The sequence below is a fragment of the Steroidobacter sp. genome (genome assembly GCF_036406195.1).
Classification (GTDB): Bacteria; Pseudomonadota; Gammaproteobacteria; order Steroidobacterales; family Steroidobacteraceae; genus Steroidobacter.
In genome coordinates this window covers 1-56885 of sequence record NZ_DASWVW010000055.1, presented here as the reverse complement: position 1 = coordinate 56885, position 56885 = coordinate 1, and the positions used below count along the sequence as shown (strand labels likewise).

At 62.8% G+C, this 56885-nt stretch carries 55 protein-coding genes, 2 tRNA genes, 1 other RNA gene and 2 pseudogenes (1 of these 60 running past the window's edge); 44 read left to right on the top strand and 16 right to left on the bottom strand.

Annotation, left to right across the window (positions count from 1 at the left end):
- The 6 genes from VGE08_RS20945 to VGE08_RS20920 all read left to right on the top strand — a co-directional run.
- Nucleotides 1-12: the end of a hypothetical protein gene (locus VGE08_RS20945; RefSeq protein WP_331069866.1), read on the top strand. It extends 1194 nt beyond the left edge of the window; 12 of the gene's 1206 nt are visible here — the last part of the coding sequence; its start codon lies beyond the left edge, outside the window; it ends in the stop codon at nt 10-12.
- Between the two features lie 49 nt (nt 13-61).
- Nucleotides 62-859: an enoyl-CoA hydratase/isomerase family protein gene (locus tag VGE08_RS20940; protein ID WP_331069865.1), complete on the top strand. Its 798-nt coding sequence runs from the start codon at nt 62-64 to the stop codon at nt 857-859.
- Nucleotides 860-927: 68 nt separating this feature from the next.
- Nucleotides 928-1620, top strand: coding sequence for a VOC family protein (locus VGE08_RS20935; protein ID WP_331069864.1), 693 nt, complete (start codon nt 928-930; stop codon nt 1618-1620).
- Complete coding sequence (locus tag VGE08_RS20930) at nt 1617-2783, top strand: CaiB/BaiF CoA-transferase family protein (protein ID WP_331069863.1); 1167 nt, start codon at nt 1617-1619, stop codon at nt 2781-2783. The genes VGE08_RS20935 and VGE08_RS20930 overlap by 4 nt, the downstream gene beginning before the upstream one ends.
- Nucleotides 2784-2796: 13 nt before the next feature.
- Entirely contained in the window at nt 2797-3306 is a 510-nt protein-coding gene (locus tag VGE08_RS20925; RefSeq protein WP_331069862.1) for a flavin reductase family protein, read from the top strand.
- A gap of 133 nt (nt 3307-3439) precedes the next feature.
- The gene (locus VGE08_RS20920; RefSeq protein ID WP_331069861.1) at nt 3440-4420 is read left to right on the top strand and encodes a nitronate monooxygenase family protein; all 981 of its coding nucleotides are present in this window, start codon (nt 3440-3442) and stop codon (nt 4418-4420) included.
- A gap of 76 nt (nt 4421-4496) precedes the next feature.
- Here the strand turns inward: VGE08_RS20920 and VGE08_RS20915 are convergent, their stop codons facing one another.
- Nucleotides 4497-5657, bottom strand: a complete 1161-nt coding sequence (locus VGE08_RS20915; RefSeq protein WP_331069860.1) for an aminotransferase class V-fold PLP-dependent enzyme — start codon at nt 5655-5657, stop codon at nt 4497-4499.
- A complete protein-coding gene (locus tag VGE08_RS20910; protein ID WP_331069859.1) occupies nt 5654-6217 on the bottom strand; it encodes an RNA polymerase sigma factor in 564 nt (187 codons plus the stop codon). Before VGE08_RS20910 ends, VGE08_RS20915 begins: the two co-directional genes overlap by 4 nt.
- Before the next feature lie 205 nt (nt 6218-6422).
- Here VGE08_RS20910 and VGE08_RS20905 point away from each other — a divergent pair, with 205 nt between their 5' ends.
- A complete protein-coding gene (locus VGE08_RS20905) occupies nt 6423-6902 on the top strand; it encodes an Lrp/AsnC family transcriptional regulator (RefSeq protein ID WP_331069858.1) in 480 nt (159 codons plus the stop codon).
- A gap of 54 nt (nt 6903-6956) precedes the next feature.
- On the opposite strand, the gene VGE08_RS20900 is transcribed toward VGE08_RS20905, so the two are convergent.
- The 4 genes from VGE08_RS20900 to VGE08_RS20885 form a co-directional block, all read right to left on the bottom strand.
- A complete protein-coding gene (locus tag VGE08_RS20900; RefSeq protein WP_331069857.1) occupies nt 6957-7871 on the bottom strand; it encodes an MBL fold metallo-hydrolase in 915 nt (304 codons plus the stop codon).
- 223 nt (nt 7872-8094) lie between these two features.
- Nucleotides 8095-9471 carry an acetyl-CoA carboxylase biotin carboxylase subunit gene (locus VGE08_RS20895; RefSeq protein ID WP_331069856.1) on the bottom strand — a complete coding sequence of 459 codons (1377 nt, stop codon included), beginning with the start codon at nt 9469-9471 and terminating at the stop codon, nt 8095-8097.
- Between the two features lie 4 nt (nt 9472-9475).
- The gene (locus VGE08_RS20890; protein ID WP_331069855.1) at nt 9476-10237 is read right to left on the bottom strand and encodes a glucose 1-dehydrogenase; all 762 of its coding nucleotides are present in this window, start codon (nt 10235-10237) and stop codon (nt 9476-9478) included.
- 28 nt (nt 10238-10265) lie between these two features.
- Complete coding sequence (locus VGE08_RS20885) at nt 10266-10391, bottom strand: hypothetical protein (protein WP_331069854.1); 126 nt, start codon at nt 10389-10391, stop codon at nt 10266-10268.
- 40 nt (nt 10392-10431) lie between these two features.
- On the opposite strand from VGE08_RS20885, the gene VGE08_RS20880 reads away from it, so the two are divergent.
- From VGE08_RS20880 to VGE08_RS26640, 3 genes and pseudogenes are all read left to right on the top strand, one after another.
- Nucleotides 10432-11724 carry an MFS transporter gene (locus tag VGE08_RS20880; RefSeq protein WP_331069853.1) on the top strand — a complete coding sequence of 431 codons (1293 nt, stop codon included), beginning with the start codon at nt 10432-10434 and terminating at the stop codon, nt 11722-11724.
- 10 nt (nt 11725-11734) lie between these two features.
- Nucleotides 11735-12514 (top strand): MOSC domain-containing protein, encoded by a 780-nt coding sequence (locus VGE08_RS20875; RefSeq protein ID WP_331069852.1) that lies wholly within the window; start codon nt 11735-11737, stop codon nt 12512-12514.
- A gap of 980 nt (nt 12515-13494) precedes the next feature.
- Nucleotides 13495-14565: pseudogene (locus tag VGE08_RS26640) on the top strand (Arm DNA-binding domain-containing protein); the annotation flags it as partial.
- A gap of 268 nt (nt 14566-14833) precedes the next feature.
- Here VGE08_RS26640 and ssrA read toward each other — a convergent pair.
- Nucleotides 14834-15185, bottom strand: a transfer-messenger RNA (tmRNA) gene (ssrA, locus tag VGE08_RS20860).
- 201 nt (nt 15186-15386) lie between these two features.
- Nucleotides 15387-15866, bottom strand: coding sequence for an SsrA-binding protein SmpB (gene smpB, locus VGE08_RS20855; protein WP_331069849.1), 480 nt, complete (start codon nt 15864-15866; stop codon nt 15387-15389).
- A gap of 29 nt (nt 15867-15895) precedes the next feature.
- Between smpB and VGE08_RS20850 the strand changes: the two genes are divergently transcribed.
- Together VGE08_RS20850 and VGE08_RS20845 are read left to right on the top strand one after the other, a co-directional pair.
- Nucleotides 15896-16342 carry a type II toxin-antitoxin system RatA family toxin gene (locus VGE08_RS20850; protein ID WP_331069848.1) on the top strand — a complete coding sequence of 149 codons (447 nt, stop codon included), beginning with the start codon at nt 15896-15898 and terminating at the stop codon, nt 16340-16342.
- On the top strand, nt 16320-16640 hold the full coding sequence (locus VGE08_RS20845; protein WP_331069847.1) for an RnfH family protein: 321 nt from the start codon (nt 16320-16322) through the stop codon (nt 16638-16640). Before VGE08_RS20850 ends, VGE08_RS20845 begins: the two co-directional genes overlap by 23 nt.
- A gap of 11 nt (nt 16641-16651) precedes the next feature.
- Here the strand turns inward: VGE08_RS20845 and VGE08_RS20840 are convergent, their stop codons facing one another.
- Entirely contained in the window at nt 16652-17044 is a 393-nt protein-coding gene (locus tag VGE08_RS20840; RefSeq protein WP_331069846.1) for an outer membrane protein assembly factor BamE, read from the bottom strand.
- A 96-nt stretch (nt 17045-17140) separates the two neighbouring features.
- Here VGE08_RS20840 and fur point away from each other — a divergent pair, with 96 nt between their 5' ends.
- Nucleotides 17141-17572 carry a ferric iron uptake transcriptional regulator gene (gene fur, locus VGE08_RS20835; RefSeq protein ID WP_331069845.1) on the top strand — a complete coding sequence of 144 codons (432 nt, stop codon included), beginning with the start codon at nt 17141-17143 and terminating at the stop codon, nt 17570-17572.
- Nucleotides 17573-17627: 55 nt separating this feature from the next.
- Here fur and recN read toward each other — a convergent pair whose 3' ends face one another.
- Entirely contained in the window at nt 17628-19394 is a 1767-nt protein-coding gene (gene recN / locus VGE08_RS20830; RefSeq protein WP_331069844.1) for a DNA repair protein RecN, read from the bottom strand.
- A gap of 30 nt (nt 19395-19424) precedes the next feature.
- Nucleotides 19425-20339 carry an NAD(+) kinase gene (locus VGE08_RS20825; protein ID WP_331069843.1) on the bottom strand — a complete coding sequence of 305 codons (915 nt, stop codon included), beginning with the start codon at nt 20337-20339 and terminating at the stop codon, nt 19425-19427.
- A gap of 343 nt (nt 20340-20682) precedes the next feature.
- Between VGE08_RS20825 and hrcA the strand changes: the two genes are divergently transcribed.
- From hrcA to VGE08_RS20780, 9 genes are all read left to right on the top strand, one after another.
- Nucleotides 20683-21744 carry a heat-inducible transcriptional repressor HrcA gene (hrcA, locus tag VGE08_RS20820; RefSeq protein WP_331069842.1) on the top strand — a complete coding sequence of 354 codons (1062 nt, stop codon included), beginning with the start codon at nt 20683-20685 and terminating at the stop codon, nt 21742-21744.
- Nucleotides 21745-21926: 182 nt separating this feature from the next.
- The gene (gene grpE / locus VGE08_RS20815) at nt 21927-22463 is read left to right on the top strand and encodes a nucleotide exchange factor GrpE (protein ID WP_331069841.1); all 537 of its coding nucleotides are present in this window, start codon (nt 21927-21929) and stop codon (nt 22461-22463) included.
- Nucleotides 22464-22632: 169 nt separating this feature from the next.
- Nucleotides 22633-24561: a molecular chaperone DnaK gene (gene dnaK / locus VGE08_RS20810; RefSeq protein ID WP_331069840.1), complete on the top strand. Its 1929-nt coding sequence runs from the start codon at nt 22633-22635 to the stop codon at nt 24559-24561.
- Between the two features lie 127 nt (nt 24562-24688).
- Nucleotides 24689-25816 carry a molecular chaperone DnaJ gene (dnaJ, locus tag VGE08_RS20805; protein ID WP_331069839.1) on the top strand — a complete coding sequence of 376 codons (1128 nt, stop codon included), beginning with the start codon at nt 24689-24691 and terminating at the stop codon, nt 25814-25816.
- A gap of 18 nt (nt 25817-25834) precedes the next feature.
- Nucleotides 25835-26650: a 4-hydroxy-tetrahydrodipicolinate reductase gene (gene dapB, locus VGE08_RS20800; protein ID WP_331069838.1), complete on the top strand. Its 816-nt coding sequence runs from the start codon at nt 25835-25837 to the stop codon at nt 26648-26650.
- Nucleotides 26651-26837: 187 nt separating this feature from the next.
- A complete protein-coding gene (carA, locus tag VGE08_RS20795) occupies nt 26838-28046 on the top strand; it encodes a glutamine-hydrolyzing carbamoyl-phosphate synthase small subunit (protein ID WP_349258758.1) in 1209 nt (402 codons plus the stop codon).
- Between the two features lie 12 nt (nt 28047-28058).
- Nucleotides 28059-31322: a carbamoyl-phosphate synthase large subunit gene (gene carB / locus VGE08_RS20790; protein ID WP_331069837.1), complete on the top strand. Its 3264-nt coding sequence runs from the start codon at nt 28059-28061 to the stop codon at nt 31320-31322.
- Nucleotides 31319-31795: a transcription elongation factor GreA gene (greA, locus tag VGE08_RS20785; protein WP_331069836.1), complete on the top strand. Its 477-nt coding sequence runs from the start codon at nt 31319-31321 to the stop codon at nt 31793-31795. The genes carB and greA overlap by 4 nt, the downstream gene beginning before the upstream one ends.
- A gap of 61 nt (nt 31796-31856) precedes the next feature.
- The gene (locus tag VGE08_RS20780) at nt 31857-32279 is read left to right on the top strand and encodes a DUF4149 domain-containing protein (RefSeq protein ID WP_331069835.1); all 423 of its coding nucleotides are present in this window, start codon (nt 31857-31859) and stop codon (nt 32277-32279) included.
- Here VGE08_RS20780 and yhbY read toward each other — a convergent pair.
- A complete protein-coding gene (yhbY, locus tag VGE08_RS20775; RefSeq protein WP_331069834.1) occupies nt 32260-32586 on the bottom strand; it encodes a ribosome assembly RNA-binding protein YhbY in 327 nt (108 codons plus the stop codon). The genes VGE08_RS20780 and yhbY overlap by 20 nt on opposite strands.
- On the opposite strand from yhbY, the gene rlmE reads away from it, so the two are divergent.
- The 22 genes from rlmE (at nt 32585) to VGE08_RS20665 (ending at nt 54227) form a co-directional block, all read left to right on the top strand.
- The gene (gene rlmE, locus VGE08_RS20770; protein ID WP_331069833.1) at nt 32585-33208 is read left to right on the top strand and encodes a 23S rRNA (uridine(2552)-2'-O)-methyltransferase RlmE; all 624 of its coding nucleotides are present in this window, start codon (nt 32585-32587) and stop codon (nt 33206-33208) included. The two genes, yhbY and rlmE, sit on opposite strands and share 2 nt — an antisense overlap.
- Nucleotides 33209-33380: 172 nt before the next feature.
- The gene (ftsH, locus tag VGE08_RS20765; RefSeq protein WP_331069832.1) at nt 33381-35324 is read left to right on the top strand and encodes an ATP-dependent zinc metalloprotease FtsH; all 1944 of its coding nucleotides are present in this window, start codon (nt 33381-33383) and stop codon (nt 35322-35324) included.
- Nucleotides 35325-35412: 88 nt separating this feature from the next.
- On the top strand, nt 35413-36312 hold the full coding sequence (gene folP / locus VGE08_RS20760) for a dihydropteroate synthase (protein WP_331069831.1): 900 nt from the start codon (nt 35413-35415) through the stop codon (nt 36310-36312).
- A 65-nt stretch (nt 36313-36377) separates the two neighbouring features.
- A complete protein-coding gene (glmM, locus tag VGE08_RS20755) occupies nt 36378-37727 on the top strand; it encodes a phosphoglucosamine mutase (protein WP_331069830.1) in 1350 nt (449 codons plus the stop codon).
- A 159-nt stretch (nt 37728-37886) separates the two neighbouring features.
- A complete protein-coding gene (gene tpiA / locus VGE08_RS20750) occupies nt 37887-38645 on the top strand; it encodes a triose-phosphate isomerase (RefSeq protein ID WP_349258763.1) in 759 nt (252 codons plus the stop codon).
- A gap of 57 nt (nt 38646-38702) precedes the next feature.
- The gene (gene secG / locus VGE08_RS20745; protein ID WP_331069828.1) at nt 38703-39116 is read left to right on the top strand and encodes a preprotein translocase subunit SecG; all 414 of its coding nucleotides are present in this window, start codon (nt 38703-38705) and stop codon (nt 39114-39116) included.
- A 97-nt stretch (nt 39117-39213) separates the two neighbouring features.
- Nucleotides 39214-39298: transfer RNA gene (locus VGE08_RS20740), tRNA-Leu, on the top strand.
- A gap of 131 nt (nt 39299-39429) precedes the next feature.
- Complete coding sequence (locus tag VGE08_RS20735) at nt 39430-39786, top strand: NADH-quinone oxidoreductase subunit A (protein ID WP_331069999.1); 357 nt, start codon at nt 39430-39432, stop codon at nt 39784-39786.
- Nucleotides 39777-40280 (top strand): NADH-quinone oxidoreductase subunit B family protein, encoded by a 504-nt coding sequence (locus VGE08_RS20730; RefSeq protein WP_349258757.1) that lies wholly within the window; start codon nt 39777-39779, stop codon nt 40278-40280. The genes VGE08_RS20735 and VGE08_RS20730 overlap by 10 nt, the downstream gene beginning before the upstream one ends.
- A gap of 47 nt (nt 40281-40327) precedes the next feature.
- Nucleotides 40328-41044, top strand: coding sequence for an NADH-quinone oxidoreductase subunit C (locus VGE08_RS20725; protein ID WP_331069827.1), 717 nt, complete (start codon nt 40328-40330; stop codon nt 41042-41044).
- Nucleotides 41045-41054: 10 nt separating this feature from the next.
- Nucleotides 41055-42308, top strand: a complete 1254-nt coding sequence (locus VGE08_RS20720) for an NADH-quinone oxidoreductase subunit D (protein WP_331069826.1) — start codon at nt 41055-41057, stop codon at nt 42306-42308.
- A gap of 56 nt (nt 42309-42364) precedes the next feature.
- Nucleotides 42365-42841 carry an NADH-quinone oxidoreductase subunit NuoE gene (gene nuoE, locus VGE08_RS20715; protein ID WP_349258762.1) on the top strand — a complete coding sequence of 159 codons (477 nt, stop codon included), beginning with the start codon at nt 42365-42367 and terminating at the stop codon, nt 42839-42841.
- Between the two features lie 36 nt (nt 42842-42877).
- A complete protein-coding gene (nuoF, locus tag VGE08_RS20710; RefSeq protein ID WP_331069824.1) occupies nt 42878-44212 on the top strand; it encodes an NADH-quinone oxidoreductase subunit NuoF in 1335 nt (444 codons plus the stop codon).
- 13 nt (nt 44213-44225) lie between these two features.
- Nucleotides 44226-46406, top strand: coding sequence for an NADH-quinone oxidoreductase subunit NuoG (gene nuoG / locus VGE08_RS20705; protein WP_331069823.1), 2181 nt, complete (start codon nt 44226-44228; stop codon nt 46404-46406).
- 5 nt (nt 46407-46411) lie between these two features.
- Nucleotides 46412-47467, top strand: a complete 1056-nt coding sequence (gene nuoH / locus VGE08_RS20700; protein ID WP_349258761.1) for an NADH-quinone oxidoreductase subunit NuoH — start codon at nt 46412-46414, stop codon at nt 47465-47467.
- A gap of 21 nt (nt 47468-47488) precedes the next feature.
- Nucleotides 47489-47980 carry an NADH-quinone oxidoreductase subunit NuoI gene (nuoI, locus tag VGE08_RS20695; protein WP_331069821.1) on the top strand — a complete coding sequence of 164 codons (492 nt, stop codon included), beginning with the start codon at nt 47489-47491 and terminating at the stop codon, nt 47978-47980.
- Nucleotides 47981-47982: 2 nt separating this feature from the next.
- Nucleotides 47983-48591 (top strand): NADH-quinone oxidoreductase subunit J, encoded by a 609-nt coding sequence (locus tag VGE08_RS20690; protein ID WP_331069820.1) that lies wholly within the window; start codon nt 47983-47985, stop codon nt 48589-48591.
- Nucleotides 48588-48893 (top strand): NADH-quinone oxidoreductase subunit NuoK, encoded by a 306-nt coding sequence (nuoK, locus tag VGE08_RS20685; RefSeq protein ID WP_331069819.1) that lies wholly within the window; start codon nt 48588-48590, stop codon nt 48891-48893. Before VGE08_RS20690 ends, nuoK begins: the two co-directional genes overlap by 4 nt.
- Before the next feature lie 18 nt (nt 48894-48911).
- Nucleotides 48912-50978, top strand: coding sequence for an NADH-quinone oxidoreductase subunit L (gene nuoL / locus VGE08_RS20680; protein WP_331069818.1), 2067 nt, complete (start codon nt 48912-48914; stop codon nt 50976-50978).
- Nucleotides 50979-50996: 18 nt separating this feature from the next.
- Nucleotides 50997-52532: an NADH-quinone oxidoreductase subunit M gene (locus tag VGE08_RS20675; protein WP_331069817.1), complete on the top strand. Its 1536-nt coding sequence runs from the start codon at nt 50997-50999 to the stop codon at nt 52530-52532.
- A gap of 29 nt (nt 52533-52561) precedes the next feature.
- Nucleotides 52562-54004, top strand: a complete 1443-nt coding sequence (nuoN, locus tag VGE08_RS20670; protein WP_331069816.1) for an NADH-quinone oxidoreductase subunit NuoN — start codon at nt 52562-52564, stop codon at nt 54002-54004.
- Between the two features lie 146 nt (nt 54005-54150).
- Nucleotides 54151-54227, top strand: a tRNA-Met gene (locus VGE08_RS20665).
- On the opposite strand, the gene VGE08_RS20660 is transcribed toward VGE08_RS20665, so the two are convergent.
- From VGE08_RS20660 to VGE08_RS20645, 4 genes and pseudogenes are all read right to left on the bottom strand, one after another.
- Nucleotides 54206-55759 (bottom strand): recombinase family protein, encoded by a 1554-nt coding sequence (locus tag VGE08_RS20660; RefSeq protein WP_331069815.1) that lies wholly within the window; start codon nt 55757-55759, stop codon nt 54206-54208. The two genes, VGE08_RS20665 and VGE08_RS20660, sit on opposite strands and share 22 nt — an antisense overlap.
- Entirely contained in the window at nt 55756-55917 is a 162-nt protein-coding gene (locus VGE08_RS20655) for a ribbon-helix-helix protein, CopG family (protein WP_331069814.1), read from the bottom strand. The genes VGE08_RS20660 and VGE08_RS20655 overlap by 4 nt, the downstream gene beginning before the upstream one ends.
- Before the next feature lie 34 nt (nt 55918-55951).
- Entirely contained in the window at nt 55952-56113 is a 162-nt protein-coding gene (locus tag VGE08_RS20650) for a hypothetical protein (RefSeq protein ID WP_331069813.1), read from the bottom strand.
- 31 nt (nt 56114-56144) lie between these two features.
- Nucleotides 56145-56750, bottom strand: a pseudogene (locus VGE08_RS20645) (integrase domain-containing protein); the annotation flags it as partial.
- Nucleotides 56751-56885 lie beyond the last annotated feature (135 nt).

Genomic DNA, 56885 nt, shown 5'->3' with positions numbered 1-56885 from the left:
ATCCTGGTCTGATGTGGATTTCGTCCGCGGCACGCAGAGGTTGAGAGCAGAGGGTGGATCGATGGCGGCAGTCGAAATCGAGATTCGTGAGTCGATCGCAATTGTGACGCTCAACCGCCCCGAGCGGTTGAATGCGATGGATCCGGAAATGGCGGTCCGGCTCATCGATGCATACGAGCAGATTCGAAGCTCGGATGACGTGCGCGTCGCGGTCATGACGGGTGCGGGCGATCGTGCGTTCTGTGCCGGCGGAGATCTCGACGCAACCATTCCGTTGATGACCGGCGCGCGCGCGCCGGCGACGGAATGGGAGCGGCGTTGGCTCGAGGTGCGCGGTTCCGGCGGCCCCTTCAAAACGGATGTCGGCAAGCCGCTCATCAGCGCCGTCAACGGCCATGCGATCGCCGGCGGCATGGAGCTCGTCATGAACAGCGACATACGGATCGCCGTTCCCGAAGCGAAGTTCGGCATTCCCGAAGTGAAGGTCGGGCTGTTCCCCGGCGGCGGCTCGAGCGTACGGCTGCCGAATCAGATTCCGTATGCGCGCGCACTCGAGCTGTTGCTCACGGGCGATACGATCACGGCCGCGCAGGCGCTCGAGTACGGCTTTCTGAACTACGTCGTGCCGGCATCGGGCCTCATGGAGAAAGCGCTGGAGATCGCTACCCGCATCGCCGCCAATGGCCCGTTGGCCGTGCGCGCGGTTCGAGATTCGGTGCGCGCATGTCGCGGCCTTCCCGAGGCTGAGGCACTCGCGATCGAAGCGGAGTTCTCGGCTCGCGTGCATCGAACCGAAGACGCCGTGGAGGGACCGCGAGCATTCCTCGAAAAACGCTCGCCGGTGTTCAAAGGCCGGTGATGCCAACTCGGATCACGAGCGCGCGGGCACTCGCCAGGTCCAAATAGCTGTCTGTGGAGAGGGGTCAAGTGAGCAACAAAGTCGAGGGTCTGCATCATCTCGCCATCGCGACCGCAAACATCAAGGTGCAGATCGAATTCTTCACCGACAAGCTCGGCATGGAGCTGGTGGCGTTGTACTGGATGCATGCAGCGAAGGACACGTGGCACGGGTTCCTGCGTTTGAACGACGAGAGCTCCGTCGCGTTCGTGCAGCACCCGAAGATCGCGCAGATCCCGGCGCAGTTCGGCGTGACTCACGCGGGGCATCCCACCGCGATCAGCGCCGGAGGCACCATGCAGCATCTGGCGCTCAAGGTAAAAAGCCGCTCCGAGCTGCTTGCGATGCGCGATCGGCTGCGCTCCAAGGGCGTGCCGGTGCTCGGGCCCGTCGATCATGGCTTCTGCGAGTCGATCTACTTCGCGGGGCCCGAAGGACTGTCTCTCGAGCTCGCATGCTCGGACGCTGCCATCGATCCAGGATCCTGGATCGATCCGGATGTCGTGGCTCGCGCCGGCATCAGTGCGGAGGAGCTCGAACGCTACAAACGTCCTGCGCGTTATGAGGATCAGGGCGGGGCCGTCGCGCAACCTGATGCGAGCGCGCCAGGTCCGCACATGACGAACTATCCGCAGGGTGTGTACGAGAAACTGATCGCGCTGTCCGACCAGGCGATCTGGGATGCGAGCGAAGCCGAACCGCCAGTGAGCAAGAAGCAATGAGCAGCCGCAAAGGCCCACTTTCGGGCATTCGAGTCGTCGAGCTGGCCGGGCTGGGTCCGGCCCCGTTCGGCGCCATGCTGCTCGCCGACATGGGCGCTGAAGTCGTTCGCATCGATCGCACACAGGGCGGTGTGGGCATCGGCCTGAAGACACAGTACGACGTGCTGGCGCGTGGTCGGCAGTTCGTGCGCGCGGACCTCAAGCATCCGCGAGGCAAAGAGACGGTGCTGCGCCTGATCGATCAGGCCGACGTATTGATCGAAGGATTCCGTCCCGGCGTGCTCGAGCGGCTCGGCCTCGGGCCCGATGTGCTGCTGGCGCGCAATCCGCGCCTGGTCATCGGCCGCATGACCGGTTGGGGCCAGGATGGACCTCTCGCTCAGCGCTCCGGTCACGACATCAATTACATCGCGCTCGCCGGCGCATTGTTCAGCATCGGGCAAAAGGACGGTCCGCCCGTGGTGCCGTTGAATCTCATCGGAGATTTCGGCGGCGGTGGCTTGCTGCTCGCGTTCGGCGTGCTATGTGCGCTGCTCGAGGCCCGAATCTCGGGTCACGGTCAGGTCGTGGATGCGGCGATGGTCGACGGCGCCGCGCTGCTCACCGCCGGCGTGCATGCGATGCTGGCACAGGGTCTTTTCAGAGAAGGCCGTGGCGAAAGCATTCTGAACGGAGGTGCACCTTTCTATGGCGTGTACGAGTGCGCGGACGGCGAATTCGTCACGATCGGTGCCCTCGAGCCGCAATTCTATGAAGAGCTGATGGCCCGGCTTCAGCTCGACCCCGCGATTTTTGCGGACCGGCACCCGCGCAACTGGTCGAAGCAGCGAAGCACGCTCGCCGCCGTATTCAAGACGCGCACGCGCGACGAGTGGTGCGATGTCCTGCAGGACACGGACATATGTTTCGCTCCCGTGCTGCGTATGAGCGAAGCGCCGAATCATCCCCACAACCGTGCGCGTGGTGTCTTCACCGAGGTGAATGGACTGGTGCAGCCGGTTCCTGCGCCTCGATTCAGTCGCACGAGCGCGACCGTCAACGCCCCGGCAGCGGCACCCGGCACTCACACGGATGATGTTCTATCGCGTTGGGGGTTTGCACCGGGCGAGATCGCCGAGCTTCACGCAGCAGGCGTGATCGCCGGCCCCAATGACCACAAATGAATAGCGATCCCAGATGAATCAGGGCGAACTCAGGCGAGCCTTCGGGCTCTTCGCGACGGGTGTTACGGTCGTTACGGGCATGAATGCCCAAGGTCAGCCCGTCGGAGTGACGGCGAATTCGATGACGTCGGTATCGCTCGATCCGCCGCTGCTCCTTTGGTGTCTCGCGAACAAGAGCGGCAGCCTCGGCGCGTTCGCGCTCGATTCGCCGTTCGCCGTTCACGTACTGTCGGAGAGTCAGGCTGATGTCGCCCTGCATTTCGCCCGCTCCGGCAGCAACAAGTTCGCGGCGGATGTCGCACGGGACGAAACCAAGCCTCCCGTCATCGATGCGGCGCTCGCGCGCATCACGTGCCGCGTCGTGGCACTGCATGCTGCTGGCGATCACACGATCATCCTCGGGCAGGTCGACGCCGTCGAGTCGCGCAATACGCCGCCATTGCTGTTTCACGCCAGCCGTTTCGGGCGCTTCTCACCGGCGCAGGACGAGCCGTGGAGCCTCCTCGTCGACATGTGGTCCTGAATCGCGCCGCACTCGTCTCGTCTCGTAGTAATGGCATCGACGCCGGTCGTCCGGAGAATTCGAGCTCCCTCGCGAAGCGCAAGGCGCGCCAGTTGTTTTGCATATTTCACCGGAGCCGCCGAGGCAGTCTGACATGTCGATAAAGACCCGCTTTACCGAGTTGATGGGCATTGAACACCCGATCGTGCAAGGTGGCATGCAGTGGGTGGGACGCGCGGAGCTTGCGGCCGCGGTTTCGAATGCCGGCGGGCTCGGCATCATTACCGCCTTGACGCAGCCGACTCCGGAAGCTCTCGTCGAGGAAATCGAACGTTGCAGGTCGCTCACGCAGAAGCCATTCGGCGTGAATCTGACCCTGCTGCCGACGATCAACCCGCCGCCTTACGCCGAGTATCGGCGCGCCATCATCGAAAGTGGCGTCGGCATCGTCGAAACGGCCGGCGCCAAACCGCAAGAGCATGTAAGCGACTTGAAGGCGCACGGCATCAAGGTGATCCACAAGTGCACGTCGGTTCGGCATGCGCTTTCCGCCGAGCGACTGGGCGTCGATGCGATCTGCATCGACGGCTTTGAATGTGCCGGTCATCCTGGAGAGGATGACGTGCCCGGGTTGGTGCTGATTCCGGCAGCCGCCGACAAGTTGAGCGTCCCGATCGTTGCGGCCGGCGGCTTCGCGGATGGTCGCGGTCTGGTAGCGGCGCTTGCGTTGGGTGCGCAAGGGATCACGATGGGCACGCGCTTCTGCGCAACGAAGGAGGCGCCAATCCACGATCGCGTCAAGCAGCTCCTCCTCGATGGCGACGAGCGTAGCACCAACCTCATCTTCCGCAGTCTGCGCAACACGGCGCGGGTCGTGAAAAACAGGGTGTCGGATCAGGTGGTCGAGATCCTCGCGCGACCCGGCAGCACGTTTGACGATGTCGCGCACTTGGTGCGTGGGAGCGGCGGGCGAGAGGCGCTGGAGACCGGAAATATCGATGCCGGGTTGGTGTGGGCCGGACTGTCACAGGGCTTGATTCGTGACATCCCCACCGTCGCCGAGCTGATCGGCCGAATCGTCGACGAGGCGGGAGATATCGTTCGCGGTCGATTGAGTATCGCCGTTCGTGGTTGATCGGCCCGGTTGCATGGCGATTTGACCGTCGAGAGTCCGTGGCGGGTCGCCAAGAGCGAGTTCAATGCTCGTGGCGCTACGCCCTCGAGCGCAGTCGTGGCAGCTCGCGTTGCAGGGTCGCGATGGCGGCATCGATTTCCGCTGCGGTCGTGAACCGGCCGAGGCTGAAGCGCAGCGAGCTGTGCGCCAACTCATTGGTTCGGCCCATCGCCTGCAAGACATGTGATGGCGCATCCGAACCGGAGGAGCAGGCGGAGCCCGCCGAGACGGCGAGGTCGCGTAACGCGAACTGAAAACTTCCACCCGTGACGCCGTGAAACGAGACGTTCAGGACATTGGCGACCTGATGACGGGGATCGCCGTTCAATTCGACGCCACCGAGTGCCTGAATGCCCGCCCAGAGGCGGTCCCGTAGCTCGCGGATTCTGGCGCTGTCGTCAGCCATGTCGGCGACCGCCACCGACAGCGCCGCTCCCATGCCGACAATCTGATGGGTCGGGAGCGTTCCCGAGCGCAAGCCGTATTCCTGGCCGCCGCCGAAGAACAGCGGCTGCAGGCCAAGCCCCGGCGAACGGCGCATATACAACGCGCCGATGCCCTTGGGGCCGTAACACTTGTGCGCCGTCAACGACATGAGATCGATGCATGCCGACCCGACGTCGATCGGCAGCTTGCCCGCGCTCTGAGCCGCATCGACATGAAACACGACGCCGCGCTCTCGACAGGCCCGCCCTACAGCGGCCACGTCCTGAATGACGCCGATCTCGTTGTTCACGTGCATGAGCGATACCAGTATGGTGTCCGCACGGAGCGCGTCGATGACCTGCGCCGGGTCGACTGCCCCCGACGGGCCGGGTCTGAGATACGTGACTTCGAAGCCTTCGCGCTCCAACTGCCTGAGAGGATCGAGCACGGCTTTGTGCTCGGTCGCAGAGGAGATGATGTGCCGTCCGCGTCCGCGATTGAAACGCGCCGAGCCGAACAGCGCCAGATTGTTCGATTCAGTGGCCCCCGAGGTCCAGATGATGGCAGCGGGTGGGGCGCCGATGGCCTTCGCGACTTGAGCTCGCGCGGCTTCGACGAGGCTGCGTGCGCGTCGTCCATGTTCATGTCCGCTGGACGAAGGATTGCCGTGCGCACCTTTCGCGCCGAGGCATTCGATCATGCGCTCGGCGACTCGGGGGTCGATGGGCGTGGTGGCGGCGTAATCCAGATAGATGGGAAGTTCGGTGGTCATGGCGAAGTGTCGAGGGTTGGCGTTGCTGAGAGTGTGCGCAGTGCCCGGCCAATATGTTTTTCCACGGCGCTGATCGAGATGCCGTAGCGCGCAGCCATGGATTTGATGGACGCGCTTTCGAGGCGTGTGGCGAAGATGATGTCCCTGGTCCGCGCCGGCAGGGTGTTGAGCGCGGCCTGCGCGGCTTGCGCTGCCTCGCGCGCCAGCAAGATTCGCAACGGCGACCGGTCGTCGTGGGGATGGTCTTCATGAGTCAGCTCGCGATGCAAGCTGGCACAGCGGCTCCGCGCGCGGCGGCGTCGATCGACCATCACGGCATTCGCGACCTGGAATAGATACCGCTTCGGAAACTCCACCGTCCGCGACAGCTCGCATTGGAGCAATCGCAGGTAGACATCCTGGACACAGTCGTCCGTTTCGCTGGCCGCCCAACGATGTCGCAAGTAACCGCGCAGCTGTGGCTCGTAGGGCAGCATGCGATCGAGCAACTGCGCGTGCCGTGGCTGGTTGCGGCGGTCGGCCGCTGGATGAAAATGCAATTGCCCGCCGCTTGCCGGCATGCCTCGAGCCCCATGTTTTCGAGCGTCGCATGGAAACATGTTGGCGTTGAAAAATCCTTACCGAAGTTTGCCGAATCCGGGCCAGTCTTGGGATGTTCATCCACCGCAAGTCCGTCGAGTTGCAATTTCGATCTGGCTTGCAGCATGCTGCTGCAAACGCGGCGATGTCGGCGCGGCCGCGAGGTCCGTTTCCGGAAGAGGGCGAATGTCGAGCAAGGTCAGTCTGGACGAAGCGGATATCCGCATTCTGCGCGTGATGCAGGAAGACGCGACGCTGTCGGTTGCGGCGATCGCCGATCAGGTTCATCTGTCTCACAACGCCTGCTGGCGCCGGATCAAGCGTCTGGAACAGGCGGGTGTGATCAGTCGACGCGTGACGCTGCTCGATCCTGCGGCACTGGGGCTCGATATGACGGTCTTCGTGACCATCCGGGCGAGCGAGCACTCGGAGGAATGGTTGCAGGGCTTTGCAAAGGTGGTGAGATCGATCCCCGAGGTGATCGAGTTCTATCGCATGACCGGCGACATCGACTATATGCTGAAGCTGCGAGTGCAGAACATCACGGCCTATGACGCGGTCTACAAGCAGCTGATCAAGGCGGTGCGGCTGACGGATGTGAGCGCTGCGTTCGCCATGGAGGAGCTCAAGCACACTACGGCGCTGCCGCTGCGGAGTGCGGAATAAAACCGACCAGTGCGCCGGAAGCCACGGCAAGTGCGCTGTACGCCAGATCGAAGCTCATTTGCCGAAAGCATCCAGTGGAATTTTCAGATAGCGGATGCCGTTGGTCTCCGCTTGGGGCAGTCGGCCGCCGCGAATGTTGACCTGGATGGCGGGCAGTAGCAGTTGAGGAACCGACAGCGTGGCGTCACGCTGCTCGCGCATCAGCGCGAAATCCGCTTCGCTGACGCCATCGCGTACGTGGATGTTGTCGCTGCGCTGTGCACTGACGGTCGTCTGCCACGCATAGCTATCGCGGCCCGGAGCCTTGTAGTCGTGGCCAACGAAGATCCGGGTGCTGGCCGGCAGGGCGAGCAGGCGGCGGATCGAGCGATAGAGTCGACGTGCGTCGCCGCCGGGGAAATCGGCGCGGGCGGTGCCATAGTCGGGCATGAAGATCGTATCGCCAACGAACACCGCATCGCCGACCACATACGCCACGTCGGCGGGAGTGTGCCCGGGTACATGCAGGACCGTGGCCGTCAGTTGCCCAACGTTGAACCTGTCGCCATCGTCGAACAGACGATCGAACTCGCGCCCCTCGGTGGGCGCCATGTTGAAGAGCGCTCCGAAGGCTCGTCCGACATGAATGATATTGCGTCCGATCGCAAGTTGTCCGCCCAGGAGCGAATGCAGATAGGGTGCGGCGGAGAGGTGATCCGCGTGTGCGTGCGTTTCCAGCAACCATTCCACCGACAGCGCTTGCTGCTCGACGTAGGTGCGGATGGCTTGCGCCGAGCGAGTGGCGGTTCGCCCCGAAGCGGGGTCGTAGTCCAGCACGCTATCGATGATCGCCGCCGCTTTCGTCGCAGGGTCGTGGATGACATAGCTCGCCGTGCAGGAGGGTTCGTGAAAGAACGCCTGCACGATCGGCGAGCCCGGCCGTGCGGTCCGGATGGTCTCGGCAGCCTGCGCCAGTATTGAGTCGCTCATGACCCTCGAGACGCAAGCGGTCGAGCGAACCGCACTGCTGCAATGAAACTTTATTCAGTCTCCGGACAACATCGAGCGACTGGCCGCGGATGTGCGTGCGTTCATCGCTGCGCCGCCGCCCCGGATGGCGCAGTAGCGCAGCACGCGGCATGCCACCGCGCGTGCGACGGGATTTTCTCATGCTCCGGCTGTGCAGTGGCATCGAATGCGGAAGGCCGGCAGATCAAATGAAGCGCGTGTGCAGCGACCCAGCGGCGTACTCCGCTCGGCAAATCGTTTCGAGGAGCAGGTCGCGGTTGGTTTTCACGCCGTCGATCATGAGGGCAGCAAGCGCGGCGCGCATCCGTTCGATCGCTTCGGAGCGCGTGAAACCGTGTGCGATGACTTTGGCAAGCATTGGATCGTAATGGATCGACACGCGATCGCCGGCGCAATATCCAGCATCGATGCGCACACCGGTAGCCTCGGGGAGTGTCATTGTTTTGATGAGGCCAGGGGAGGGGAGAAAGCCCCGCGCTGGATCTTCAGCGCAGAGTCGACATTCGATGGCATGGCCGCGGGGTCGCAGCTGACGCAGTTGCTCCTCGCTGATCTCATCCAGTTCGAGCGCCAGCTGAGCTGCGACGAGATCGACACCGTAGACTTCCTCGGTAATCGGATGCTCGACCTGGATGCGGGTATTCATCTCGAGGAAGTAGAACTCACCCGAATGGGTGTCATAGATGAACTCGATTGTGCCCGCGCCGCGGTAACGTACCTTGCTCGCCAGTGCGAGGGCTGCCTGCGCCATGGCAAGGCGCGTGACTTCAGATAGTCCGGGGGCGGGCGTCTCCTCGATGATCTTCTGATAGCGGCGCTGAATCGAGCAGTCGCGTTCGCCGAAATGCAGCACGCGGCCATCGCCGAATCCGAAGACCTGGACTTCGATATGCCGGGCCCGTTCCACGTATCGCTCGAGATAGATACCTCCATCCCCGAACGAGCGCTGCGCAAGGTGGCTGGTCGTTGCCGCGGAGGTCTGTAATTGCTCCGGCCGATCGACGCGGTTCATGCCGATGCCGCCGCCGCCGGCGGCAGCCTTGACCAGCAATGGGAAACCCACACCTTCAGCGGCACGGATCAGTCCGCGACCGTCGAGATCGACGCGGCCGGTACCGGGAACGACCGGCACGCCCGCATCGATCGCAACAGCTCTCGCGCGCGCCTTGTCGCCCATCAAGACCATTTGCTCGGGTTCGGGGCCGATCCAAACCAGTCCCGCCGCCCGAACGGCCGCGGCGAATTCAGCGTCTTCGGACAGGAATCCGTAACCAGGATGAATCGCGCCTGCGCCGCTAGCGATGGCCGCTGCGATGATCCGCTGCACATCCAGGTAGCCATCGCCGGGTTTTGCGCCGGCGACGGAAACGCTCGAATCGGCAAGCGATACATGCATGGCACTCGCATCCGCCGCGGAGTGGATGGCGATACTGCGCAGCCCGAGCGATCGGCAGCTGCGGATGATTCGACAGGCGATCTCGCCCCGATTCGCGATCAGCACGCTCTGGAAACGTCGTGCCGCTGGTGATTGCCGCGGCCCGGCGGAGGAGATGTTCGTCATCGAATCACCACGCCGACCAACCCGCATCGACTGCGATCGTAACCCCGTGAACGGCATCCGCATCCTCCGAGGCCAGGTAGACGGCTGTTCCCGTCAGCTCCTGTGGCTGCAGGAAGTCGCGGCCCGTCGGCGTCATCGCGCGCATCTGCGCCATGTAGGCTTCCATGTCGGGACCTCGCAGGTGTGCGTTGAGCGGGGTTGCGATGTTGCCCGGCGCGAGCGAGTTGACGTTGATGTTGTAGCGACCGAGCTCGACCGCGAGTGCTTTCGTCAGGTTGACCAGGCCGCCCTTGGCTGCGCAGTAAGCCGGGCAGTTGGGGCCGGCGCCCAGTCCCCAGATCGAGGAGACGTTGACGACTTTGCCGCGACCCTTGCGACGGAATTCCGGCAGCGCGGCGCGTACCAGGAAAAAGGCTCCCTTGAGATTGAGGTCGAGCTGCTCGTCCCAGATCTCCTCCGTCGTCTGCTCCACCGGCACGGTCCGGAACACACCCGCGTTGTTCACGAGGATGTCGACGGTCCCATGACTCTCAATGACAGCCGCCACGAGCTGTTCGATCTCGGCCACTTTGGAGCAATCTGCTCGTACTGCGATCGCTCGACCGCCGTTCTCGACGATCTTGTTTACTACGCGCGTGGCATTCTCGGCGCTGCGTGCATAGTTGACGACGACCTTGGCGCCCTCGGCGCCATAACGAATCGCAATTGCCTCGCCGATGCCCTGAGACCCACCGGTAACGATCGCAACCTTATCTTTCAAACGCATGCTTCTCTCCATTGCCGTTCACAGGATCTCAAGCGAGATTGGTCAGAACGGCGCGCAAGGTCGCACCGATTTCATCGATCTGTGCCGGCTCGATGACCAGTGGCGGCGACATCACCAGCATTCGTGGAACGCCGTCCGGCTGCTTATCGGCCACGCGATCCGTCGTGGATCATTGAAGCGTAAGGCCGGCGCGCGTGGATACCAAAGCTCGCGCACTCGCGCCAGGCGTCGCCGTGACGACCTGGAAGCACCGGTACACGATACTGGCCATCATCCTGGTCACGTACCTGATCTCGTATCTCGATCGAATGGTGATGGCCACCGCCATTCCATTCATCGCCGCCGACCTGCAGCTTTCGCCCATGGCCATGGGGCAGACGTTGAGCGCATTCTTCGCGGGCTATGCACTGATGCAGATTCCGGGCGGCTTGCTGGCCGATCGGTTCGGACCACGCCTGGTTCTCACCGCGAGCATTGCTCTGTGGTCGGTCATGACGGCGATGACGGGCATGGCTGCGGGGCTGATGGCCATGCTGATCATCCGAGTGCTGTTCGGCGTGGCGGAGGCGCCATGTCCCACCGCCATCTCCAAGGCGGTATCACAGTGGTTTCCCACACGTGAGCTGTCGCGAACGACCGGATTGCTGGTGGGAGCCACCGCGGTCGGCGCCAGCGTCGCACCGATTTTCGTCGTGGCGCTGATCGCCAACTGGGGATGGCGTGCCGTGTTCTATTCGCTGTTCGTGCCGGGAGTCGTGCTGGCGCTGGTCGTCTGGCGCTATGTCACGAACTCACCGGCCGAAAGCCGGCATGTCACGGCACAGGAGCTCGCCGATTACGACGACGAGCGCTCCATGGAACATGCCCCGCTCAAAGCTTCTCTCATGCAGTCCTTGCGGACTACTGCGGTACTGTGGTGCGCGGCGAGTTTTTTTCTGGTGGGGATGACCAACTGGGGCCTGCTGACCTGGATTCCCTCCTATCTGTTGCAGGCACGAGGATTCAGCGCGGAGAAGATGGGGTACTTCGCTTCGCTCATCAACCTGGCAGGCGCCGTTGGTTTCTCGTTGGGTGGCTATCTGTGCGACAAGTACTTCCGCCACAACATGGGATTGCTGATCTCGATCGGCGCGGTGCTCAGCGGCGCTACGACATACTTTGCCGCCACGGCCGCGAGCGGAGAATGGGCCGCAGTTTGTTTCGCGGCTGCACTACTCACGAGCGGCTTCGCCATCACACCGATTCTGACGTTGCCTCTGATCGTCGTGCCCAAACATGCGGTGGGCGGGGCCTTCGGCATCGTCAACACGGCCGGCCAGCTGGCCGGGCTGTGTTCGCCGCTGCTCATCGGCTACTTGCTCGATCTGACCGGGGGCAACTACCGGTTCGTTCTCTACTCGCTGGTGGCCTGTTCGTTGAGCGCCCTTCTTCCGATCTTGAACATTCGCTACTCTCCAGGCGGTCCGGATGCCAAGGGGAAGCATTGAGCTGCTCGCCATGAACATCGCAACGAGCGTTACCATTGCCGATCTCAACGTCTATCCCGTGAAGTCGTGCCGCGGTATCCCGCTGGACGCGGGTGAGGTGCGCGCCACCGGCTTCGATGGCGATCGTCACTGGATGATCATCAACGACAAGGGGCGATATCTTTCCCAGCGGGAGCTGCCTCGCATGGCGCTGATCGCGCCGGAAATCACGACGAGCGGGTTGACGCTGAATGCACCGGGCATGCCACAGCTGGATATCACATCCGGTTCGCAGAGCGCCGCCATCGAAGTCACGGTGATGATGGATCGCTGCAGGGCCTTCCATTGCGGAGATGCGGCCGCGCAATGGCTGACGCAGTTTCTCGGCAGGCCGGTCAGGCTGGCGCGTTTCGATGCAACCTGTACGCGTGCAGTCCACCCGTCGCTCTGGAAGGGAGATATCGATTCGATAGTCGAGTTCTGCGACGCGTTCCCGTTCCTGATCATTTCGGAAGCCTCGCTGGATGACCTGAACGCCAGACTGCCTTCACCGCTGCCCATGAACCGTTTCCGGCCAAGCATCGTGCTGCGCGGCTTGCAGCCGTACGATGAGGATCGAATTCACGCGCTCGTGGTTGGCGATGTCACGTTACGACTGGTCCGATCTTGCACTCGCTGCGTCATCACCACCACGGATCAGTCTGCCCCCGCTTGGAAGGCAAGCAGGCGTATCGGGCGACAAGTCATCGCCGGTGTGGCACGAGTTCAAGGCACCCGCGTGATCGGGCCGCAGACAGGGTGGATCGGGTGATGGCCGGTCACCTACGGCGATCTCCTCGAACAGCACGCCGCTGCCGCAGTTGTATGTAATCGAAGCAGGAAGATGCTATCTCAGCTCGAAGCTCCAGCATCATGTGGTGCTCCCGTGCTCTGTTTGTCGGTTCTGCATCGTTCATACGCAATGCATCTGCTGAGTGCGTTGCGCACCGACCCTTGTGTTCCAACCATCATCATCGGTTTCCGGTTTCCGGGAGACGCGTCGCGAGCACCATGCATGCACTCCCACGCAGCGTCGGCGCGGGCGGCTCACGTGGGCGCGTCCGCGATCAAGGCCGCGCGTTCCGCGCGGGCACTACCGCGCGCAGGTCTTGACCATCGGCGACTCATGGGAGCCCGGCAATCGGTAGCTATGTCTGCACCGTTTGAATATTGTTCGGGAGGCAGGGGCCTTGACCGCGAATGGATGCGATGCGCGACCGATTGCGTAGGCTTGCGACGATCTGAGACAGTGTCATATCGCCATCACCCGCGACTACATGCGAAAGGGACTTTCGCTTCGGATCGCGACACGTGAATTTGCTAGAAGCCGTCAGTTTCGCGCGTAACGGAGTTGTCCATCTCCGGAAGACACTCGCACGCGAATGGAGCCGTTGTCGGCTGGCTCGGACGCGAATGTGCGAGGATGAGATGGACGCTGCCAAGATCGGGCATGAAAGTAAGCCGGTGAGTGTCTCGCCGGTCCGCTATGTTCTTTTACCGCTTGCACAGTCGGTGACTGGCTATACGGTTAAGGCCATGGAACGGAAGATCGAGCGCGGGGACTGGCAAGAAGGGAAGGTGTGGAGACGAGCCCCGGATGGACATATCTGTATCGATCTTCTGGGCTATGAGAGATGGATTGAAGGTCGATGAATCGGCGCGCGCGATGGGAGTAGCAGCGTCCATTCGGCAGCAGATGGCGCAGAACGTTTTGAGGCTGAGGGGTGCATTCACGCGGAGGATGGGTTCAGTATGGGCAGAAAGTCTCAGAGTGGAGGAGTAAAGGCGAAGGGACGCAATCGTATTGAGTTCACCATTTTCTACCAAGGCAAGCGTTATCGGCCGACCTTGGAGCGCACGCCCTCGGAAGCAAACCTGCGACGCGCGCGACTACAACTGGTCGACATCAATCGTCGAATAGCGGCGGGAAATTTTGTTTTTGCCGAGGAGTTCCCGGACTATCGTTACCTGGACGAATTCGCGCAGGAAAATGAGAAGCTGCAGAAGGCGACCTGCGGGGAGGTCTTTGATAGGTTCATCGCTCACTGCTCGATGCGGGTCGACATGAACGATATGGCGTACTCTTCCATGAGAGGGTACGAGAAGATTCTGGATGCAGTGTGGCGCCCACTGATCGGCGACGAGGAGTTCGAAGGTATCGTTTATTCGCGCTTGGCGGAAATCGCGGCCGCTCATACAACCAAGAAGAAAACATACAACAACGTGGTGAGCGCATTACGATGCGCCTTCGACTTTGGTTACAAGGATCATCCTGAAAAGCACAATCCAGCATCGGGGCTCACGACGTTCCGCATCCAGAAAAAAGATCGGCCGCCGATCGACCCGTTTACGATTCAGGAAGGTGAGCTGATCGTCGCCGCCTCGCATGAGGAATTCGGGCTGGCTCACGGCAACTACGAGGAGTTTCGTTTCTTCACGGGGCTGCGCCAGTCAGAGCAGATTGCGCTGACCATCCAAGACTGCGACCTGACGGCAGGCAAGATCAGTATCAACAAGGCAGTCGTATATCGCAAACACAAGAATCGCACCAAGACCGGGGTGGATCGCGAGATCGCGCTTTGCGGTCGCGCCTTCGATGTTTTGAAGCGTCAACTCTCGCTGCGAGAAGAGCTACGCCGAGTTGGGAAAATTGATCACGACCTCGTGTTCTTCGACGCGGACGGCGCGCCGATTATCAACCTGTCGTATCCATATCGACGGTGGGGCTACGTGCTGGAATCGCGGAAGGTGCGTTATCGGGAGCCGTACAACGCTCGCCACTCATGCGTCAGCTGGCGGCTCATGGCCGGGCACAACGTCATGCTGGTGGCAGAGGAAGATGGCCACAGTGTGGCGACGATGCTGAAAACGTATGCAGCGTGGACGAAGGGCGCCACCCCGGCGGACGTTGAGATCATCAAGCGCGCGATGGAGCGCTCGCCATTTCCGCCGTCATTGGGACCATCGCCCGGTGCTCCGCGGTTCAGCGGATTCGATGGAATTCGTCCCCCTCAGTCCTCGGAATTTGCCACCAAACTGCCACCACGGCGGAGTGAGGGAAGGCTAAGTTCGCGAAAACAAAGGAAAAAATTGGTGGAGGCGGCGGGAATCGAACCCGCGTCCGCAAGCACTACGCTACAGGACCTACATGCTTAGCCCATTCTTTGTATCTCGCCGGGCGCTACCCGAAGGGCAGGGAAGACGCACGACCAGCTGCAGAGCGTTTTAACGAGGCGGCCTGGAGCACACCGACTCGCGAGCTTGTGAGCGCGTCCCCCAATCTGGATGCACAAGCACATACCAGGCGGAGGTTAGGCGGGATTAAGCCGCCAGAGCGTAGTTGTCGTCGTTTGCAACTATAAGTTTGTAAGCAGTTTAAGGAGTTACCTACAACTCCGCATGCACCTGGAGTTTCGCCACCCACGTCGAAGCCGGTCGCCCCCGTAAGGTGTCGCCACTCTTGGCAACGGTGGCTAGTGTAAGGGCAATCTGGCGGATCTCAAGGGTGCAGCGGCTATTGATTCGAGCAAAGGGTCACAATAAGCGCGCCAAACGCGCGGAACCGGCTGACTGCATGCGATCGCCGCGGGTTCCGCAACTGGACCGTGCCACCGAGCTTAACGCGAGTACCCGCGGACCCGCGTTCAGCGCTTCGTATGTTTCATCAAGCGCGACTTCTCGCGCTGCCAGTCACGATCCTTGGAGGTGGCGCGCTTGTCGTGCTCCTTCTTGCCCTTGGCCAGGCCGATGCGCAGTTTGGCGCGTCCCGCCTTCCAATACAGCTCCAGCGGCACCAGCGTGTAGCCCTTGCGCTCCACGGCGCCCACCAGTCGGTTGAGTTCCGCGCGGTTCAGCAACAGCTTGCGCGTGCGGATCGGGTCAGGAATCACATGCGTGGAAGCCGTGGGCAGGGGCGAGATGTGGGCGCCATAGAGGAAAGCCTCTGCGTTCTTCAGGAACACGTAAGCTTCCTTCAGTTGCACGCGCCCGGCGCGCAGGCTCTTGACCTCCCATCCCTGCAACTCCAATCCGGCCTCGTAGGTCTCCTCGATGAAGTACTCGAAGCGCGCCTGCCGGTTTTCGGCGATGGTCGGGTTGTCGTTGGCTTTCTGCTGCTTGCTCATAGAGTGCGCGGATTGTACCGTGCCGGCGCATGCGTGAAGTAACTCGAAGTGCCCTGGTTCCCTATACGGCCGAACAAATGTTCGCGCTGGTGGAAGACATTGAGCAGTATCCGCAGTTCGTGCCGTGGATTTCCTCGGCGAAAAAGCTGGAAAGCACACCGGACCAGGTCACCGGGCGGCTGGAAATGCAAAAGGCCGGGGTGCGTGAGGCGTTCACCACGCGCAATTTCCTGAAGCGCCCCACGGAAATGTTGATGACGCTGGTGGACGGCCCTTTCAAGACTTTCGAGGGCCGTTGGACGTTCACGCCGCTCGGCGATCGAGGCGTGAAGGTCGGACTCAGCGTCCGCTTCGAATTCGCCAACGCCATGCTGGGCATGCTGCTGTCTCGCACCTTCGAGAAGAACGTTGGCGAGATGATCGATGCCTTCGTCGATCGGGCTCGCGCCATTTATGGAAAAGATGCCCGAAGCTGAGTTGCTGCGCGTTCGCGTGGTCTACGCGCTGCCGGATCATCAAGCCTGTGTCGATCTGCAGTTGCCACCGGGCACGTCGTTGACCGAGGCCGTAACGCGCTCGGGACTGCTGCGAAAATTTCCGGAAGCCGCGGCGCGCCCTCTGAGCTGCGCCATTTTTGGCAGGGCAGTGCCGCTGACCTACGAGCTACGCGATGGCGACCGCATCGAAATCCTGCGGCCGCTGCTGATCGATCCAAAACAGAGCAGGCGGGAAGCGGCGGAGCGCACTCGCGCTCAATCGAAGGGACGGAAGTAGCGGGTGCCCGACTACTTCTCGACGGCCGCGGTCTTCACTTTGGGTTCCACCGTGTCTTTCGGCCGCTCGATGCGCTCGACCTTATCCGAAGCGTCGAAGAACACTATGAAGTGGCGTTGCCGCGGTTGGTCCCAGCGGCCCCGCTTGAGGTAATAGACATAGTCCCAGCGGTTGTTGACGAACGGGTCAGCGACCATGGGTGTCCCAAGCAGCGATCTCACCTGGACGCGTGTCATGCCCACGGCCACCCGGTCGATGTCCTCGCGGTCGAGAAAATTCCCTTGTTGAATATCGACGCGATGGACGCATCCAGACAGGCCCGCCGCGCCCAACAGGGCCGCGGCCAACGAGGCAAGAATTCGCACTCGAAAGTAGTTGATCTGTGTCATTTCGGGGTGGAGCATGCGGCGTGGCTGCGGGATAATGCGTCGGGATGATACTCAAAACCCGTCGAACTCGCAGCGGGATGCGCAGCGAGGGTCGATCTGAGGACCAAGCACGTGGAAACCAGCGATTTGCGCAAGGCCGGGCTCAAAGTCACGCTGCCTCGTATCAAGATTCTCGAAATTCTCGGCACGGCCACACCGCGGCACATGAGCGCGGAGGACATCTATAAGCACTTGCTCGAATCGCACGAGGACATCGGACTGGCCACGGTCTATCGCGTGCTGACGCAGTTCGAGGCCGCGGGGCTGGTGACCCGTCATCACTTCGAAGGCACCACGGCGGTGTTCGAGCTCAACGAGGGCCAGCACCACGACCACATCGTCTGCTTAGGTTGCGGCCGCGTCGAAGAGTTCATGGATGCGGGCATCGAGGAGAAGCAGCGACAGATCGCGGCCCGGTTGAAGTACGAGTTGAAGGATCACTCGATGATCCTGTACGGCTATTGCAGCCGGCCGGATTGCCCGGCCCGCAAGGGCCGCAATTAGAATTCCCGCAAGGGCTGCAATTAGCGCTCCCGCAAGGGCCGCAACTGACGGCTCGTTAGCGCCGGGCCGGCTTCTTCCGGGCTGGCGCGGCAGCCTTGGCGGGTGCCTTGTTCGCACCACCTGCGGCACTCTTGGCCGACGCCTTCGATGGCGCTGGCCGCAGCATCTCAGCGGCGTGTTCCCGGGCCTTGTCGGTGACGTTGATGCCGCCCAACATGCGGGCGATCTCTTCCACGCGTTCATCGTCAGTCAATGTGTGCAGGGCGGTGCGCGTGGTCTTGCCATCTGTGAGCTTGGTGACGCGCACATGCGCGTGAGCCTGGCTCGCAACCTGAGGTAAGTGCGTGACGCAGAGCGCTTGCGCTCGCTCGCCCAGGGTTCGCAACTGACGCCCCACGATCTCGGCCACGCCGCCGCCCACGCCAGCATCCACTTCGTCGAACACCAGGCAGGCCAGTGAGCCGGCGAGGGCGTCGGTCTGCACGGCGGCCACCTGAATGGCCAGGCTGATGCGCGACAACTCACCGCCTGAGGCGACCTTGGCCAACGGCCGCGGCGGCTGCCCCGGATTGGCGCTCACCAGGAACTCGACGTCATCGGCGCCATTCACGCCGGGCGACTCGGCGGGACGCACGTCGATCTGAAATTTCCCGCCCGGCATGCCGAGCGTTTGCATCAACGCGGTGATGCTCTCACCCAGGCTCCGTGCGGCGGACTTGCGTGCGCTCGTGAGCTTGTCGCAGGCGGCTCGAAACTTCTTCTGGGCTTCATCGAGCCGCTTTTCGATCTGCGCCATCGATGCTTCCAGCGAATCCAGGCGCTGAAACTCCTGCTGCAACTCGGATTGCAGCGCGAGCAGGCCATTGAGCTCGACGCGGTGCTTGCGCGCGATGGACTCCATCGCTGCGAGTCGTTGCTCGACCCATTCCTGACGCGCCGGATCGGCATCGAGATCGGACTCATAGCGTTCCACCGATTCGACGCCTTCGCGCAGTGCGATCAGGCTTTCCTCGATCAGTTGCGCCATCGGCGCGAACTTCGGATCGAGATCGCGGACATGCCGCGCGGTGGTCAGCGCTCGTGAGATGACCTGTTCGGCACTCACATCGTCCGCTTCACGCAGCAATTGCATGATCTCGCGCGCGCTCGAGGCGAGCCGTCCACGCTGTGACAATCGTTGCCGCTCGGCGCTTAGCTCTTCGCTTTCTCCTTCCTTGAGATCGAGCGCTTGCAGCTCGCTCAAGTGATAGCGCAGCAGTTCGAGCCGCGCTTCACGATCTTGTGCCGATGCGGCGGCGAGATCGCGCTCTTCTTTCACTTCTGATAGAGCGCGCCACGCGGTAGCGACCGCGTTCAGCAACTCTCGGTGCTCGCCGCTTTGATCGAGCAGCTCGCGCTGCGCGGCCCGGCGCACCAGCGACTGATATTCCATCTGGCCGTGCACGTCGACGAGCGTCTCGCCAAGCTGTCGCAGCGCCTGCACGGGCATCGCTTGTCCATTGACATACGCGCGAGAGCGGCCGTCCGCCGCGATCACACGGCGCAACACGCATTCGCCTTCATGTTCGATGGACTGGTCGGCGAGCCAGGCATGCGCGGCCGCGTTCTTTTCGATCGCAAACGTCGCCGAGACCTCGGCGCGTTCGGCGCCATGACGAACGACTTCAGCGCCGGCGCGCCCGCCGGCGGCAAGCAGCAGGGCGTCGACGAGAATGGACTTGCCCGCGCCGGTCTCGCCGGTGAGTACCGTCAAACCCGGGCCAAGCTCCAGCTCGACCGCGTCGATGATGGCAAAGTCGCGGATCTGAATATGAGTAAGCATCTTCGCTTCGAGGCGTAATCGCGGCGGACGTTAGTCGGAGGTTTGATAGGGGGCGGTGCGGTCACCGCGGCCCCAGCGCAGCTTCGAGCGCAGCGTGCGATAGTAATCGTGATCGGCCGGATGCAGCAGAGTGACGTTGGCGGCGGCGGGTTGAACGATCAGCCGATCTCCCTGCGATAGCGCGCCGAGCGAAACACCGTCGCAAGTGACCTGGCCGTTGCTGTCGGGCCGATCCAGCAGGCGCACTTCGATCACCGAAGTCCGGCGCACGACGATGGGCCGGTCCGAAAGCGTGTGCGGGCAGATCGGCGCCAGCACCACCGCGTCCAATCCCGGATACAGGATCGGCCCACCGCACGAGAGCGCGTATGCGGTCGAGCCCGTGGCCGTGGCGATCACCAGACCGTCGCCGCCATGCGTGTTCACATAGCGGCCGTCGATATAGGTCTCGAAATCGAGGATGCGGCCGGTCTGCCACTTCTGCAGCACCACGTCGTTCAGGCCGCTGCACTGGCGGTCTGGAGCGCCGGGTGAGATCAAGGTTGCCTGGAGCATCGCGCGCTGATCGCTGACATAACGGCCGGCGAGGATCTCGTCGACACACGGGCCGAGCTCGGCCGGTCCGATGTCGGCGAGGAAACCCAACCGGCCACGGTTGATGCCGAGCACCGGGATGGCGCACGGCGCGGCCAGGCGGGCCGCGTGCAGCATCGAACCGTCGCCACCGACGGCGACCAGCAGATCGGCGGTCGGGCACAGGTCCGCTTCAGGCATGCGCTCCACGGCCACATCGCGATAGTCGATGCTGGTTGCCGCGTCGATCAGCACGCGCCGCCCGCGGCTGTGAAGATGGGCCGCGAGGACCTGTAATGTCTCCGCGACACGAAGGTCGCGCGTGTTGCCGATGATGGCGATGGTCTGAAAAGGGCGGGGCGGTGCGGGCATGGATGCGGTTTGTAGCACGGACTTACGTCGGCCAGCCACGCGAATGCACAACATGAATGCGTCATACAGCGCGTGATACAGGGCAGTTGTGTGCCGGCGGCGCGCCCCCACATTGTCGAGTGGGCCAATCCTGCCCCGGCAGATGCCGGGCGCGATGGCGCCAGTACCTGCTGTCAGCGAAGGTATGACTGTATGCTTGACACCGCGGGGCGGCGTGCTTAGCTTCCTCAGACAGCGGCGCTGCACTGCGGGTTGGTGCAAAATGCCTTCTGTCACAAAGGGTTTCAGTCCTGAACGCGGCCGGACCCAGAAGGTCCGATGTGAACGCTGCCCGAACCGAAAGATGCCGACGCCGAGCCACGACGAAGCGCTGAACGAGCGAGCCCAGCACCTGCTACGGTTGCTGGTGGAGCACTATATTCGCGACGGACAACCTGTCGGGTCGCGCACCCTGTCCCGTGACGTGGGGCTCAGCCTCAGCGCCGCCACGATTCGCAATGTCATGGCGGATTTGGAGGAACTGGGTTTCGTCACCTCGCCGCACACCTCCGCCGGTCGCGTGCCCACTGACAAGGGTTATCGCTTCTTCGTCGACACCTTGCTCAAGTACGAGCCGCTGGACGACGAGAAGATCGCCGCCATCCAGTCCCGTTTTGGCGAGCACAGCGCCGATCACAAGGCGCTGGTCGCGGCTGCCTCGCAGATGCTCTCCAGCGTCACCCGCCTCGCGGGCGTGGTGACCTTGCCGCGCCAGAGCCATTCCTCGCTCAGCCAGATCGAGTTCGTGCCGCTGTCGGATAACCGCGTGCTCGCGGTGATGGTGGTCAACGGCCGCGAAGTGCAGAACCGCATCGTGCAATTGGAGCGGCACTACAGCGTCGAGGAGTTGCGCCGGGCTTCGAACTATTTGAACCAGGAGTTCGGCGGCAGGGAATTGAGCGCGGTACGCGAGCACCTGCTCAGTCAGCTGAAGGAAACGCGCGAATCGCTGAATCAGGTGATGTTGGATGCGATCCATCTGGCGCAGCACGTGATGATGCCGCAAGCCTCCGGCGGCCGCATGGAATATGTCATCGCCGGCGAAACCAACCTCATGAGCTTTGCCGAGCTATCCAATGTCGAGAAACTGCGCCGCCTGTTCGAGGCGTTCACGCAGCAGCGCGACATCCTGCATCTGCTCGACCAGAGCCTGAAAGCCGAGGGCGTGCAGATCTTCATCGGCCAGGAATCCGGCTACACCATCCTGGACGATTGCAGCGTGGTCACCGCGCCTTACACGCTGGACCAGGAAGTCGTCGGCGTACTGGGGGTCATCGGTCCGACCCGCATGGCCTACGAGCGCATCATTCCCATCGTCGATATCACCGCGAAGCTGCTCGGCTCCGCCTTGAATTCTCGCTCCTGAGCCGCCATTCCCCCTCGGCCCCGACTGGCGCCCGTGCCCGGACGCAGTCAGGCATGAGGTTGGCCGCCCGATCAGGCAGAATGCCGCCCCTTTAAAGATAACGAGCCCCCGCTCGCGCCCCCACTCGACGTGGGCGGGCCCAGGCGGGGGGCGAGCCATTTGCGAGAGGAGGAACAGAATTCATGAGCACGCCCAACGAGCAGGATCGCCTCAGAGGTGCCAGTGGGGGCGCCAATGGCGACGCCCAGCCCTCCCAGGACGTTGCCGATCTGCAGGCCGCCCTGGCCGCCGCCGAGGCTCGCGCCCTGGAGAGTCGCGACCTGTATATGCGTGCATTGGCGGAGATGGAGAATATTCGCAAGCGTGCCTCGCGCGATATCGAGCAGGCGCATAAATACGCCGTCGACCGTTTCGCCAACGATCTGATCGCCGTGAAGGACAGCCTGGAACTGGGCCTGCAGGCCGCCGGCGATGTCCAGACCCTGCGCGCCGGCACCGAGGCGACCCTGAAGCAGCTGGCGAACGCGTTCGAAAAGAACGGCCTGACCGAGATCGACCCGCTCGGCCAGCCGTTCAACCCGGAGCACCACGAGGCCATGGCGATGCAGCCCTCGACCGAGCACGTGCCGGACAGCGTGACGCAGGTGGTGCAGAAGGGCTACCTGCTCAACGGCCGGCTGCTGCGTCCGGCCCGGGTCATCGTGGCCAAGGCGCCGTGAGGCGGCCCTTGTAAATAACCACACCATCCGCAGATAGCGCCACAAGAGACCGGTTGGCAAGCACATGAACCCAGGCTATGAACCCAGGCTATGAACCATGCGCTCGGCTGGCCAGATTTACAGTTATCAACATTCTAATTAACGGACCTTTTGCAGGAGACCTTGGGCCATGAGCAAAGTCATCGGCATCGACCTCGGCACGACCAACTCGTGCGTCGCGATCATGGAGGGCGGCAAGCCGCGTGTGATCGAAAACAGCGAGGGCGATCGCACCACTCCGTCCATTGTCGCTTTCACCAAGGACAATGAAGTACTGGTCGGCCAGTCCGCCAAGCGCCAGGCAGTCACCAATCCGCAGAACACCCTGTTCGCGATCAAGCGACTGATCGGTCGCCGCTTCGAAGACAGCGTCGTCCAGAAGGACGTCGACATGGTGCCGTACAAGATCGCGAAGGCCGACAACGGCGACGCGTGGGTGGAAGTGCAGGGCAAGAAGATGGCCCCGCAGGAAATCTCCGCGCGCGTGCTGATGAAGATGAAGAAGACCGCCGAGGACTTCCTCGGGACCCCGGTCACCGAGGCCGTCATCACCGTGCCGGCCTACTTCAACGACTCGCAACGCCAGGCGACCAAGGACGCCGGCCGCATCGCGGGCCTCAACGTCAAGCGCATCATCAACGAGCCGACCGCCGCGGCGCTGGCCTATGGCCTCGACAAGCAGGGCGGTGACCGCAAGATCGCGGTGTACGACCTGGGTGGCGGCACCTTCGACGTGTCCATCATCGAAGTGGCCGACGTCGACGGCGAGCGTCAGTTCGAAGTGCTCGCGACCAACGGCGACACGTTCCTCGGCGGCGAGGACTTCGACAAGCGCGTCATCGACTACCTCGGCGAAGAGTTCAAGAAGGAGAGCGGCGTCGACGTGCGTCGTGATCCGCTCGCCATGCAGCGCCTGAAAGAAGCGGCTGAGAAAGCCAAGATCGAGCTGTCGAGCAGCCAGCAGACCGAAATCAACCTGCCGTACATCACGGCGGACGCTTCCGGTCCGAAGCACCTCAACATCAAGCTGACTCGCGCCAAGCTCGAGTCGCTGGTCGAGGACCTGGTGAACAAGACCATCGAGCCGTGCCGGATTGCGCTGAAGGATGCCGGACTGTCCATCAAGGACGTGTCCGAGGTGATCCTGGTCGGCGGCCAGACCCGCATGCCGCTGGTGCAGAAGGCGGTGAAGGACTTCTTCGGCAAGGAGCCGCGCAAGGACGTGAATCCCGACGAGGCCGTGGCGGTGGGCGCCGCGATCCAGGGCGGCGTGCTGTCCGGCGAAGTGAAAGACGTGCTGCTGCTCGACGTGACGCCGCTGTCGCTCGGTATCGAGACGCTCGGTGGCGTGATGACCAAGCTGATCGAGAAGAACACCACGATTCCCACCAAGGCGAATCAGACCTTCTCGACCGCCGACGACAACCAGAGCGCCGTGACCATTCACGTGCTGCAGGGTGAGCGTCAGCGCGCGGCCGACAACAAGTCGCTGGGCCAGTTCAACCTGGAAGGCATTCCGCCGGCGCCGCGTGGCATGCCGCAGATCGAAGTCACGTTCGACATCGATGCCAACGGCATCCTGAACGTGTCGGCGAAGGACAAGGCCACCGGCAAGGAACAGAAGATCGTCATCAAGGCGTCTTCCGGCCTGAGCGAGGACGAGATCAAGCGCATGGTGAAGGACGCCGAGGCGCACGCCGAGGAAGATCGCAAGTTCCGCGAGCTGGTCGAGGCCCGCAACAAGGCCGACGCGTTGGTGCATGCAACCGAGAAGACGCTGAGCGAGCTGGGCGAGAAGGTCCCGGCCGGCGATCGCGCCAATATCGAAAACGCCGTGTCCGATCTGAAGCGCGCGCTGAGCGGTGATGACAAAGACATCATCGAGAAGAAGGCGGCTGAAGTGAGCCGGCTGGCGGCCACTCTGGCGCAGCAGTCCGCTGAAGCAGGCGCTGCTCCGGGCGGCGCGGGCCCGCAGGGCTCGGCTGGCGGCGCTGGCGGCAACGGCAGCGACGACGTGCTCGACGCCGAGTTCGAAGAAGTCAAAGACAAGAAGAAGTAACGATGCGGAGCCGGGCCCGGAAGACGTTTGCTGTCTGCCGGGCCCGACTCGTTTTCAGGTGGCATGATGCCCGCCCGCGCAGGCATCATGCGCGCAGTCCGATCTGGGGTGGGGTCTCTATCCGCTAATGTCAAAGCGCGACTACTACAAGGTTCTCGACGTAGCCCGCACGGCCACGGAGGCCGAGATCAAGAAGGCTTATCGCCGTCTGGCGATGAAGTTCCATCCGGATCGCAACCCCAACGACGCAGAAGCCGAAGAGAAGTTCAAGGAGTGCAAGGAAGCCTACGAGGTCCTGACCGACGCGCAGAAGCGCGCCATCTACGATCAGCACGGTCACGAGGGCTTGTCCGCTCGCGGTGGCGCCGGCTATAGCGCCTCCGACGCGTTCAGCGACATCTTCGGCGACGTCTTTGGAGATATTTTCGGCGGCGGCCGCCGTGGCGGACGCCAGCAGGTATTTCGTGGCGCCGACCTGCGCTACGACCTCGAGCTCGATCTCGAACAGGCCGTGTTCGGCCACTCCGCGGATATCGAATTCACCACGCTGGTCGAGTGCGAGCCGTGCTCGGGCACGGGCGCCGCGCCCGGCTCCAAGCCCACCACGTGCGATACCTGTAACGGTGCCGGTCAGGTCCGCATGCAACAGGGTTTCTTCGCGGTTCAGCAAACCTGTCCGCGTTGCAAAGGCCGCGGCCAGATCGTCAGTCAGCCGTGCGATTCCTGTCTCGGGCAGGGCCGGCTGCGCAAAAAGAAGAATCTCACCGTCAAAGTCCCGCAGGGCGTCGACAACGGCGACCGCATCCGCCTGACCGGCGAAGGCGAGGCCGGGCGCAATGGCGGGCCGCCGGGCGATTTGTATGTCGAGATCCGAGTGCGCGAGCACCCGATCTTCGAGCGCGATGGCAGTCATCTCTCCTGCGAAGTGCCCGTGAGCTTCGTTACCGCGGCGCTAGGTGGCACTGTCGAAGTGCCGACACTCGGCGGCACGGTCGAATTGAAAGTGCCCGCCGAAACTCAGTCGGGTCGCGTGTTCCGTTTGCGCGAGAAGGGCGTAAAGCCCGTGCGGGGCGGTGCGACGGGCGATTTGTTCTGCCGCGTGGTGGTGGAAACGCCGGTCAATCTCACCGAAGAACAGAAAGACCTGCTGCGCGCTTTCGATGCTTCCATGCAGAAGAGCAAACGCAATCACAGCCCGCGTGAAAGCACCTGGCTGGACGGCGTGAAACGCTTCTTCGATACCATTCGCAGCTAACGCCCGGGCTGACACAAGATGGCGCACGACTCTCTGCAAATCGCCGTATTCGGCGTCAGCGGCCGGATGGGCCGCGCGTTGCTCGCGGCCATCGATGAGGTGCCGCGCTCGGTGCTCGCGGGCGCGACCGCGTCGGCCAACAGCCGTTGGCTCGGCAAGGATGCGAGCGAGGCCGCTGGCGGTATCAAGCGGAACGTGTCGATCGAGGCGGACCCCGCGGTCGCTCTTCGCAACTCGCAAGTGGCCATCGATTTCACGCTCCCCGAAGCAACGGCCACGAATCTCGCTGCCTGTCTCGCCGCCAAGCGTCCGCTGGTCATCGGCACGACCGGGCACAGCGAACAGGTGAAGGCGCAGATTGCCGCCGCGGCGAAACAGATCCCGATCGTGATGGCGCCGAACATGAGCCTCGGCGTGAACCTGCTGCTCAAGCTCGTCGAGCTGGCGGCGGCCAAGCTCGATGCCGACTACGACATCGAGGTTTTCGAGGCCCATCATCGTCACAAGAAAGACGCGCCCTCGGGCACCGCGCTGGCACTCGGGGCGGCTGCCGCCAAGGGCCGCGACGTCGACACGAGCGAGGTCGCTGAATACTCGCGGCACGGCAACACAGGCGCACGCAAGCGCGGCGCGATCGGCTTTTCGGTGTTTCGCGGCGGCGATGTGGTCGGCGATCACACAGTCACGTTCGCCGGTCTTGGCGAGAGGATCGAGCTGACACATCGTGCCAGCGATCGTCTCGCTTTCGCCCGCGGCGCAGTGCGGGCGGCGCACTGGCTATCCAGCCAGCCACCGGGCCTGTACTCGATGCAGGACGTGCTCGGCCTCTGTTGACCGGCGTCGTGCGGCCAGCGTGGCGCGGTTTGTTGTGACCGGCACGCGCTTTTTGCTTTTCTCACTTCGCCAACTCGCGTACACTGCCGTCTTCAGCACGCGGTGAAAACACTTGTTGCGGGATCGGGCCTAAGAGCCCATCTCGTCTTCCGCATGCGTGTCTGAAACAGCTGACATCAGGAGCCTCATGAACCACGCCGAAAAAGTGCCCGCGGTACTGGCGCTCGAAGACGGCACGGTTTTTCACGGCCGGTCGATCGGAGCCAAAGGCAACACGACGGGCGAGGTGGTGTTCAACACCGCCATGACGGGATACCAGGAAATTCTCACCGACCCGTCCTATTGCAGACAAATCGTCACTCTCACTTATCCCCACATCGGCAATACCGGAACCAATCCGGAAGACCTGGAAGCGGCGGCGGTGTATGCGGCGGGCCTGATCATTCGTGATCTGCCGGCCCTGCATTCCAGCTGGCGCGCCTCGGAGTCGCTGGAGAGTTTTCTTCAGCGCGGCAAGGTGGTCGCCATCGCCGATATCGACACTCGCAAGCTGACGCGCATCCTGCGGGAGAAGGGCGCTCTGGCCGGCTGCATCATGACCGGCGAGAAGGCGAATGCCGAAGCGGCCGTGCATGCCGCGCGCAAGTTTCCCGGTTTGAAGGGCATGGACCTCGCGAAGGTCGTGTCCACCAAGCGCGTTTATCAATGGAACGAAGGCACCAACTGGGGCCAGCACACCGGTCCCAAGGCGCGTCCGGGTCAGCGCGTGCACGTGGTCGCTTACGACTACGGCATCAAGCGCAACATCCTGCGTTGCCTCGCCGATCAAGGCTGCCGCGTCACTGTGGTGCCGGCGCAGACGCCGGCGGAGAAGGTGCTGGCCATGAATCCCGAGGGCATCTTCCTGTCCAACGGCCCTGGCGATCCGGAGCCGTGCACGTATGCCATCGAGGCCATCAAGAAATTCCTGGAGACCGACATTCCGGTGTTCGGCATCTGCCTGGGACACCAGTTGCTGGGACTGGCGAGCGGCGCCAAGACCGTGAAGATGAAGTTCGGTCATCACGGCGCCAATCATCCGGTGCTGGATATCGCCTCGGGCCGCGTGTTGATCTCCAGCCAGAACCACGGCTTCGCGGTGGACGAGAGCACGCTCGGCCCGAATGTGAAGGTCACCCACAAGTCGCTGTTCGACGGCTCGCTGCAAGGCATCGAGCGCATCGACCGGCCGGCTTTCAGCTTCCAGGGCCACCCCGAGGCGAGCCCGGGCCCGCAGGATGTCGGGCACCTGTTCGCCAAGTTCACCGCCATGATTCACGAGCGTCTCGCGCAGCAACCGAGTGTGAAGAGCACCGCCGCCGCGAACGACAACGGCCGCCGCGCCGCCGAAGGATGACCAACCGCACACATGCCCAAACGTACTGACCTGCAAAGCATCCTGATCATCGGCGCCGGCCCCATCGTCATCGGCCAGGCCTGCGAGTTCGATTATTCCGGCGCGCAGGCCTGCAAGGCGCTCAAGGAAGAGGGCTATCGCGTCATCCTGGTGAACTCCAATCCGGCCACGATCATGACGGATCCGGAGTCCGCCGATGCCATCTACATCGAGCCCATTCACTGGCGCACGGTGGAACGCATCATCGCCAAGGAACGTCCCAGCGCGCTGCTGCCCACCATGGGCGGACAAACCGCACTGAATTGCGCGCTCGACCTGGTACGCGAAGGCGTGCTGGAGAAATACGGCGTCGAGCTGATCGCCGCATCCCGCGAAGCCATCGACATGGCCGAAGACCGGGAGCGTTTCCGTAACGCGATGCGCGAGATCGGCCTGGAATCGCCGCGTTCGAAGATCGCGCACAGCATGGAGGAAGCGCTCGCCGTACAGGCCGAGATCGGCTTCCCCACGGTCATTCGTCCGTCGTTCACGATGGGGGGCTCGGGCGGCGGTATCGCATACAACCGCGAAGAGTTCGTCGCTATCGTCGAGCGCGGCCTCGATGCTTCACCGACTTCCGAAGTGCTGCTGGAAGAGTCGGTGATCGGCTGGAAAGAGTACGAGATGGAAGTGGTCCGCGATCGCAAGGACAACTGCATCATCATCTGCTCCATCGAGAACCTCGATCCCATGGGCGTGCACACCGGCGACTCGATCACGGTCGCGCCGGCGCAGACGCTGACGGACAAGGAATATCAGATGATGCGCAACGCCTCGATCGCGGTGTTGCGCAAGATCGGCGTGGAGTGCGGCGGTTCGAATGTGCAGTTCGCGCTCAATCCCGCCGACGGCCGACTGCTGATCATCGAGATGAATCCGCGCGTGTCGCGCTCTTCGGCGCTCGCGTCGAAGGCCACCGGCTTCCCGATCGCCAAGGTCGCCGCAAAGCTTGCGGTCGGCTACACGTTGGACGAGCTGCGCAACGACATCACCGGTGGCGCGACCCCCGCTTCGTTCGAGCCGACCATCGACTACGTGGTCACCAAGATCCCGCGCTTCACGTTCGAAAAATTCCCCGGCTCCAACGATCGCCTCACCACGCAGATGAAGTCGGTGGGCGAGGCGATGGCGATCGGCCGCACCTTCCAGGAGTCGCTGCAGAAGGCCCTGCGGAGCATGGAGGTGGGTATCGACGGACTCGATCCGTTGCTCCCGCTGCCGATCGCCGAAGAACAGATGCACAAGCTGCGCGAAGAGCTGCGCATGCCCGGACCGAATCGCTTGCGTTACGTCGGCGATGCGTTCCGCGCCGGGCTGACGTTCAACGAAGTGCAGGCGCTGACGCGGATCGATCCCTGGTTCCTCGCCCAGATTCACGACATCGTGCTCCAGGAGCAGAAGGTGGCGGAGCAGGGGCTCGAAGGATTCACATCGGATCGCGTGCGCGAGCTGAAGCGCAAAGGTTTCTCGGATCGCCGCCTGGCGACCTTGCTCGGCATCGATGAAGCGAGCGTGCGCCGCCGCCGTCTGACGATGGGCCTTCGGCCGGTATTCAAGCGCGTCGATACCTGCGCCGCCGAGTTCGCGACTTCCACGGCATACATGTATTCCACCTACGACGAGGAATGCGAAGCGAACCCGACCGATCGCAAGAAGGTCATGATCCTGGGCGGCGGCCCGAACCGCATCGGCCAGGGCATCGAGTTCGACTACTGCTGCGTGCACGCGGCGCTGGCGCTGCGCGATGCCGGATTCGAGACCATCATGGTCAACTGCAATCCCGAGACCGTCTCGACGGACTACGACACGTCGGATCGCCTGTACTTCGAGCCGCTGACGCTCGAGGATGTCATGGAGATCATCGACAAGGAAAAGCCGATGGGCGTGATCGTGCAGTACGGCGGCCAGACGCCGCTGAAGCTGTGCCGCGCGCTCGAAGCCGCGGGCGCGCCGATCATCGGCACCACGCCTGATGCGATCGACGTTGCCGAAGACCGCGAGCGTTTCCAGCAACTCGTGCAGCAGCTGAATTTGAAGCAGCCGCCGAATTGCACCGCGCGCACCGAAGAGCAGGCCATCGCCATGTCCAAGACGGTGGGCTTCCCGCTGGTCGTGCGGCCTTCCTATGTGCTCGGCGGCCGCGCCATGGAAGTGGTCTTCAACGAAGACGATCTGCGCCAGTACATGACGGACGCGGTGAAAGTATCGAACGACAGCCCGGTGCTGCTGGATCGCTTCCTCGATCAGGCCATCGAAGTTGACGTCGATGCGATCTGCGACGGGGAGGATGTGTACATCGGCGGCATCATGGAGCACGTCGAACAGGCGGGAGTGCACTCCGGCGACTCGGGCTGCTCGCTGCCGCCGAACAGCCTGTCCGCGGAGGTCCAGGCCGAGATCAAGGACCAGACGCGCAAGCTCGCCAAGGGTTTGAATGTCGTCGGTCTGATGAACATCCAGTTCGCGATCCAGAACGGCATCGTCTATATCCTCGAAGTCAATCCGCGAGCCTCGCGCACCGTGCCGTTTGTTTCCAAAGCCACGGGAGTGCCGTTGGCGAAGATCGCCGCGCGCGTCATGGCCGGCGAAAAGTTGCGGGACCTGGGCCTGACCAAGGAGCGGGTACCGAAGTTCTTCGCGGTGAAAGAAGCGGTGTTTCCGTTCGCGAAGTTCCCCGAGGCCGATCCGATCCTCGGTCCGGAAATGAAGTCCACCGGCGAGGTGATGGGCACGGGCCGCTCGTTCGGCGAAGCCTATGCCAAAGCGCAGCTCGCTTCGGGCGTCATTCTGCCCACTCGCGGTGTGTGCCTCATCAGCGTGCGCGAGCGCGACAAACCGGCGGCGGTGCAGCTGGCGCGACGTCTGGTTGCGCAGGGATTCGAAATCGTTGCCACGTCCGGCACTGCAGAAGCCATCAGCAATGCGGGAATTCCGTGCCGCACGGCGAACAAGGTGCGCGAGGGTCGCCCTCACATCGTGGACATGATAAAAAACGACGAGATTTCGCTGATCGTCAATACCACCGAAGGCAAGCAGGCGATATTCGAATCGCGCTCCATCCGGCGCGAAGCGGTCCACAGGCGCGTCACGTACTACACGACCGTGGCGGCGGGACTCGCCACCTGCGATGCCATTGCCCACATGAATGAGGTCGACGTGAACCGACTGCAGGATCTGCATCAGGAGATTGCGCAGGACAACGCCACGGCGGCCGCGCGATTGGAGATCGCATCGTGAAACGTCTGCCGTTGACTCTGAAAGGCGCCGAGAAATTGCGCGCCGAGCTGAAGCGTTTGAAGAGTGAAGACCGTCCGCGCGTGATCCAGGCGATCGCCGAAGCGCGCGCACATGGCGATCTGAGCGAGAACGCCGAGTATCACGCGGCCCGTGAGCAGCAGAGCTTCATTGAAGGCCGCATCAAGGACATCGAGTCGCACCTGTCGAACTCGGAGATCATCGACGTGTCCTCGATGCCGGCCACCGACAAGGTGGTGTTCGGCGCCACCATCGAGCTGGAGGAAGAGGAGAGCGGCAACAAGGTGATCTACCAGATCGTCGGCGACGCCGAGGCCGACATCAAGCAAGGCCTGATCTCGGTCTCTTCGCCGATCGCGCGCGCCTTGGTGGGCAAGTCCAAGGGCGATGTCGTCGACGTGGTCGCGCCTAGCGGCACCAAGAGCTACGAGATCGTCGCCGTCCGCTACACCTGACGGCCAGCAACGATCAATGGCGCGCGGGTCGCGAATACTCGAGCTCTGCGCGACAGTTCTGGTGACGCTCTGGGCAGGCTCGCTGTGGACGGTGTGCGGCATCGTCGCGCCGCAGTTGTTTGCAACGTTGCCGGAGCGCCAGTTGGCGGGCCAGATGGCGGGGCGGCTATTTCATATCGAGACCTGGCTCGGCGTGACCGTCGCGACCGCGCTCATCGCCATCTTCGCCGCGCGCAAGGCATTCGCCACCAGCAAGACGGTTCTGTGGCTGATCCTGCTGACGGCGGGTGCTCCGCTCGCCAGCGAGCTGATTCTCGGCCCGATGATGGATGCAGCCCGCACCGCGAACGACATGGTGCGCTTCGGCATGCTTCACGGCATCTCGGCCGTGCTGTTCTTCAGCGCGTGCCTGACTGCCCTGGGCCTGGTGTGGCAGACACGCCAGCTCGGTGGCGTGGCAGCGCCTACTCGGCAGGCAGAATGATTTTCGGCTTGTCCTTGTGCGGGCGATAGAACACACCCACATTGCCGATGCGCTGGACCAGAGAGCTGCCGCTTTGCCGGGCCAGCTCGGCGAGAATGGCATCCCGCTCCTCCCGGTCGCCGACGCGCGCTTTCACTTTCACCAGCTCGTGCGCGCCCAGGGCCTCGTCGAATTCCCTGGCGACCCCCGGGGACAAGCCCGACGAGCCGATGAGAATGACGGGGTCCTTACCGTGCGCGAGGCCACGCAGGTATTTCTTCTGCTTTTCGGAAAGCTGCTGTATCGAAGTCATGTGAATCGAAGCCATGGCCAAGCGTACTAAATCGAGCCGCCAATGGCTCGCCGAACATGAAAGCGACCCGTATGTGAAGCAGGCGCGCCAGGCCGGCTATCGCTCGCGCGCCGTGTTCAAGCTCGACGAGATCCAGCGCACCGACCGGCTGATCCGCCCCGGCATGACCATCGTCGATCTGGGCGCGGCTCCCGGCGGCTGGAGCCAGCTCGCGGCCAGGCTGCTACAGGGCAGGGGACGCATCGTCGCCCTCGACATCCTGCCCATGGACGCCATCGTAGGCGTCGACTTCCTGCAGGGCGACTTTTCGGATGACACGGTCCTGGCGCAGCTGGAGCAAATGCTGGGTGATGAACGGCCGCGGCTTGTAATGTCGGATATGGCCCCCAATACCACGGGCATCGCCGATGTGGACCATGACCGTTCGATGCATCTGGTTGAACTGTCTCTGGATTTTGCCCGTCAACGGCTGGCGCCGGGGGGCGATTTTCTGGTCAAGGTGTTCCAGGGCCGGCACTTCCAGCCGTTCGTGAAAGCGCTACGTGACAGCTTCGCGAGCGTGAAGGTGCGAAAACCGGCCGCCTCGCGGCAGCGAAGTCCGGAACTTTACCTGTTGGGGCGCGACTTTAAGGCTTGAGCGGGTCGGTCTGACGGTCACCTGGCTGGAAGACTTGATACGGATCAGGAAGTCGGTTATGGCGCGTCCCGGTCCGGTGGTGTAGTGTCAATCGGCGCCTATTTATTTACTTCCAGGCTGCCGCCGCGCTTCGGACTTCAACAGACCGGACGGGGCGCATGAGGATGGGACTTTGAACGACCTAGCGAAGAACATCGTACTCTGGATCGTGATCGCGGTGGTGGTAGCCACCGTCGTTAGCAATTTCAGTGCACGATCCGTCGGAACCCAGGAGATGCCGTACTCCACCTTCCTGCAACAGGTGAAGGATGGCGGCGTTGCCGAAGTCACTCTCAACAACACCACGAAGCTGATTCGCGGCGTGCGCACCAACGGCGAGCCGTTCACCGTCAACAACCCGGAGACGGAGAACAACGAGCTGATCGGCACGCTCATCCAGCACAATGTGAAGTTCTCGGGCGCAGCGCCCGAGCGTCAGGGCTTCCTGATGCAGTTGTTCATCTCTTCCTTCCCCATCCTGCTGCTGATCGCGGTCTGGGTGTACTTCATGCGGCAGATGCAAGGCGGTGCCGGCGGCAGGGGGGCCATGTCCTTTGGCAAGAGTCGCGCACGGCTGCTGGGCGAGGACCAGGTACAGGTCACCTTCGCCGATGTCGCAGGCGTGGACGAAGCCAAGGAAGAAGTGGTCGAGATCGTCGAGTTCCTGAAAGACCCGGGCAAGTTCCAGCGCCTGGGCGGCAAGATTCCTCGCGGCGTGCTGATGGTCGGCTCGCCGGGTACCGGCAAGACGCTGCTGGCTCGTGCCATTGCCGGCGAAGCCAAAGTGCCGTTCTTCACCATCTCCGGTTCCGACTTCGTCGAAATGTTCGTCGGTGTCGGTGCCTCGCGCGTGCGCGACATGTTCGATCAGGCGAAGAAGCACGCGCCCTGCATCATCTTCATCGATGAAATCGACGCGGTCGGCCGTCATCGCGGCGCCGGTCTCGGCGGCGGTCACGACGAGCGCGAGCAGACGCTGAACCAGCTGCTGGTGGAAATGGATGGTTTCGAGGGCACCGAGGGTGTGATCGTCATCGCTGCCACCAACCGTCCCGACGTGCTGGATCCGGCGCTGCTGCGTCCGGGCCGCTTCGACCGCCAGGTCGTGGTGCCGCTGCCGGACGTTCGCGGCCGCGAGCAGATCCTGAAGGTCCACATGCGCAAGTTGCCGTTGGCGGAAGACGTCAAGCCGCAGGTGATCGCGCGCGGCACGCCGGGCTTTTCCGGCGCCGATCTCGCCAACCTGGTCAACGAAGCGGCATTGTTCGCCGCTCGCGCCAATCGCCGCACGGTGATGATGGAAGAGTTCGAGCGCGCCAAGGACAAGATCATGATGGGCGCCGAGCGCCGCTCCATGGTCATGGACGAGCAGGAGAAGAAGCTCACCGCGTATCACGAGGCGGGTCACGCCATCATCGGCCTGACGGTGCCCGAGCACGATCCGGTCTACAAGGTGACCATCATTCCGCGCGGCCGTGCGCTGGGCGTGACGATGTTCCTTCCGGAAGCGGATCGTTACAGCACCAGCAAGCGTCGCCTGGAGAGCCGCATCAGCACGCTGTTCGGCGGCCGTATCGCCGAAGAGATCATCTTCGGACCCGAGTCGATCACCACGGGTGCTTCCAACGACATCGAGCGCGCGACCGAAATCGCCCGCAACATGGTCACGAAGTGGGGCCTGTCGAGCAAGCTCGGACCGCTGACCTACAGCGAAGATCAGGGCGAAGTGTTCCTGGGTCGCCAAGTGACGCAGCACAAGCAGGTGTCCGATGTCACGGCGCACGCCATCGACGAGGAAGTTCGCTATGTCATCGATACGAACTACAAGCGTGCCAAGGACATCCTCGAGACCAACCTGGACAAGCTGCACAAGATGGCCGAGGCGCTGATCAAGTACGAGACCATCGACGAGGGTCAGATCAAGGACATCATGGAAGGCCGGGATCCCAAGCCGCCCGCGGGCTGGGATGACAGCGCCACGCCGCTGGGCGGCGGAGTGGGCGGCAACGGCAGCGGCAAGAGCCGCGACCGCGAGAAGGGCGAGGCCCCGATCGGCAAGCCGGCCAGCCAGCACTGACCAGCGGTTAGTGGTTGGCGGTTAGGGGTTAGTGAAGAGGCGCGGCATCGCGCCTCTTTGCGTTTGTGCGAACTCACCAGCGATGATCATGACCACCGGCGTCTCTTCTTCCACCAACCGCCAACCGCTAACCGCTAACCGCTGGCTGCGCTGTGGCCGTCACACGCTCGACCTGTCCCAGCCCGTGGTGATGGGCATCCTGAACGTCACGCCGGATTCCTTTTCCGATGGCGGCCGGTTCATCGGACTGTCACGGGCGCTCGAGCAGGCGCAACGCATGATCGAGCAGGGCGCCGGCATGATCGATGTGGGCGGCGAATCGACACGGCCTGGCGCCGCGGACGTGAGCGAAGAAGAGGAAATTCGCCGCGTCATCCCCGTCATCGAAGCGCTCGCCGCGCGCACCTCCGTGCCCATTTCCGTCGACACCAGCAAGGCCGCCGTCATGTCCGCCGCAGTCGCCGCGGGGGCAAGTCTGATCAATGACGTTCGTGCGCTTCGTGAGCCCGGCGCCCTCGAAGCCGCAGCGAGCACCCACGCGGCGGTGTGCCTGATGCATATGCAAGGGCAGCCTCGCACCATGCAGCACGAGCCCCACTATGAGGACGTAGTAGGCGAAGTGACAGCGTTCCTGGAGCAGCGGATCGAGGCTTGCGCGGCCGCTGGGATCGGCCGTGAGCGCCTGGTTCTGGACCCCGGAATCGGCTTCGGCAAGCGTCTCGAACATAATCTGACCCTGCTGGCCCATTTGCCCCAGCTGGGGCGCTCGGGCGTGCCCGTGCTGGTGGGGGTGTCCCGTAAATCCATGTTCCAGACGCTGCTGGGCCGGCCGGTGGAGCAACGCCTGGCCGGCGGGCTGGCGGTGGCCACCGCCGCCGTTCTGGCCGGTGCTGCTATCCTTCGCGTCCACGACGTGGCCGAGACGGTGGACGCCGTGAAAGTCGCTCAGGCCCTGCGCGCCGCCGGCTACCAACCGGCGACTAGCTGACTGGCCAGCTGACATCGTCCGACCGATCACCAGTCATTAGTCACTAGTCACTTCGGGGTTTTACTTTGAGCCGCAAATACTTTGGCACCGATGGCGTGCGTGGCCGCGTTGGCGAGCATCCGCTCACCGTGGAATTCGCATTGAAGCTGGCGAGCTCGGCGGCGCGCGTGCTGGCGCCCAAGGGCGGCACGGTGCTGGTGGGCAAGGACACGCGCATCTCCGGTTACATGTTCGAGTCGGCGCTGGAAGCAGGTTTCGTGGCCTCGGGCGTGAACGTGATGCTGATCGGTCCCTTGCCGACGCCCGGCATCGCGTATCTCACCAAGCGCTTCGAATGTGACTTCGGCGTGGTGATCAGCGCCTCGCACAATCCCTACGAAGACAACGGCATCAAGTTCTTCGATCGCAACGGCGGCAAGCTGAGCGACGAGATCGAGGCGCAGATCGAGCAGTACCTGGACGAGCCGCCGCTGACGCGAAGCTCGAGCGAGCTCGGGCGCGCGTCGCGCGTCGACAAGTCGCGCGTGCGCTACCAGGAATTCGTGATGAGCACCGTGCCGGGCCTGGATCTGTCGGACTTCAAGCTCGTCATCGATTGCGCCAACGGCGCCGGCTACAAAGTCGGGCCGCGCATCCTCGCCGATCTCGGCGCCGAGATCGTGCCGATCGGCTCCTCGCCGAATGGCCGGAACATCAACTTGAATTGCGGCTCGACGTCGCCGAGCCTGTTGCAGCTGACGGTGCCGGGAGTGCAGGCGCAGGCCGGCATCGCGCTCGACGGCGACGGCGATCGCCTGGTGATGGTCGACAACCTGGGTCGCACCGTCGACGGCGATCAACTGCTGTACATCATCGCTTGCGCGCGCCATCGCCAAGGTCTGCTCAAAGGGCCGGTGGTCGGCACGGTCATGAGCAATCTCGGCCTGGAGCATGCGCTGCAGAAAGAAGGCATCGAGTTCAAGCGCGCCAAGGTGGGCGACCGCTACGTGATGGAGATGTTGAAGGAGACCGGCGGCACACTGGGCGGCGAGACGTCGGGTCACCTGCTGTGCCTCGATCACACTACCACCGGCGATGCGTTGATCAGCGCCTTGCAGGTGCTGGCCATCATGAAGGAGACCGGCAGCAGTCTCGCAGAGCTGGCGGCGCCGATGCCGAAGTATCCGCAGGTGATGGAGAACGTGCGCGTCGCGAAGAAGATCGACCCCTTCAGCTCGCCGCAGATCACTGAAGCCATCTCGCGCGCCGAGGCCCGGTTGGCGCAGAGCGGCCGCATCGTGCTGCGGCCCTCGGGTACTGAACCCGTGATCCGGGTCATGGTCGAAGGCAGGGACGAAAAGCTGGTCCGGGAGATCTGCCGGGAACTGGCGGCGACCGTCGCCAGCGCCGCCGAGCAGAAGGTGGCGGTGGGCTGAGGATTGGCGGGGCGAAGCCGGTGCCAAATCTCATTTGGGAGACATCCGGTTCGATCTGCTTGGGTTTGATTTCATTCGGGTTTGATTTCGGGCAAGGGCGCCGCTAAGCTTCCGCGCCCTTCGCAGGGGCGGCCCGAACCAACTGTGGAGGTACTGCCGATGCGCCGGCCATTCATTGCCGGGAATTGGAAGATGCACGGCTCGCGCGCGGAGAACGCCGAGCTGATCGAGCGCCTGTTGCTGGGCTTGCCCGCGCAGACCACCTTCGACATCGCCGTGTGTCCGCCCAATGTGTACCTCTGGGAAGTGGGTCGTTTGCTGAAGGATTCGATCGTGAAGCTGGGGGCGCAGACGGTGTGTGCCGAGGCCGTCGGCGCGTTCACCGGCGAAACCTCGGCGGCCATGTTGAAGGACGTCGGTTGCACCTACGTCATCGTGGGCCACTCCGAGCGTCGCACGATCTATCGCGAGGACGACGCGCTGGTGGCACGCAAGTTTCTCGCGGCGCAGTCGCAGGGTCTGATCCCGATCCTCTGCGTCGGCGAAACCCTGGAAGAGCGGGAAAAAGGGCAGACCATGCAAGTGGTCTCCCGGCAACTGGCAGCCGTGCTGGATGTGTGTGCCCCGGGCGCGTTCCAGCAGGCGGTGGTGGCGTACGAGCCGGTCTGGGCGATCGGCACGGGCAAAAACGCGACGCCGGAGCAGGCGCAGGAAGTTCACGCACATATTCGCGCCGAGGTGGCCGCCCGTGATGCTAAGATCGCGGCCGGTTTACGGGTGCTCTATGGCGGCAGCGTGAAAGCCGGCAACGCGAAGGAGATCTTCGCCATGCCGGACGTCGATGGTGGATTGATCGGCGGCGCGTCGCTGAAAGCGGATGAGTTTCTGAAGATCTGCGCCGCGGCCCAGGCTCATTGAGCTCGGCGGCGGGGACGGATTTAAGTCTGTCCCCATTAGTGGCAGGAATTGGATCGTATGAACTGGTTACATTCGGCGGTGGTGATTGCTCACCTGTTGATCGCCGCGGCCATCGTAGGGCTGGTGTTACTGCAGCGGGGCAAAGGCGCCGATGCGGGCGCCGGCTTCGGCGCGGGTGCGTCGGGCACCGTGTTCGGTGCTCGCGGCTCGGCGTCGTTCCTGTCGCGCACCACTGCGACGCTCGCGGCGCTGTTCATCGCAACGAGCCTGACGCTGGCATACCTCGGCGGTCGGCCGGCCGAGGCACCGAAGAGCGTGATCGATCGCGTGAATATTCCGGACGCGGCGCCGGCGTTGCCTTCGGTATCGCCAGCCGATCCGGCCAATGATCAGCCAAGCCACGATCAGGCGGTCGAACAGCCCGCCGCGCCGGCACCTCAACCGGCACCGGCCGAGCCGCCCAAACAATAACGGGCAGTCACCGGGCGTCGGCGTCGGACTGATCATTAGTGATTTTCAGGCAGCAGTTTTAGGGTAAATGCCCAGGGGCTTTTAGAGTCGATTCAGTGCGGCTGTGGTGGAACTGGTAGACACGCTACCTTGAGGTGGTAGTGGAGCAATCCGTGGAGGTTCGAGTCCTCTCAGCCGCACCAGATTTTCGATTCCGAGCCCAGCGTTCATGCGCGAAGAAGGCTGCCTTCGTGCAATTCTTATAGAACCCTTTTCGGACCGTCCTGATACAATGCGCGCCGCCGCCGGACCCGGCGCGTCAGCAGCTTACGTGATGTTGCAGAACTACGTTCCCATCCTGATCTTTCTGGGCGTGGCCGGCGTGCTCGGCTCGGTGCTCATCGGCCTGGGCTTTCTGCTCGGCCCACGCAAGCCCGACCCTGAAAAGCTCTCCGCCTATGAGTGCGGCTTCGAGGCTTATACCGATACGCGCATGAAATTCGACGTGCGCTATTACCTGGTCGCCATCCTGTTCATCGTCTTCGACCTGGAAATCGCCTTCTTGTTTCCCTGGGCTGTGGCGCTCGAGTCGGTCGGCATGGTCGGCCTGGCGGCCATGGGTGTTTTCCTGGCGGTCCTGGTGGTGGGCTTCGTGTACGAGTGGAAGAAAGGGGCGCTGGAATGGGATTGACTGCTCCCACCGCCGAGACACCGGACGCCGCGGTTACGCAACGCGGCTTCATGACGACCACGGTCGATTCGCTGGTCAACTGGGCGCGCACCGGCTCGATGTGGCCGATGACTTTCGGTCTGGCTTGTTGCGCCGTCGAGATGATGCACGCGGGCGCGGCCCGTTATGACCTCGATCGTTTCGGCATCGTGTTCCGTCCGAGCCCGCGCCAGTCGGACGTGATGATCGTGGCCGGCACGCTGGTGAACAAGATGGCGCCGGCGCTGCGCAAGGTTTATGACCAGATGCCCGAGCCGCGCTGGGTGATTTCGATGGGCTCCTGCGCCAACGGCGGCGGCTATTACCACTACTCGTATGCGGTAGTGCGCGGCTGCGACCGGATCGTTCCGGTCGATGTGTACGTGCCGGGCTGCCCGCCGAGTGCCGAAGCATTGCTGTACGGCATCCTGCAACTGCAGAACAAGATCCGCCGCACCAGCACGATCGCGCGATGACCGCGCGTCGAATGATGCCCGCTAGGGCTTGAGTTAGCGAGAACGGGATGAGTTCACGTACCGAGACATTGGCCTCGCGACTGACGGCGCGCTTTGCTCAGGAGCTGCGGGCATTGCCGGCGTTGCCGGGCGACGTTGCATTCGAAGTCGATGCCGAGAATCTGCTCGCGGTCTGCAAGGAGCTGCGTGACAACGCCGATTTCGGTTTCGAGCAGCTGATCGATCTGGCCGGCGTGGACTTTCTGGATTACGGCCGCGAGGAATGGAACACCTACGCCTCGACCGCGACCGGTTTCAGCCGTGGCGTGAATCGCATCAAGGAGAGGGTCGGCGAGCCGCAGAGCAAGCGTTTCGCGGTGACCTATCAGTTGCTGTCGATCTCCAACAATTGGCGCCTGCGCCTGCGCAGTTTCGCCAGCGATGGCGAGCCGCCGGTGATCGACTCCGTGGTCGACATCTGGAACAGCGCCAACTGGTTCGAGCGCGAAGCGTTCGACCTGTTCGGCATCATGTTCCGCAATCATCCCGACCTGCGCCGCCTGCTTACCGACTACGGCTTCATCGGCCATCCGTTCCGCAAGGACTTCCCGCTGATCGGCAACGTCGAAGTCAAGTACGACACCAACAAGGGACGTGTGGTGTATCAGCCGGTGAGCATCGAGCCCCGCACACTCGTGCCTCGCGTGATTCGCGAGGACAACCGTTACGACCAGGTGCTGAGAGAAGTGCCGGTCGGCGCCGCCGTGCCCAACTCTGGCGGTTGATAGGTTAGCCATGGCAGATATCCACAATTTCACGCTGAACTTCGGCCCGCAGCATCCGGCGGCGCACGGCGTCTTGCGCCTGGTGCTGGAGATGGACGGCGAGGTCATTCAAAAGGCCGACCCGCACGTCGGTCTGTTGCATCGAGCCACCGAGAAGCTGGCCGAGTCGAAGCCGTTCAATCAGTCGATCGGCTACATGGATCGGCTCGACTACGTGTCGATGATGTGCAACGAGCACGCCTACGTGATGGCGATCGAGAAGCTGCTGGGCATTCAGATCCCCGAGCGCGCTCAGTACATCCGCGTGATGTTCGACGAGATCACGCGCATCCTGAACCACTTGATGTGGCTCGGCGCGCACGGCCTCGATATCGGCGCGATGACCGTGTTCCTGTACGCGTTCCGCGAGCGCGAAGATCTGATGGACGTGTACGAGGCCGTCTCCGGCACGCGCATGCACGCGACCTACTATCGTCCGGGCGGTGTGTATCGCGATCTGCCGGACTCGATGCCGAAGTACCAGCCATCCAAGTGGCGTTCGCAGGCCGACGTCGATCGCCTCAACGAGCGTCGTCGCGGCAGCATGCTCGACTTCATCGATGACTTTTGCGCGCGCTTCCCGGCGAACGTCGACGAGTACGAAACATTGCTCACCGACAACCGCATCTGGAAACAGCGCACGGTGAACATTGGCGTGGTCTCGCCGGAGCGGGCGCTGCAACTGGGCTTCACTGGCCCGATGCTGCGTGGCTCGGGCATCGCATGGGACCTGCGCAAGAAGCAGCCCTACGAAGTCTACGATCGCATGGATTTCGACATCCCGGTCGGCGTGAACGGCGATTGCTACGACCGTTACCTGGTGCGCGTCGAGGAGATGCGCCAGTCGAACCGCATCATCAAGCAGTGCGTCGACTGGCTGCGCGCCAACCCCGGCCCGGTGATGATCAACGACCACAAGGTGTCGGCGCCCAAGCGCGAAGAGATGAAAGGCGACATGGAATCGCTGATTCATCACTTCAAGCTGTACACCGAAGGCTACTGCGTGCCGGCGGGCGAAACGTATGCCGCAGTGGAAGCGCCCAAGGGCGAGTTCGGTATCTATCTCGTGTCTGACGGCGCCAACAAGCCTTATCGCTTGAAGTGCCGCGCGCCGGGTTTCTCGCATCTGGCTTCGCTTGAAGAGATGGTGAAGGGTCACCTGCTCGCGGACGTGGTGGCGGTGATCGGCACGCAGGACATCGTATTCGGGGAAATCGACCGGTGACTAGTAACAACCATCAATCCGGGCACGAACCTACTTCCGGCGGCGACTACAAGGGCGTGCTGTCCGAGCACGCGCGCCACGAGATCGATCACTGGCTGACCAAGTTTCCGCCGGAGCGCAAGCGCTCGGCGGTGATCGCCGCGCTGCGCGCCGTGCAGCACGACATCGGCGGTTATCTCACCAAGGAAGCGATGGACGCGGTGGCCGAGTACATCGGCCTGCCGCCAATCCAGGTGTACGAGGTCGCGACGTTCTATTCGATGTTCGAGACCAAGCCGGTCGGACGCCACAGCATTTCCGTGTGCACCAACATCTCGTGCATGTTGCGCGGTGGCGAGGACATGTTGTCGCACGTCGAGAAGCGGCTCGGCATCAAGGTGGGCGAGAGCACGCCGGACGGCCGCTTCTACCTGAAGCGCGAGGAGGAATGCCTCGCCGCCTGTAACAACGCGCCGATGATGATGGTCGATCACGTGTACTACGAGAATCTCACACCCGAGAAGATCGACGAGATTCTGGATCGTCACAAGTGATCGCGCGCCACGCGCTTACCGATAGCCATCGCCACCATGACTGACGAATCAAACAAACTGCTGTTGGGCAAGTATCCGAGCAACTTCGTTTGCTTCGCGACGCTTGGCATGGAACGGCCCTCGTCGATCGACACCTATCGCAAGACCGGCGGCTACGAGGCGTGGGAGAAGATCCTGCGCGAGAAGACGCCGAAAGAGGAGATCATCGAGCAGGTGAAGGCCTCGGGTCTGCGGGGCCGCGGCGGCGCCGGCTTCCCGACCGGCATGAAGTGGAGCTTCATGCCTCGCAATGCGCCGGGCCAGAAGTACGTCGTCTGCAATTCGGACGAGAGCGAGCCCGGCACCTGTCACGACCGCGACATCCTGCGTTACAACCCGCACGCGCTGATCGAGGGCATGGCCATCGGCGGTTACGCGATGGGTGCAACCGTCGGCTACAACTACATCCGCGGCGAGTTCCTCGAGGAACCGGTGCCGCGTTTCGAAGAAGCTTTGAAAGAGGCTTACGCCGCCGGTTTGCTCGGTAAGAACATTCTCGGCTCGGGCGTGGACTTCGATTTGTATACCTTCGTCGGCGCGGGTGCTTATATCTGCGGTGAAGAGACCGCGCTGCTGGAATCGCTGGAAGGCAAGCAAGGCCGTCCGCGTTTCAAGCCGCCGTTCCCCGCGAACTTCGGCCTCTACGGCAAGCCGACCACGATCAACAACACGCAGAGCTATGCGTCGGTGCCGACCATTCTGCGCAAGGGCCCGAAGTGGTTCACCGATCTGGGCGTGCCCAATGCCGGCGGCACGATGATCTTCTCCATCTCCGGGCACGTGAACAAGCCGCAGAACATCGAGCTGCCGCTGGGTATTCCATTCAAGGATCTGCTGGAGATCTGCGGCGGCGTGCGCGACGGCCGCAAGTTGAAAGCCGTGATCCCCGGCGGTGTGTCCGTTCCGGTGGTGCCGGGCGAGGCCATGATGACGGCCACGATGGACTACGACGGTGTGCGCAAGGTCGGTTCCAGCCTCGGCACCGGATCGATGATCGTGATGGACGAGACCACCTGCATGGTCAGGGCGCTGGAGCGCATCTCACGTTTCTATTACGCCGAGTCGTGCGGCCAGTGCACGCCGTGCCGCGAAGGCACCGGCTGGATGAACCGCGTCATCAAGCGAATGCTGGCGGGGCAGGGCAAGAAGTCCGATCTGGACATGCTGGTCGATGTCGCCAACAAGATCGAAGGCCACACCATCTGCGCCTTCGGCGACGCTGCCGCCTGGCCGGTGCAGAGCTTCATGAAGCACTACCGGCACGAGTTCGAATACATCGTCGAGCATGGCCACAGCATGGTCGATAAGGAGCGGCGCGCGCAGGCCGCCTGAGTGAGACCCAAGCATGAGTGACGAGGTCAACATTGAAGTCAACGGCGTGCCCATGAAGGCACGCAAGGGTCAGATGGTGATCCAGGTGACGGACGCGAACGACGTGTACGTCCCGCGTTTCTGTTATCACGAGAAACTGCCGATCGCCGCCAACTGCCGCATGTGCCTGGTGGAGGTGGAGAAGGCGCCGAAGCCGATGCCGGCGTGCGCCACTCCCGTGGCCGAAGGCATGAAGGTTTTCACCAAGTCGCCCAAGGCCATCGCCGCGCAGCGCGCCGTGATGGAGTTTCTGCTGATCAATCATCCGCTCGATTGCCCGATCTGCGATCAGGGCGGCGAGTGCGAGCTGCAGGACCTGGCGATGGGCTTCGGCCGCGGCATCTCGCGTTACACCGAGCGTAAGCGCGTCGTCAAAGACAAGAACCTCGGGCCGCTCGTGTCCACGGACATGACCCGTTGCATTCACTGCACCCGCTGCGTGCGCTTCACGCAGGACGTGCAGGGCTTCCAGGAGCTGGGCACCATCGGCCGCGGCGAGATGACAGAGATCGGCACGTTCATCGAGAAGAGCGTCGATCACGAGCTGTCGGCCAACATCATCGACCTGTGCCCGGTCGGCGCGTTGAACAACAAGCCGTATCGCTATCGCGCGCGTGCCTGGGAAATGACTCAGCATCCGCTGATCTCTCCGCACGATGCCGTTGGCACGAACATCTACGCGCACGTGCTGCGTGGTCGCGTGATGCGCATCGTGCCGCGTGCCAATGAAGATGTGAACGAGACCTGGATCGCCGATCGCGATCGTTTCAGCTACCAGGGCATCTACAGCGACGATCGCTTGCTGAAGCCATCGATTCGCGAGAACGGCGTGCTGCAGGAGACCGATTGGGAGACGGCGCTGCAGAAGGTCGCCGAGAAGCTGGGCCGCATCGCCAAGCAACATGGCGGCGGACAGATCGGTGCGATTGCATCTGCGAATTCGACCTTGGAAGAGCTGTTCCTGTTCTCGCGCATCGCGCGCGGCCTGGGCAGCAGCAATCTGGATCATCGTCTGCGTCGCAGTGATTTCCGCGACGAAGCCAGCGATCCATTGTTCCCGTCGCTCGGCGTTTCGATCCGCGAGCTGGAGACGGCCAACAGCGTGCTGGTGGTCGGCTCGAACCTCCGCAAGGAAGTGCCGCTGCTCGCGCACCGCATTCGCAAGGCTGCGCTGAACGGCGGCAAGGTGTCGTTCATCAACGCGCTGCGTTACCAATATCTGTTCCCGGTAGCGGGCTATCTCGCTTCGGACGGCAGCGGCTCGCTCGATCATCTGGTGAACATCGTGGTGGCCGCATGCAACGCCGCTGGCAAAGCAGTGCCGCGCTCGGTTGCCGCGCTCGCCTCGCAAGCTCAGCCGAACGACACGCACAAAGCCATTGCTCAGCAGCTGAGCGAAGGCGAGCGTCGCTTGATCCTGCTCGGCGCCATCGCGCAGCGCGATCCCGCATTCGCGGATCTGCGGCTGGCCGCGAGCGCGCTGGCTGAAGTGACCGGCGCTACGCTCGGTTACCTGCCGGAAGGTGGCAACGCCGCTGGTGCTCACCTCGTCGGGTTCTTGCCGGGCCGCTCTATCGGCGGCCTGCCGGTCCAGGCCGCGGGCTTGAATGTGGCCGACATGTTTGCCGCCAAGCTCAAGGCATACATCCTGTTCGGTGCCATTGAGCCGCAGCTCGACATCGCCGCCGAGAATGCGAGCGCCGCGCTCGAAGGTGCGGACTTCGTTGTCGCGCTGTCGCCGTATTCGACGGCGGCCGAATTCGCCGATGTCGTGTTGCCGATCGGCACGTTCGCCGAAACAGCCGGTACGTACGTGAACCTCGAAGGACGCTGGCAAAGCGTGCCGGGCGCCGCCGCGCCGGTGGGCGAGTCGCGGCCTGGTTGGAAAGTGCTGCGCGTGCTAGCGAATCTGCTGGATCTGCCGGGCTTCGAATACACCGCCGCCGATCAGATCACGGCGGACATTCGCAAGGCGCTGGACGAGGCCGGCACGTTCACTGCGAAGCCTGCGACTCACACACTGCAGGCGAAAGCCGCGAGTGCGCCGGTCGTGCGTGATGTGCCCATCTATCAGGTCGACGCCATGGTGCGTCGTTCGTCGGCGTTGCAAAACACGCGTGAAGGTCGCGAAACCCTGCGAGGACAGGACGCGTGAGCACGATTCCCGAGTTTGTAAACAATCTGCTGTCGTTCCTGCCGGAATGGATTCGCGCCGTGGTTTTCTACGGCGTAGTCGCGGTGGTCCTGTTCATCAGCGTGATCTTGACGATGGCCTTCCTGACGCTGGCCGAGCGTCGCGTCATCGGCTCCATGCAGGTGCGCATCGGTCCGAATCGCGTCGGCCCTGGCGGCTTGCTGCAGCCGTTCGCGGACGTGTTGAAGCTGATGCTCAAGGAAATCGTCATCCCGACGGCCTCGAGCAAGTTCCTGTTCGTCATCGCGCCGCTGCTGGCTGTGATTCCCGCGTTGGCCGCGTGGGCCGTCGTGCCGTTGTGGCCGGGTTTCGTGGCCGCCGACATCAACGCCGGCTTGTTGTACCTGCTGGCACTGAGCTCGGCCGGTGTGTACGGCGTGATCCTCGCCGGTTGGGCGACCAACTCGAAGTACGCGTTCCTCGGTGCCATGCGCGCCGCGGCGCAGATGGTCGCCTATGAAATCGCGATGGGCTTCGCCCTGGTCGGGGTGGTGATGGCGGCCGGTTCGCTGAACCTCGGCGACATCATCGAGCGACAGGCCGGCGGCCACTTCAGCTACTTCTTCTGGTGGATGATTCCGCTGTTCCTGGTCTATTTCATCTCGGGCGTGGCCGAAACCAACCGCGCGCCGTTCGACGTGGTGGAAGGCGAGTCGGAAATCGTCGCCGGCTTCCACGTCGAGTACTCGGGCATGGCGTTCGCCGTGTTCTTCGTGGCCGAGTACGTGAACATGATCCTGATCTCCACGCTGACCGCGATCTTCTTCTTCGGCGGCTGGCTGTCGCCGTTCGAGAGCTGGTCGTTCATGCCGGAGTTCCTGCGCGCGAGCGGCTTCCACTGGCTGTTCATCAAGCTCGCGTTCTTCCTGTTCTGTTACCTGTGGTTCCGTGCCACGTTCCCGCGTTACCGCTACGACCAGATCATGCGTCTGGGCTGGAAGGTGTTCATTCCGGTGACGCTGGTGTGGCTGGCGGTGCTGGGCGTGTTCTTCGCGTACGACATCGGACCGTGGGCTAAATAAGGCGAGAGCCCAGAGAATGCTATGAAAACGCCTGCCAGTTTCTTCAAGACCTTCTTCCTGACCGAGCTGATTCTCGGCTTGTACGTGACGCTGCGTCAGTTCGCCGCGCGTCCCAACATCACCGTGCAGTACCCGGAGGAGAAGACTCCGCAATCGCCTCGTTATCGCGGTCTGCATGCGCAGCGCCGCTATGCGAACGGCCAGGAACGCTGCATCGCCTGCAAGCTGTGCGAAGCGGTGTGCCCGGCGCTGGCGATCACCATCGAATCCGACGTGGCCGCCGACGGCACGCGCCGCACGACCCGTTACGACATCGACCTGTTCAAGTGCATCTACTGCGGCTTCTGCGAAGAGGCCTGCCCGGTGGACGCCATCGTCGAGACGCGCATCCATGAGTACCACATGGAGAATCCCGGCGAGAACATCATGACCAAGGACAAGCTGCTGGCCATCGGCGACCGGTACGAAGCCATGATCGCGGCCGACAAAGCCGCCGACGCGAGATACCGCTAGCCATGTCCATCACCGAAATCCTGTTCTACGCTTTCTCCGGTGTGCTGCTGGTGTCGGCCATCGGTGTCATCACCGCGCGCAATCCGGTGCACGCGGCGCTCTTCCTGGTGTTCTCGTTCTTCAACAGCGCCATCCTGTGGATCCTGCTGGAAGCCGAGTTTCTCGCCATCGTGCTGGTGCTCGTCTACGTCGGCGCGGTGATGGTGTTGTTCCTGTTCGTGGTCATGATGCTAGACATCAAGGTCGCGGAGGTGCGAGAGGGCTTCACCCGCTATGCGCCGCTGGGCGCGTTGATCGCGCTGATCGTGGTCGCAGAGATCGGTAGCGTCGTGTACGTGAAGAGCCTGGGCACTGAAATCACGCCCGTCGCCCAGGTGGCGGTGGAGGAGGGCTACAGCAACACCGGCGCGCTCGGCCAGTTGCTCTACACAAAATATCTGTATCCGTTCGAGCTCGCAGCCGTGATCCTGCTGCTTGCCATTGTGGCGGCGATCGTGCTGACCATGCGTCGGCGCGCCGGCCTGAAGCAGCAGGATGTGAGTGCGCAGGTGTCCGTGCGTGCGCGTGACCGCATCAGGGTGGTCAAGATGGAGCCGGAGAAGAAGTCATGATCTCCCTCAACTTCGTACTGATGCTCGCGGGCATCCTGTTCGCACTCAGCGTCGCCGGCATCTTCCTCAACCGGAAGAACGTGATCCTGCTGCTGATGTGCATCGAGCTGATGCTGCTCGCGGTGAACTTCAACTTCGTGGCCTTCGCACGGCAGCTGGGCGACCTGGGCGGGCAGGTGTTCGTGTTTTTCATTCTCACGGTCGCCGCCGCCGAGTCCGCTATCGGCCTGGCCATTCTGGTGGTGCTGTTCCGCGAGCGTAAGAGCATCAATGTCGAGCAGCTCGACTCCATGAAAGGCTAGAGCCCGGATCAACAAGAAATGATCTCGCAATCCGTACTCCTGACCATCGTTCTCGCGCCGCTCATCGCCTGCCTGCTGGCGGGCATTGGCGGCAAGGTCATCGGCCGTGTCGGCGCTCACACCGTCACGATCGCCGGTGTCGCCCTGTCGTTCGGCCTGTCGGCCTATGTGTTGAAGCTGCTGCTCGACGGCGCGCCCGTCGTGAACGAGACGGTCTACACCTGGCTGGTCAGCGACAACATCCGCATGGAGGTCGGCTTCCTGGTCGACAACCTGAGCGCCATGATGATGACCGTGGTGACCTTCGTGTCGCTGTGCGTGCACGTCTACACCATCGGTTACATGCGGGACGACCCGGGCTATCAGCGCTTCTTCTCGTACATCTCGTTGTTCACCTTCTCCATGCTGATGCTGGTGATGTCGAACAACTTCATGCAGCTGTTCTTCGGCTGGGAAGCGGTCGGCGTGGTGTCGTACCTGCTGATCGGTTTCTGGTACACGCGGCCGTCGGCGATCTTCGCCAACCTGAAGGCGTTCCTGGTCAATCGCGTCGGCGACTTCGGCTTCGTGCTCGGCATCGCCGGCGTCGCGTACTACACCGGCTCCATCGACTATGCGACGGTGTTCGCGCAGCGTGACGCGATCGTCGCGAGCACGATGGAGATCTTCCCGGGCGTGGAGTGGCAGGCGATCACCGTCGTTTGCATCTGCCTGTTCATCGGCGCCATGGGTAAGTCGGCGCAGGTGCCGCTGCACGTGTGGCTGCCGGATTCGATGGAAGGTCCGACGCCGATCTCGGCGCTGATCCACGCGGCGACCATGGTGACCGCGGGCATCTTCATGGTGGCGCGCATGTCGCCGCTATTCGAGTTGTCCGAGACCGCGCTGTCGACGGTGCTGGTCATTGGCGCGACGACCGCGTTCTTCATGGGCCTGCTGGGCCTGGTGAACAACGACATCAAGCGCGTGGTCGCGTACTCGACGCTTTCGCAGCTCGGCTACATGACGGTGGCGTTGGGCGTCTCCGCTTACGCCGGCGCGTTGTTCCATCTCATGACGCATGCGTTCTTCAAGGCGCTGCTGTTCCTGGCTGCGGGCTCGGTGATCATCGGCATGCACCACGAGCAGGACATGCGGAAGATGGGCGGCCTGAAGAAATACATGCCCATCACGTATTGGACTTCGTTCATTGGCACGCTGGCGCTGATCGGCTTCCCGGGCACGTCCGGCTTCTTCTCGAAGGATGCGCTGATCGAAGCGGTGCACGCTTCGCACATTCCGGGCGCGAGCTATGCGTTCTGGTGCGTGACGCTCGGCGTGTTCATCACCGCGTTCTACAGCTTCCGACTGGTGTACATGACGTTCCATGGTCCGGAGCGGTTCCGCGAGGTGTCGCATGACTCGCATGGCGCTCACGACGCGCACAAGGATGCGGCTCATGGCGATGCCCATGGTCATCATGCTGATGCTCACGGGGCGGCCCATGACGATCATGGTCATCACGGTCCGGTCGAGCCGCACGAGAGCCCGGCGGTGGTGTGGCTGCCGCTGGTGCTGCTGGCCATTCCGTCGCTGTTCATCGGCGCCTTCACCATCGGGCCGATGCTGTTCGGCGATTTCTTCAACGGCGTGCTGTACGTCACCGACGAGCACAACACGCTCGGCCATGTCGGAGAGTCCTGGCATGGTCCGCTGCAGTTCATCGTGCACGCATTCCAGGCGCCGACGATCTACCTGGCGTTCGCCGGTTGGGCCGCAGCCTGGTTCCTGTACATCAAGCGTCCTGATCTGCCGGGCGTGATCGCCGGCAAGTTCTCGGTGCTCTACCAGCTGCTCGCCAAGAAGTTCTATTTCGACGAGATCTATCAGGCCGTGTTCGCACGCGGCAGCGTGGGTCTCGGCAATGCGTTGTGGCGTGTCGGTGACGTGGCGCTGATCGATGGCGCGGCGGTCAACGGCTCGGCACGCGTCGTCGGCTGGCTGTCCGGCGTCATGCGGCGGCTGCAGTCCGGTTATCTGTATCACTATGCGTTCGCGATGATCATCGGATTGTCCGTGCTGCTGGCGTGGTATGTGCTGCGGTAATTCACTGTAAGAAAAGCTATGTCGACGATTACCTGGCCCATTCTCAGCGTTCTGATCTGGCTGCCCATCGCCGGCGGCCTCGCCATGCTGTTGCTCGGCGAAAAGGGCATCTCGCTCGGGCGCTGGATCGCGCTCATCACCACCGCCGTCACGTTCGGCATCTCCACTTTGTTGTGGACTCACTTCGACTCCACGACCGCGGCCATGCAGTTCGTCGAGGAGCGCACCTGGATCCCGCTGTTCAACTCGTACTACGCCCTGGGCGTGGACGGGTTCGCGATGCCGCTGATCGTGCTGACCGCGTTCATCACGCCGCTGGTGGTGATCGCCGGCTGGACGGTGATCGAGAGGAAGCCGGCGCAGTACTACGCGTCGTTCCTGATCCTCGAAGGCTTGATGATCGGCGTGTTCGCCGCGCTGGATGCGATGCTGTTCTACGTGCTGTGGGAAGCGATGCTGATCCCGATGTTCATCATCATCGGCATCTGGGGCGGACCGCGCCGCGTGTACGCCACCATCAAGTTCTTCCTGTACACGTTCCTCGGCTCGGTGCTGATGCTGGTGTCGCTGATCTACATGTACCTGCAGACCTGCGAAGCAGGGCAGTGCAGCTACATGATCGCCGACTTCCACCGGCTGCCGCTGAGCCTGAACGAGCAGCTGTTCATCTTCGTCTCGTTCCTTGCTGCGTTCGCGGTGAAGGTGCCGATGTGGCCGGTTCACACCTGGTTGCCGGATGCGCACGTGGAGGCACCGACCGGCGGCTCGGTGATCCTGGCGGCCATCATGCTGAAGATGGGCGGCTACGGTTTCCTGCGGTTCTCGCTGCCGATCACGCCGGACGCGAGCGACGCGCTCGACTGGCTGGTGATTTCGCTGTCGCTGATCGCGGTGGTGTACATCGGCTTCGTCGCCATCGCGCAGCAGGACATGAAGAAGCTGATCGCGTATTCGTCGATCGCACACATGGGCTTCGTCACGCTGGGCTCGTTCCTGACTTTCGAGCTGATGCGCGTCAACTCCGGCGACACCGCCGGCGCCGCGATGGGCATCGACGGCGCGATGGTGCAGATGGTTTCTCACGGCCTGATCTCCGGCGCGATGTTCTTCTGCGTCGGCGTGCTGTATGACCGGGTGCACAGCCGCGAGATCAGCGCGTACGGCGGCGTGGTCAACACGATGCCGGTGTTCGCTGCATTCATGGTGCTGTTCGCGATGGCGAACTCCGGCTTACCCGCGACCTCCGGTTTCGTCGGCGAGTTCCTGGTGATCCTCGCCAGCTTCCGTGCCGATTTCTGGTACGCGTTCCTGGCCGGTCTCACGCTGATTCTCGGCGCCGCTTATACGTTGTGGCTGGTGAAGCGCGTGGTGTTCGGCCCGATCGCGAATCATCACGTCGCCGAGCTGAAGGATGTGAATGGCCGTGAGCTGCTGGTCCTCGGCGTGCTGGCACTGGCGGTGCTCGGCCTGGGCCTGTGGCCGGCTCCTCTGCTGGACGTGATGCGCCCCACGGTCGAGAACCTGGTGCAGCAGATCACCGTGTCCAAGCTCTGAACCTGCACTTCTAAGAATTAGGCACTGTGATGGAAGCTGTAGTAACAAACTTCAATATGCAGGCAGCGGCGGCGGAGATCTTCCTGCTGTCGGCGATCTGCGTGATCCTGCTGGTGGATGTGTTCCTCAGCGACAGCAAGCGCTGGATCACTTACGCACTCTCGATGCTGACGCTGGCCGGCTGTGCCTTCGTCACCGTGCAGTACGCGGTGGACGGCCGAGTCACGGCGTTCGACGGCTCTTTCGTCGCGGACCCGATGGGCGACGTGCTCAAGCTGTTCACGTACGGAACGGTTGCCGTGTCGTTGCTGTACTCGCGCGAGTCTTTGCAGCGGAACGGCATGTTCCGCGGCGAGTATTTCATTCTTGCCTTGCTGGCGATGCTGGGCGTGATGGTGCTGATCTCGGCTGGCAGCCTGCTGACGGCGTATCTCGGCGTCGAACTGCTGGCGCTGTCGCTGTACGCGATGGTCGCCTTCAATCGCGATTCAGGGGTCGCGGCGGAATCGGCGATGAAGTATTTCGTGCTCGGCGCCATCGCCTCGGGCACCTTGCTGTACGGGTTCTCCATCCTTTACGGCGTCACCGGCACGCTGCAGTTGGACGAGCTGGCAATCGCGGTTCGCGAAGTGGGGCCGGGCAACCTGGGCCTGATCTTCGGTCTGGCATTCGTGATCGTCGGCATCGCGTTCAAGTTCGGTGCCGTGCCGTTCCATATGTGGGTGCCGGACGTTTATCACGGGGCCCCGACGGCCGTGACCTTGTTCGTCGGCTCCGCACCGAAGATCGCCTCGTTCGTGCTCGCCATTCGCGTGCTCGCCGAAGGTCTCGATGCGATGGTCGGCAGCTGGCAGAACATGCTGATCGCGATCTCGGTTGCGTCGATGATCATCGGCAACGTGGTCGCCATCGCGCAGACCAATCTCAAGCGCATGCTCGCGTATTCGACGATCTCGCACGTGGGCTTCATCCTGCTGGGCGTTCTCGCCGGCACCAATGAGGGCTACCGCGCGGCGATGTTCTATACGTTGACGTACGTGATCATGGCCGTCGGCTCGTTCGGCATGATCCTGCTGCTGTCCCGGCAGGGCTTCGAAGGCGACCAGCTCGAGGACTTCAAGGGCTTGCAGCGCAAGAGCCCCTGGTTCGCCGCCATGATGATGATGCTCATGTTCAGCACCGCCGGCGTGCCGCCGTTCGTCGGCTTCTGGGCAAAGATCGCCGTGCTCGGTGCGGTGGTAGACGTGGGCTTGGTCTGGCTCGCCGCGGTGGCCGTGCTGCTGTCCGTCATCGGTGCGTTCTACTACCTGCGCGTCATCAAGCTCATGTACTTCGATGAGCCTACCGACACCTACAGCATCGAAGCCGGCGGCACCTTGCGCGCCGTCCTCAGCGCCAATGGCGTCGCCGTGCTGGCCCTCGGAATTTTCCCGTCGGTCCTGCTGGACCTCTGCGCTCGCGTGCTGCCGTAACGGCAGCCGTTCATTCGCGCCCCTTGAAAACCGCCGTCGTCGACTTCATTTACAATTTCGACGACGGCCGTTCTTCGCTGATTTTTCAGCGAATTATTTAGCTTGTAATGTTCGTCGCGGCGCGCTTACAATGCGCGCCCTCCTGGTGCGGGGTGGAGCAGTCTGGCAGCTCGTCGGGCTCATAACCCGAAGGTCGCAGGTTCAAATCCTGCCCCCGCTACCACTTGTCCCTAGCGTCTTTACTAGGGCAGATGTATGAAGGTTCCAGTGAGCTGTCAGCCCGCCGCCGGGCTCTGGAACCAATCGGATTTCCCCGCCAAATAACTCCCGTAGGATCAACCTGGCTTTGGCTGCCGCTCGTGGCTCGCCCTCGAGCCCCAGCGCAATTTGGCGCCTATAGGCTTCGGCTGCCCTCGGCAGCATTGTGAACGCCTTCATCGCTGGCGTAGGCGCCGCCTGCATGCCCCCCAGCTCCCGTGCCTTTGCCTCGGCCCGCTCGATGGCCGCCTGAATTTCGTCCGGAGTCATGTCCGGGTCGCCGCGACGCAGGCGCTCCCTCAGCCGCTCGATCCGGGCAATCAGCTCCTGCAATTCCTGCGGTCGCTCGGCCTCTCGCATTTGGAGTGCACGCAGATGCTCAACGTACAAAGCTCGCATTTCCTTTGCCATGCGCTCGACCCGCTCGGGCGATAGCAAGCCCTTGCGGATCGGATCGAGCAGTACAGCTTCCGCTCGTTGACGACGAACGCGGACGCCGTTGAAACACGCTCGACCGTCGTGGAAACTGGAACAGCCGTAGCTGCGCTGGTCAGTGATGACGTAGTGCGCCCCGCAGGTATCGCAGACTAGAAGTCCTGAGAGCAGAAACTTGGGCTTGCCGCCTGACCTGACGCGTGCGCCTTCCTTTGGCGGGCGCACGCGTCGCTGGGCGCGCTCCCAAAGTTCATCCGAGACGATCCGAAGCGATTCATCGGCGGAGGTGACCCATTCGGATCGGGGGCGCATGACTCGCTTGCGCTTGCCCGTATCTGGGTCCTTTCGCCACTCGCTGGTGTTCCAGTGAACGACGCCGCGATATCTCTCATTCCGGAGGATCACGCGGATTCCGGAACCCATCCAGCCGTCCGCTCGGCGCTGCGACCGCTTCCAGCTCGCACCCGGCGACGGAATGCGTCGGGTGTTCAAGTCGGCCGCGATTGAGCGCGGCGACATGCCGTCTGCAAACCTTCCGAATATCTCCAGCACGATGAATGCCTCGCCACGATCGATCTTGCCGTCCCGGTAACCGTACGCGCGGCCACCCGTCGGGCGGCCTGCCTTCGCTCGGCTTTCCAGTGCGGCATAGGTTCGATCCTTCACCATTTCGCGAAATGCCTCTCCGATGATTCCAGAGAGCCCGGCTTGCAGCTTGTGGCCGCGTCGTGCCGAGTCATAGCCATCCTGCACACCAATGATGCGGATGCCTTTCATGGTGAGCCGGTCAATCATTTTCGATAGATCACCTTGGGAGCGGGACAAGCGCGTCAGGTCCATTACAACAACTACATCGAACCGGCGAGCGAGAGCGTCTTCTTGAAGCCTCAGAACGCCCGGACGATTGCCGAGTGCGGCTCCACTGATTCCTTGATCCTCGAAGCGGTCGACCACAGTCCAGCCTTGTCTATGTATGTAATCCGAGCAGACGCGCACTTGATCTGCAATGGAGGATTCGTTCTGCCGATCCGTGCTGAATCTGGAATAAAGGGCGGCTCTCACTTTCGCGACTCCATCTGTTTCAAGTAGCGATCGATGGCCCGGCGAATCTGCTCACTGACTGGCGTGCCGAGTTTTTCCTTGAGCTTCAAAAGCGTGGCGTGCTGCTCGTGCGTGAGATACACGAGCACCTGCTTCACGTTGACGGGCTTTGATGGCATATCCAGTCCGAGTGCTTGATTGCCTCGGCTGATATTAGCCCTGGTTCTTTTCGTCATCAACGTCGGCGGCTTCCGAAGCCGGTTCTTCAAAGGAATGGGCACCCGCACGCTCTTGGCGCGCTTCGCGCGCGGACAACTCTTGCAGAAGGCGGTCGAGGGCCACGCGCGCGAAGACGCGCGCGAGCTCATCGAGCAAGTCAGGCGGAAAGCTCACTTGCTAAACCGTGTTAGCGCCCGAGATAGACCGCCGTGATTTGTAGACGCTCGTGGCCTAGTTCGTAGCTAATGGTTTGGCGCGCGTGGAAATCCAGCACCCGCTGTTCGGGCGTGAGCATCTGCGCAATCGGGCCACCCGCGGCGGGTGCCTTCCAGCCGGTGAGCGCTTCGTACCGAGCCTGCGCGTATCGATGCCGCAGCCCGTGCATGCGATTCAGACCGGCTGCCTTGCATTGGCCATCGTACAGGTTGCGCTGCTGGATGTATGTTTTGTGAGCCGGAATCAGCGAGCCTGCGCCGGCAAGCCTACGCGCCTGGTCGAGCACGGCGCGCTGTTCGGGCGTCGTGATCGGGATTACTCGCGGACGACCGCCTTTAGTCCACGGTCCCTTAAGCGCGATGTGATCACCCCGATCTGCGTAGCTCGGCTGGAACTTGATGGATTCTTCTCGCCGCAGCCCAAATGCTTCTTGAAGTCGAAGACTCACGAGCACGTGAACATCAGAGACTCGCGCAAGACTATCGCCGAGGCAGCGGGCCTTGTTCTGATTCGTGACGAACTGACGATCAGGAATGGAAAGCCGCGCGTTGTCGGCCGGAATGATGCCCCCTGAGCCTGCGCAGATTAATTGAGTCATCACCCCGGGGATTCTGATCACGGTCGATGAGGCAGCACGGCTCAGTGCCCTCACGGATCGTGACCGATTCGGCGATCGTAGGGGGGCTCAGCTCGCTGGGGTTGGGTCGAGCTT

Coding starts and splice junctions, on each gene's coding strand:
- VGE08_RS20655 (WP_331069814.1), bottom strand. CDS start 55,917: ATGCCATCAAAGCCCGTCAACGTGAAGCAGGTGCTCGTGTATCTCACG.
- carA (WP_349258758.1), top strand. CDS start 26,838: ATGAACCACGCCGAAAAAGTGCCCGCGGTACTGGCGCTCGAAGACGGC.
- nuoI (WP_331069821.1), top strand. CDS start 47,489: ATGAAAACGCCTGCCAGTTTCTTCAAGACCTTCTTCCTGACCGAGCTG.
- VGE08_RS20890 (WP_331069855.1), bottom strand. CDS start 10,237: ATGCGTTTGAAAGATAAGGTTGCGATCGTTACCGGTGGGTCTCAGGGC.
- VGE08_RS20720 (WP_331069826.1), top strand. CDS start 41,055: ATGGCAGATATCCACAATTTCACGCTGAACTTCGGCCCGCAGCATCCG.
- dnaJ (WP_331069839.1), top strand. CDS start 24,689: ATGTCAAAGCGCGACTACTACAAGGTTCTCGACGTAGCCCGCACGGCC.
- VGE08_RS20845 (WP_331069847.1), top strand. CDS start 16,320: ATGGAAAAGATGCCCGAAGCTGAGTTGCTGCGCGTTCGCGTGGTCTAC.
- VGE08_RS20735 (WP_331069999.1), top strand. CDS start 39,430: ATGTTGCAGAACTACGTTCCCATCCTGATCTTTCTGGGCGTGGCCGGC.
- nuoN (WP_331069816.1), top strand. CDS start 52,562: ATGGAAGCTGTAGTAACAAACTTCAATATGCAGGCAGCGGCGGCGGAG.
- nuoK (WP_331069819.1), top strand. CDS start 48,588: ATGATCTCCCTCAACTTCGTACTGATGCTCGCGGGCATCCTGTTCGCA.
- dnaK (WP_331069840.1), top strand. CDS start 22,633: ATGAGCAAAGTCATCGGCATCGACCTCGGCACGACCAACTCGTGCGTC.
- carB (WP_331069837.1), top strand. CDS start 28,059: ATGCCCAAACGTACTGACCTGCAAAGCATCCTGATCATCGGCGCCGGC.
- rlmE (WP_331069833.1), top strand. CDS start 32,585: ATGGCCAAGCGTACTAAATCGAGCCGCCAATGGCTCGCCGAACATGAA.
- yhbY (WP_331069834.1), bottom strand. CDS start 32,586: ATGGCTTCGATTCACATGACTTCGATACAGCAGCTTTCCGAAAAGCAG.
- VGE08_RS20930 (WP_331069863.1), top strand. CDS start 1,617: ATGAGCAGCCGCAAAGGCCCACTTTCGGGCATTCGAGTCGTCGAGCTG.
- VGE08_RS20875 (WP_331069852.1), top strand. CDS start 11,735: ATGAACATCGCAACGAGCGTTACCATTGCCGATCTCAACGTCTATCCC.
- recN (WP_331069844.1), bottom strand. CDS start 19,394: ATGCTTACTCATATTCAGATCCGCGACTTTGCCATCATCGACGCGGTC.
- nuoL (WP_331069818.1), top strand. CDS start 48,912: ATGATCTCGCAATCCGTACTCCTGACCATCGTTCTCGCGCCGCTCATC.
- smpB (WP_331069849.1), bottom strand. CDS start 15,866: ATGAGCAAGCAGCAGAAAGCCAACGACAACCCGACCATCGCCGAAAAC.
- folP (WP_331069831.1), top strand. CDS start 35,413: ATGACCACCGGCGTCTCTTCTTCCACCAACCGCCAACCGCTAACCGCT.
- VGE08_RS20725 (WP_331069827.1), top strand. CDS start 40,328: ATGAGTTCACGTACCGAGACATTGGCCTCGCGACTGACGGCGCGCTTT.
- VGE08_RS20690 (WP_331069820.1), top strand. CDS start 47,983: ATGTCCATCACCGAAATCCTGTTCTACGCTTTCTCCGGTGTGCTGCTG.
- VGE08_RS20920 (WP_331069861.1), top strand. CDS start 3,440: ATGTCGATAAAGACCCGCTTTACCGAGTTGATGGGCATTGAACACCCG.
- secG (WP_331069828.1), top strand. CDS start 38,703: ATGAACTGGTTACATTCGGCGGTGGTGATTGCTCACCTGTTGATCGCC.
- dapB (WP_331069838.1), top strand. CDS start 25,835: ATGGCGCACGACTCTCTGCAAATCGCCGTATTCGGCGTCAGCGGCCGG.
- hrcA (WP_331069842.1), top strand. CDS start 20,683: ATGCCGACGCCGAGCCACGACGAAGCGCTGAACGAGCGAGCCCAGCAC.
- nuoG (WP_331069823.1), top strand. CDS start 44,226: ATGAGTGACGAGGTCAACATTGAAGTCAACGGCGTGCCCATGAAGGCA.
- VGE08_RS20905 (WP_331069858.1), top strand. CDS start 6,423: ATGTCGAGCAAGGTCAGTCTGGACGAAGCGGATATCCGCATTCTGCGC.
- VGE08_RS20675 (WP_331069817.1), top strand. CDS start 50,997: ATGTCGACGATTACCTGGCCCATTCTCAGCGTTCTGATCTGGCTGCCC.
- VGE08_RS20895 (WP_331069856.1), bottom strand. CDS start 9,471: ATGACGAACATCTCCTCCGCCGGGCCGCGGCAATCACCAGCGGCACGA.
- VGE08_RS20825 (WP_331069843.1), bottom strand. CDS start 20,339: ATGCCCGCACCGCCCCGCCCTTTTCAGACCATCGCCATCATCGGCAAC.
- VGE08_RS20940 (WP_331069865.1), top strand. CDS start 62: ATGGCGGCAGTCGAAATCGAGATTCGTGAGTCGATCGCAATTGTGACG.
- VGE08_RS20910 (WP_331069859.1), bottom strand. CDS start 6,217: ATGCCGGCAAGCGGCGGGCAATTGCATTTTCATCCAGCGGCCGACCGC.
- VGE08_RS20850 (WP_331069848.1), top strand. CDS start 15,896: ATGCGTGAAGTAACTCGAAGTGCCCTGGTTCCCTATACGGCCGAACAA.
- VGE08_RS20900 (WP_331069857.1), bottom strand. CDS start 7,871: ATGAGCGACTCAATACTGGCGCAGGCTGCCGAGACCATCCGGACCGCA.
- VGE08_RS20840 (WP_331069846.1), bottom strand. CDS start 17,044: ATGCTCCACCCCGAAATGACACAGATCAACTACTTTCGAGTGCGAATT.
- tpiA (WP_349258763.1), top strand. CDS start 37,887: ATGCGCCGGCCATTCATTGCCGGGAATTGGAAGATGCACGGCTCGCGC.
- VGE08_RS20925 (WP_331069862.1), top strand. CDS start 2,797: ATGAATCAGGGCGAACTCAGGCGAGCCTTCGGGCTCTTCGCGACGGGT.
- grpE (WP_331069841.1), top strand. CDS start 21,927: ATGAGCACGCCCAACGAGCAGGATCGCCTCAGAGGTGCCAGTGGGGGC.
- VGE08_RS20730 (WP_349258757.1), top strand. CDS start 39,777: ATGGGATTGACTGCTCCCACCGCCGAGACACCGGACGCCGCGGTTACG.
- nuoF (WP_331069824.1), top strand. CDS start 42,878: ATGACTGACGAATCAAACAAACTGCTGTTGGGCAAGTATCCGAGCAAC.
- VGE08_RS20915 (WP_331069860.1), bottom strand. CDS start 5,657: ATGACCACCGAACTTCCCATCTATCTGGATTACGCCGCCACCACGCCC.